Source organism: Marinomonas sp. NPDC078689, from assembly GCF_044542435.1.
In the GTDB taxonomy this organism is placed as follows: Bacteria; Pseudomonadota; Gammaproteobacteria; order Pseudomonadales; family Marinomonadaceae; genus Marinomonas; species Marinomonas arenicola.
The window spans coordinates 115343-171643 of sequence record NZ_JBITUJ010000003.1 but is presented as its reverse complement, the minus strand read 5'-3'; the positions used below and the strand labels follow the sequence as shown (position 1 = coordinate 171643).

At 44.4% G+C, this 56301-nt stretch carries 61 protein-coding genes (2 of these 61 only partly in view); 27 read left to right on the top strand and 34 right to left on the bottom strand.

What is annotated here, in order from left to right:
- Window positions 1–853: the 3' portion of an efflux RND transporter permease subunit gene (locus ACIGBN_RS07005; RefSeq protein ID WP_396664467.1), read on the top strand. The gene continues 2267 nt to the left of window position 1, outside the view; the window shows 853 of its 3120 coding nt (coding positions 2268–3120); the start codon falls outside the window, past its left edge; the stop codon is at window positions 851–853.
- Between the two features lie 251 nt (window positions 854–1104).
- Entirely contained in the window at window positions 1105–2997 is a 1893-nt protein-coding gene (locus tag ACIGBN_RS07000) for a methyl-accepting chemotaxis protein (RefSeq protein WP_133003912.1), read from the top strand.
- An 82-nt stretch (window positions 2998–3079) separates the two neighbouring features.
- On the opposite strand, the gene ACIGBN_RS06995 is transcribed toward ACIGBN_RS07000, so the two are convergent.
- Both ACIGBN_RS06995 and ACIGBN_RS06990 read right to left on the bottom strand, forming a co-directional pair.
- Window positions 3080–4579 (bottom strand): methyl-accepting chemotaxis protein, encoded by a 1500-nt coding sequence (locus ACIGBN_RS06995; protein WP_396664464.1) that lies wholly within the window; start codon window positions 4577–4579, stop codon window positions 3080–3082.
- A gap of 318 nt (window positions 4580–4897) precedes the next feature.
- A complete protein-coding gene (locus tag ACIGBN_RS06990) occupies window positions 4898–5383 on the bottom strand; it encodes a YHS domain-containing (seleno)protein (RefSeq protein WP_396664462.1) in 486 nt (161 codons plus the stop codon).
- A gap of 118 nt (window positions 5384–5501) precedes the next feature.
- Here ACIGBN_RS06990 and ACIGBN_RS06985 point away from each other — a divergent pair, with 118 nt between their 5' ends.
- Complete coding sequence (locus tag ACIGBN_RS06985) at window positions 5502–6347, top strand: AraC family transcriptional regulator (protein ID WP_396664460.1); 846 nt, start codon at window positions 5502–5504, stop codon at window positions 6345–6347.
- 262 nt (window positions 6348–6609) lie between these two features.
- On the opposite strand, the gene yjjG is transcribed toward ACIGBN_RS06985, so the two are convergent.
- The 7 genes from yjjG to ACIGBN_RS06950 all read right to left on the bottom strand — a co-directional run bounded on the left by yjjG (window position 6610) and on the right by ACIGBN_RS06950 (window position 12567).
- A complete protein-coding gene (yjjG, locus tag ACIGBN_RS06980) occupies window positions 6610–7299 on the bottom strand; it encodes a pyrimidine 5'-nucleotidase (protein WP_133003915.1) in 690 nt (229 codons plus the stop codon).
- Between the two features lie 15 nt (window positions 7300–7314).
- Window positions 7315–7866 carry an inosine/xanthosine triphosphatase gene (yjjX, locus tag ACIGBN_RS06975; RefSeq protein WP_133003916.1) on the bottom strand — a complete coding sequence of 184 codons (552 nt, stop codon included), beginning with the start codon at window positions 7864–7866 and terminating at the stop codon, window positions 7315–7317.
- A 67-nt stretch (window positions 7867–7933) separates the two neighbouring features.
- Window positions 7934–9031, bottom strand: coding sequence for a chorismate synthase (aroC, locus tag ACIGBN_RS06970; RefSeq protein WP_133003917.1), 1098 nt, complete (start codon window positions 9029–9031; stop codon window positions 7934–7936).
- Between the two features lie 4 nt (window positions 9032–9035).
- Entirely contained in the window at window positions 9036–9950 is a 915-nt protein-coding gene (gene prmB / locus ACIGBN_RS06965) for a 50S ribosomal protein L3 N(5)-glutamine methyltransferase (RefSeq protein WP_396664457.1), read from the bottom strand.
- Between the two features lie 49 nt (window positions 9951–9999).
- Window positions 10000–10761, bottom strand: coding sequence for a hypothetical protein (locus ACIGBN_RS06960; RefSeq protein ID WP_133003919.1), 762 nt, complete (start codon window positions 10759–10761; stop codon window positions 10000–10002).
- Window positions 10762–10903: 142 nt separating this feature from the next.
- Complete coding sequence (gene sppA, locus ACIGBN_RS06955) at window positions 10904–11917, bottom strand: signal peptide peptidase SppA (RefSeq protein ID WP_133003920.1); 1014 nt, start codon at window positions 11915–11917, stop codon at window positions 10904–10906.
- Entirely contained in the window at window positions 11914–12567 is a 654-nt protein-coding gene (locus ACIGBN_RS06950) for an HAD family hydrolase (RefSeq protein ID WP_165943009.1), read from the bottom strand. Before ACIGBN_RS06950 ends, sppA begins: the two co-directional genes overlap by 4 nt.
- A 68-nt stretch (window positions 12568–12635) precedes the next feature.
- Between ACIGBN_RS06950 and ACIGBN_RS06945 the strand changes: the two genes are divergently transcribed.
- The 3 genes from ACIGBN_RS06945 to ACIGBN_RS06935 all read left to right on the top strand — a co-directional run bounded on the left by ACIGBN_RS06945 (window position 12636) and on the right by ACIGBN_RS06935 (window position 14274).
- A complete protein-coding gene (locus ACIGBN_RS06945) occupies window positions 12636–13058 on the top strand; it encodes a MaoC family dehydratase (protein ID WP_396664454.1) in 423 nt (140 codons plus the stop codon).
- 276 nt (window positions 13059–13334) lie between these two features.
- A complete protein-coding gene (locus tag ACIGBN_RS06940; RefSeq protein WP_133003923.1) occupies window positions 13335–13640 on the top strand; it encodes a hypothetical protein in 306 nt (101 codons plus the stop codon).
- Window positions 13641–13680: 40 nt separating this feature from the next.
- Window positions 13681–14274, top strand: a complete 594-nt coding sequence (locus ACIGBN_RS06935; protein WP_133003924.1) for a CBS domain-containing protein — start codon at window positions 13681–13683, stop codon at window positions 14272–14274.
- 103 nt (window positions 14275–14377) lie between these two features.
- Here ACIGBN_RS06935 and tusA read toward each other — a convergent pair whose 3' ends face one another.
- Window positions 14378–14614: a sulfurtransferase TusA gene (gene tusA, locus ACIGBN_RS06930; RefSeq protein WP_133003925.1), complete on the bottom strand. Its 237-nt coding sequence runs from the start codon at window positions 14612–14614 to the stop codon at window positions 14378–14380.
- 52 nt (window positions 14615–14666) lie between these two features.
- Complete coding sequence (locus tag ACIGBN_RS06925) at window positions 14667–15263, bottom strand: alpha/beta family hydrolase (RefSeq protein WP_396664451.1); 597 nt, start codon at window positions 15261–15263, stop codon at window positions 14667–14669.
- Between the two features lie 183 nt (window positions 15264–15446).
- Here ACIGBN_RS06925 and hemN point away from each other — a divergent pair, with 183 nt between their 5' ends.
- From hemN to ACIGBN_RS06910, 3 genes are read left to right on the top strand one after another with little or no spacing between them, the layout of a single operon-like run.
- A complete protein-coding gene (gene hemN / locus ACIGBN_RS06920; RefSeq protein WP_133003927.1) occupies window positions 15447–16817 on the top strand; it encodes an oxygen-independent coproporphyrinogen III oxidase in 1371 nt (456 codons plus the stop codon).
- A gap of 24 nt (window positions 16818–16841) precedes the next feature.
- Window positions 16842–17603, top strand: coding sequence for a fumarate/nitrate reduction transcriptional regulator Fnr (gene fnr / locus ACIGBN_RS06915; RefSeq protein WP_133003928.1), 762 nt, complete (start codon window positions 16842–16844; stop codon window positions 17601–17603).
- 26 nt (window positions 17604–17629) lie between these two features.
- On the top strand, window positions 17630–18172 hold the full coding sequence (locus ACIGBN_RS06910; protein WP_133003929.1) for an adenine phosphoribosyltransferase: 543 nt from the start codon (window positions 17630–17632) through the stop codon (window positions 18170–18172).
- 91 nt (window positions 18173–18263) lie between these two features.
- Here the strand turns inward: ACIGBN_RS06910 and ACIGBN_RS06905 are convergent, their stop codons facing one another.
- From ACIGBN_RS06905 to ACIGBN_RS06890, 4 genes are all read right to left on the bottom strand, one after another.
- Window positions 18264–18830: a YfaZ family outer membrane protein gene (locus ACIGBN_RS06905; RefSeq protein WP_133003930.1), complete on the bottom strand. Its 567-nt coding sequence runs from the start codon at window positions 18828–18830 to the stop codon at window positions 18264–18266.
- A gap of 11 nt (window positions 18831–18841) precedes the next feature.
- A complete protein-coding gene (gene ttcA, locus ACIGBN_RS06900; RefSeq protein ID WP_133003931.1) occupies window positions 18842–19678 on the bottom strand; it encodes a tRNA 2-thiocytidine(32) synthetase TtcA in 837 nt (278 codons plus the stop codon).
- A gap of 108 nt (window positions 19679–19786) precedes the next feature.
- Window positions 19787–20314: a SprT family zinc-dependent metalloprotease gene (locus tag ACIGBN_RS06895; protein ID WP_133003932.1), complete on the bottom strand. Its 528-nt coding sequence runs from the start codon at window positions 20312–20314 to the stop codon at window positions 19787–19789.
- Entirely contained in the window at window positions 20301–22070 is a 1770-nt protein-coding gene (locus ACIGBN_RS06890; protein ID WP_396664446.1) for a RecQ family ATP-dependent DNA helicase, read from the bottom strand. Before ACIGBN_RS06890 ends, ACIGBN_RS06895 begins: the two co-directional genes overlap by 14 nt.
- A 94-nt stretch (window positions 22071–22164) precedes the next feature.
- Between ACIGBN_RS06890 and ACIGBN_RS06885 the strand changes: the two genes are divergently transcribed.
- The gene (locus ACIGBN_RS06885) at window positions 22165–22815 is read left to right on the top strand and encodes a YecA family protein (RefSeq protein ID WP_133003934.1); all 651 of its coding nucleotides are present in this window, start codon (window positions 22165–22167) and stop codon (window positions 22813–22815) included.
- A 55-nt stretch (window positions 22816–22870) separates the two neighbouring features.
- On the opposite strand, the gene ACIGBN_RS06880 is transcribed toward ACIGBN_RS06885, so the two are convergent.
- From ACIGBN_RS06880 to ACIGBN_RS06850, 7 genes are read right to left on the bottom strand one after another with little or no spacing between them, the layout of a single operon-like run.
- Window positions 22871–24013: a SpoIIE family protein phosphatase gene (locus tag ACIGBN_RS06880; RefSeq protein ID WP_396664444.1), complete on the bottom strand. Its 1143-nt coding sequence runs from the start codon at window positions 24011–24013 to the stop codon at window positions 22871–22873.
- Window positions 24014–24025: 12 nt separating this feature from the next.
- On the bottom strand, window positions 24026–24328 hold the full coding sequence (locus tag ACIGBN_RS06875; RefSeq protein WP_133003936.1) for an STAS domain-containing protein: 303 nt from the start codon (window positions 24326–24328) through the stop codon (window positions 24026–24028).
- Between the two features lie 28 nt (window positions 24329–24356).
- A complete protein-coding gene (locus tag ACIGBN_RS06870; RefSeq protein WP_133003937.1) occupies window positions 24357–24668 on the bottom strand; it encodes a BolA/IbaG family iron-sulfur metabolism protein in 312 nt (103 codons plus the stop codon).
- 10 nt (window positions 24669–24678) lie between these two features.
- Window positions 24679–28101 (bottom strand): SbcC/MukB-like Walker B domain-containing protein, encoded by a 3423-nt coding sequence (locus ACIGBN_RS06865; RefSeq protein WP_133003938.1) that lies wholly within the window; start codon window positions 28099–28101, stop codon window positions 24679–24681.
- An 11-nt stretch (window positions 28102–28112) separates the two neighbouring features.
- Window positions 28113–28751 (bottom strand): DUF4194 domain-containing protein, encoded by a 639-nt coding sequence (locus tag ACIGBN_RS06860; RefSeq protein WP_133003939.1) that lies wholly within the window; start codon window positions 28749–28751, stop codon window positions 28113–28115.
- On the bottom strand, window positions 28751–30142 hold the full coding sequence (locus tag ACIGBN_RS06855; RefSeq protein ID WP_133003940.1) for a Wadjet anti-phage system protein JetA family protein: 1392 nt from the start codon (window positions 30140–30142) through the stop codon (window positions 28751–28753). Before ACIGBN_RS06855 ends, ACIGBN_RS06860 begins: the two co-directional genes overlap by 1 nt.
- Window positions 30143–30175: 33 nt before the next feature.
- Window positions 30176–30556, bottom strand: coding sequence for a sirohydrochlorin chelatase (locus ACIGBN_RS06850; protein WP_133003941.1), 381 nt, complete (start codon window positions 30554–30556; stop codon window positions 30176–30178).
- Between the two features lie 195 nt (window positions 30557–30751).
- Between ACIGBN_RS06850 and ACIGBN_RS06845 the strand changes: the two genes are divergently transcribed.
- Window positions 30752–31636 (top strand): TIGR01777 family oxidoreductase, encoded by an 885-nt coding sequence (locus ACIGBN_RS06845; protein ID WP_396664439.1) that lies wholly within the window; start codon window positions 30752–30754, stop codon window positions 31634–31636.
- Window positions 31637–31642: 6 nt separating this feature from the next.
- On the opposite strand, the gene ACIGBN_RS06840 is transcribed toward ACIGBN_RS06845, so the two are convergent.
- The 6 genes from ACIGBN_RS06840 to ACIGBN_RS06815 form a co-directional block, all read right to left on the bottom strand.
- Window positions 31643–32152 (bottom strand): topoisomerase DNA-binding C4 zinc finger domain-containing protein, encoded by a 510-nt coding sequence (locus ACIGBN_RS06840; RefSeq protein WP_396664437.1) that lies wholly within the window; start codon window positions 32150–32152, stop codon window positions 31643–31645.
- Between the two features lie 49 nt (window positions 32153–32201).
- Window positions 32202–32549 (bottom strand): hypothetical protein, encoded by a 348-nt coding sequence (locus ACIGBN_RS06835; RefSeq protein ID WP_133003944.1) that lies wholly within the window; start codon window positions 32547–32549, stop codon window positions 32202–32204.
- Window positions 32550–32561: 12 nt separating this feature from the next.
- Entirely contained in the window at window positions 32562–33281 is a 720-nt protein-coding gene (locus ACIGBN_RS06830) for an HAD family hydrolase (protein ID WP_396664435.1), read from the bottom strand.
- 2 nt (window positions 33282–33283) lie between these two features.
- Entirely contained in the window at window positions 33284–34279 is a 996-nt protein-coding gene (hemH, locus tag ACIGBN_RS06825; protein ID WP_396664433.1) for a ferrochelatase, read from the bottom strand.
- 182 nt (window positions 34280–34461) lie between these two features.
- The gene (locus ACIGBN_RS06820; protein WP_133003947.1) at window positions 34462–35286 is read right to left on the bottom strand and encodes a sulfite exporter TauE/SafE family protein; all 825 of its coding nucleotides are present in this window, start codon (window positions 35284–35286) and stop codon (window positions 34462–34464) included.
- A gap of 160 nt (window positions 35287–35446) precedes the next feature.
- Window positions 35447–36382, bottom strand: coding sequence for a chemotaxis protein CheV (locus tag ACIGBN_RS06815; protein WP_133003948.1), 936 nt, complete (start codon window positions 36380–36382; stop codon window positions 35447–35449).
- A 114-nt stretch (window positions 36383–36496) separates the two neighbouring features.
- Between ACIGBN_RS06815 and ACIGBN_RS06810 the strand changes: the two genes are divergently transcribed.
- The gene (locus tag ACIGBN_RS06810) at window positions 36497–37687 is read left to right on the top strand and encodes an EAL and HDOD domain-containing protein (RefSeq protein WP_133003949.1); all 1191 of its coding nucleotides are present in this window, start codon (window positions 36497–36499) and stop codon (window positions 37685–37687) included.
- Window positions 37687–38457 (top strand): TatD family hydrolase, encoded by a 771-nt coding sequence (locus tag ACIGBN_RS06805; protein ID WP_396664430.1) that lies wholly within the window; start codon window positions 37687–37689, stop codon window positions 38455–38457. Before ACIGBN_RS06810 ends, ACIGBN_RS06805 begins: the two co-directional genes overlap by 1 nt.
- Window positions 38458–38578: 121 nt before the next feature.
- Here the strand turns inward: ACIGBN_RS06805 and ACIGBN_RS06800 are convergent, their stop codons facing one another.
- Genes ACIGBN_RS06800 through ACIGBN_RS06790 form a run of 3 tightly spaced genes read right to left on the bottom strand, consistent with a single transcriptional unit; the run spans window position 38579 to window position 44139 of the window.
- Window positions 38579–40954 (bottom strand): DNA polymerase II, encoded by a 2376-nt coding sequence (locus ACIGBN_RS06800; RefSeq protein ID WP_396664428.1) that lies wholly within the window; start codon window positions 40952–40954, stop codon window positions 38579–38581.
- A gap of 45 nt (window positions 40955–40999) precedes the next feature.
- Window positions 41000–43459 carry an ABC transporter permease gene (locus tag ACIGBN_RS06795; RefSeq protein WP_396664426.1) on the bottom strand — a complete coding sequence of 820 codons (2460 nt, stop codon included), beginning with the start codon at window positions 43457–43459 and terminating at the stop codon, window positions 41000–41002.
- The gene (locus ACIGBN_RS06790) at window positions 43456–44139 is read right to left on the bottom strand and encodes an ABC transporter ATP-binding protein (RefSeq protein ID WP_341564935.1); all 684 of its coding nucleotides are present in this window, start codon (window positions 44137–44139) and stop codon (window positions 43456–43458) included. Before ACIGBN_RS06790 ends, ACIGBN_RS06795 begins: the two co-directional genes overlap by 4 nt.
- Window positions 44140–44167: 28 nt before the next feature.
- Between ACIGBN_RS06790 and ACIGBN_RS06785 the strand changes: the two genes are divergently transcribed.
- The 3 genes from ACIGBN_RS06785 to ACIGBN_RS06775 are packed head-to-tail and all read left to right on the top strand — an operon-like array spanning window position 44168 to window position 46457.
- Window positions 44168–44797, top strand: a complete 630-nt coding sequence (locus ACIGBN_RS06785) for an arylesterase (RefSeq protein WP_396664424.1) — start codon at window positions 44168–44170, stop codon at window positions 44795–44797.
- Complete coding sequence (locus ACIGBN_RS06780) at window positions 44794–45732, top strand: D-2-hydroxyacid dehydrogenase (protein ID WP_133003955.1); 939 nt, start codon at window positions 44794–44796, stop codon at window positions 45730–45732. The genes ACIGBN_RS06785 and ACIGBN_RS06780 overlap by 4 nt, the downstream gene beginning before the upstream one ends.
- Window positions 45729–46457: a pseudouridine synthase gene (locus ACIGBN_RS06775; protein ID WP_396664422.1), complete on the top strand. Its 729-nt coding sequence runs from the start codon at window positions 45729–45731 to the stop codon at window positions 46455–46457. The genes ACIGBN_RS06780 and ACIGBN_RS06775 overlap by 4 nt, the downstream gene beginning before the upstream one ends.
- A gap of 28 nt (window positions 46458–46485) precedes the next feature.
- Here the strand turns inward: ACIGBN_RS06775 and ACIGBN_RS06770 are convergent, their stop codons facing one another.
- The gene (locus tag ACIGBN_RS06770) at window positions 46486–47010 is read right to left on the bottom strand and encodes a GNAT family N-acetyltransferase (protein WP_341564931.1); all 525 of its coding nucleotides are present in this window, start codon (window positions 47008–47010) and stop codon (window positions 46486–46488) included.
- 133 nt (window positions 47011–47143) lie between these two features.
- Between ACIGBN_RS06770 and yciH the strand changes: the two genes are divergently transcribed.
- From yciH to ACIGBN_RS06755, 3 genes are all read left to right on the top strand, one after another.
- The gene (yciH, locus tag ACIGBN_RS06765; RefSeq protein ID WP_133003958.1) at window positions 47144–47494 is read left to right on the top strand and encodes a stress response translation initiation inhibitor YciH; all 351 of its coding nucleotides are present in this window, start codon (window positions 47144–47146) and stop codon (window positions 47492–47494) included.
- A gap of 196 nt (window positions 47495–47690) precedes the next feature.
- The gene (locus tag ACIGBN_RS06760) at window positions 47691–48698 is read left to right on the top strand and encodes a GGDEF domain-containing protein (protein WP_133003959.1); all 1008 of its coding nucleotides are present in this window, start codon (window positions 47691–47693) and stop codon (window positions 48696–48698) included.
- Window positions 48699–48715: 17 nt separating this feature from the next.
- The gene (locus ACIGBN_RS06755; RefSeq protein WP_396664419.1) at window positions 48716–49117 is read left to right on the top strand and encodes an acyl-CoA thioesterase; all 402 of its coding nucleotides are present in this window, start codon (window positions 48716–48718) and stop codon (window positions 49115–49117) included.
- 105 nt (window positions 49118–49222) lie between these two features.
- Here the strand turns inward: ACIGBN_RS06755 and ACIGBN_RS06750 are convergent, their stop codons facing one another.
- Window positions 49223–50116, bottom strand: a complete 894-nt coding sequence (locus ACIGBN_RS06750) for an AraC family transcriptional regulator N-terminal domain-containing protein (RefSeq protein ID WP_396664417.1) — start codon at window positions 50114–50116, stop codon at window positions 49223–49225.
- Between the two features lie 226 nt (window positions 50117–50342).
- On the opposite strand from ACIGBN_RS06750, the gene ACIGBN_RS06745 reads away from it, so the two are divergent.
- From ACIGBN_RS06745 to ACIGBN_RS06735, 3 genes are all read left to right on the top strand, one after another.
- Window positions 50343–51503, top strand: coding sequence for an iron-containing alcohol dehydrogenase (locus ACIGBN_RS06745; protein WP_133003962.1), 1161 nt, complete (start codon window positions 50343–50345; stop codon window positions 51501–51503).
- A 314-nt stretch (window positions 51504–51817) separates the two neighbouring features.
- A complete protein-coding gene (locus tag ACIGBN_RS06740; protein WP_396664415.1) occupies window positions 51818–52618 on the top strand; it encodes an SDR family NAD(P)-dependent oxidoreductase in 801 nt (266 codons plus the stop codon).
- Window positions 52619–52739: 121 nt separating this feature from the next.
- Window positions 52740–52976 carry a YdcH family protein gene (locus tag ACIGBN_RS06735; protein ID WP_396664413.1) on the top strand — a complete coding sequence of 79 codons (237 nt, stop codon included), beginning with the start codon at window positions 52740–52742 and terminating at the stop codon, window positions 52974–52976.
- 79 nt (window positions 52977–53055) lie between these two features.
- Here the strand turns inward: ACIGBN_RS06735 and ACIGBN_RS06730 are convergent, their stop codons facing one another.
- Entirely contained in the window at window positions 53056–53664 is a 609-nt protein-coding gene (locus tag ACIGBN_RS06730) for a substrate binding domain-containing protein (RefSeq protein WP_396664411.1), read from the bottom strand.
- A 62-nt stretch (window positions 53665–53726) separates the two neighbouring features.
- Between ACIGBN_RS06730 and ACIGBN_RS06725 the strand changes: the two genes are divergently transcribed.
- The 5 genes from ACIGBN_RS06725 to ACIGBN_RS06705 form a co-directional block, all read left to right on the top strand.
- Entirely contained in the window at window positions 53727–54311 is a 585-nt protein-coding gene (locus ACIGBN_RS06725; RefSeq protein WP_396664409.1) for a zinc-binding dehydrogenase, read from the top strand.
- Window positions 54290–54433 carry a zinc-binding dehydrogenase gene (locus tag ACIGBN_RS06720; protein WP_396664802.1) on the top strand — a complete coding sequence of 48 codons (144 nt, stop codon included), beginning with the start codon at window positions 54290–54292 and terminating at the stop codon, window positions 54431–54433. Before ACIGBN_RS06725 ends, ACIGBN_RS06720 begins: the two co-directional genes overlap by 22 nt.
- A gap of 222 nt (window positions 54434–54655) precedes the next feature.
- Window positions 54656–55666, top strand: coding sequence for a YeiH family protein (locus tag ACIGBN_RS06715; protein ID WP_396664407.1), 1011 nt, complete (start codon window positions 54656–54658; stop codon window positions 55664–55666).
- 10 nt (window positions 55667–55676) lie between these two features.
- Window positions 55677–56135: a universal stress protein gene (locus ACIGBN_RS06710; protein WP_396664405.1), complete on the top strand. Its 459-nt coding sequence runs from the start codon at window positions 55677–55679 to the stop codon at window positions 56133–56135.
- A 106-nt stretch (window positions 56136–56241) separates the two neighbouring features.
- Window positions 56242–56301 carry the beginning of an ABC transporter substrate-binding protein gene (locus ACIGBN_RS06705; RefSeq protein WP_396664403.1) on the top strand. 936 nt of this gene lie beyond the right edge of the window, so 60 of the gene's 996 nt are visible here — the first part of the coding sequence; its start codon is at window positions 56242–56244; its stop codon lies beyond the right edge, outside the window.

Below are 56301 nucleotides of genomic sequence, written 5' to 3'. Positions count from 1 at the left end.
AGAGCGCTATCCGATTAATGTGCGTTACCCGCAAGATTATCGTAGCTCTCCCGAACAGATAGCCTTACTGCCCATTGTCACGCCGACTGGTTTGAATATTGTGTTAGGCGATCTTGCTCGTGTCTATGTAGAAGAGGGTCCACCGGCGTTAAAAAGTGAAAACGCACGTTTGAATGGCTGGACCTTTGTGGATATTGAGGGCATGGACATAGGTCGCTACGTTGAGCGCGCTCAAAAAGTGGTCGCAGAGCAAGTGACGTTGCCAACAGGTTATTCCTTGGTATGGTCAGGGCAATACGAATACATGCAAAGAGCAAAAGAGAAACTCACCTATGTGATACCGCTTACTTTGCTGATTATTATCGTCCTTTTGTACATTAATTTTCGTACTTTTTCTGAAGTGGCGATCATCATGGGGACCTTACCTTTTGCCATGGTGGGCAGCACTTGGCTGATGTATTTACTTGGTTTTCATTTTTCTGTCGCTGTGGGGGTTGGTTTTATTGCCTTGGCAGGTGTGGCGGTGGAAATCGGCGTAATTATGTTGGTCTATTTAAATCAAGCATGGCGTGATGCAAAGCAAGAGTGCGCTGACAACAATACGCAACCCAATGTGGAGACTCTTTATCATGCGGTTCTGCATGGCGCCGGAATGCGGGTACGCCCGGTGATGATGACGGCGGCGGCCATTATTATTGGCCTGTTGCCTATCTTGTATGGCACAGGTACGGGATCAGAAGTAATGAGTAGAATTGCTGCGCCCATGGTTGGAGGCATGGTCAGTGCGGTCATCTTGACTCTATTGGTCTTGCCTGTGGTGTATTTCTTATGGAAAAAGTCCAGATTAAAATAACCTTTTAAAGCGCAAAGTCAGAGCCAAAAACAAACGATTCATGTCGTTGACTTTTTGGCTCTGATTTCATCTTTATAAGGGCAAAAAAGTATTCTACCTATGCTTATTAAGGTAAAGATAAGAGGTTATTTTTTAATTAATTCCACGCGCCCTAGATCATTTTTTCCAGTATTTGATTAAACTACGCGGGTACCTGACCAATTGGACAGCATCGAAGGCTGGCCACTCATTTTCGTAAAAGGATTCACTCTGTGTCATTGAAATTACGTCTTATCTATGCGTTTGTCATCGTGGTTTTAATCGCCACCATTTCTATGGGGATTTTAAGCTTTTATCAGGCAAGAGCGGTGATGTTAAAGCGCACAACGGAAACAGAACTCCCTGCACAACTTACACAAATTAAAAACTCCGTAGAGAATCAGATTGAGAGTTTATCAATCAATGCTGAATTATTAGCCAATAACCCCATGATTTTAGAGTGGGCCAAAAATGGACATTCTAAATCCGGCGAAGCCGCTGTGGTCGCCTTGTTAAATAATACGAAAGAACGACTTGGCTTAGACACGGCCTCTTGGGCAGACAGATCAAGCGCACAATATTGGAATCAAGACGGTTTTTTACGAACCTTGAGTACCGATAAAGATGGTTGGTTTTTTGATTTCACGCGTTCGGGTAAAGAAAAGAATGTCAGTGTTTATCGCAACGCAGGGACCGGTGAGATAAAGCTGTTTGTTAACTATCAAAACCCAAATGGCATTGGTTTGGCCGGTTTTGGTATGAATTTAAATAAGATGACGGATTACCTAAATAACTTCACCTTTAATGGCGGTGGTTTTGTTTATTTGGTGTCGACAGACGGTACATTAAAAGTACATCGTAATGAAAGTTTGTTAGAGAAAACCAAGGTCACTGACTTATATGGCAATAAAATCGGCAGAGCATTGCTTAAACAAGACGGTTTAAACATCGTCATGGCGAAAGATTCTGTTTTAGCCAGCCAGTATATTCCGGCCATGGGCTGGATATTAGTGGCAGAAATCCCGAATAGTGTTGTCTTTGGTGGCGTCGTTTCTATGGGGAATTCTCTGCTCTTAATGGGGATTTTGCTGAGTATCGTTAGTGTGATCGTGGCTTTCTTAATTGGCTCAAGATTGGTAAAGCAGTTGCAAGTAGTGGCCAATAATTTGAAAGATATTGGTGAAGGCGAGGGCGATTTAAGTCATCGTTTGGACAATACAGGACCAATAGAGCTGGCGAGCATTGGCAATGGCTTTAATAATTTTGTGAGCGTCATACACAATATGGTGAAGCAGGTTACTCAAACCAGTAATGAGCTGAATGATGCTTCGAAAACCATGCTAAATTCCGCTGATTCCATGTTAAATGACGCCAAAATGCAAAGTGACCGAACTTCTATGGTGGCCTCCGCGATACACGAAGTAGAGGCCTCGGTTCGCGAAGTATCTGAAAATGCCGCCGACGCTGCAGACACCGCCAATACCGTAGAAACAGAAGTGAGAAATGGTCTAAGCGTTGTTTCTTCTGCAAAAAGTACGGTAGAAAACTTGGCCGAAGAGAGCGAGAAAACGGCGATCATCGTTACGGAACTTGCGAAGAATTCTGAGCAAATTGGCAGCATATTAGAAGTTATTCGCAACATTTCGGAGCAAACGAACTTATTGGCGTTAAACGCGGCCATTGAATCTGCCCGCGCCGGTGAACAAGGACGAGGCTTTGCCGTGGTTGCGGATGAGGTTCGTAACTTGGCGAAACGCACCGCGCAGTCCACCGATGAAATCCAGGTCATGATAGACAAGTTGCAATCTGAATCTCGAAAGGCTTTGGTTGCTTCAACCTCTGGGCAGAAAATCGCCCATGATGCCGTAGACTCTATGCAAATTGCCACTAAGTCACTGGAAATGATTGATCAACAAGTGAATACGATGAACAAGATCAATCAGCAGGTGGCCCTAGCAACAGAGCAGCAGCTTGCTGCCATCGAAGACGTGGCGCAAAATGTGACCGGCATTCAAGATTCTGTCATGAGCAGCGTTACCAGTGCCAATGAGTTATCGGATAAAAGTAAGGCCTTGAGTACTCTGTCGACTAGACTGGATACCCTGGTAGCGGGCTTTAAAGTGTAGCTTTTAGTCTTGGGTGTTTAAGAATCATCAGGATTAGACAATGCCTCACTCAGGTTTGAGTGAGGCATTTTTTATGGATTAATCAGTGTGTTTTAAACAGGTTTGCTTTTGCTTCGTAGATTTTGGTTACGGCGTTAATGTCTTTACTGCTCTGCTGAAGACGGTCCATCAGGGCAGATAACGAGGCAATCGACTTGGCATTTTCTCCTACTTGCTCATTAATCGATGAGATGACACGCTCTTGCTCAACGGACTCTTGAGCAATCGCTTTACTGGCGTGAACGGCCTGGTTAACCGACTGAGCTCTTTCTAATAAAGCTTTAGAGATTTTATCGGCATGTTCGACGCTGATCGACGTACGTTCTTTACCTGATTCCATTGAGTGAACCGTATTACTCACACTGGTATTTAAGTTACTGAGTACTTTTTCAATTTCATCGGTTGATTGGCTTGATCGCAACGCAAGGGTTCTCACTTCATCTGCTACAACAGCAAAACCTCGGCCAGTTTCTCCCGCTCTTGCCGCTTCGATGGCCGCGTTTAACGCCAACAAGTTCGTCTGTTCTGAAATGCTGCGAATAGAATTGAGCAGGGTGGTGATGGACTCCACATCGGCCGTCAGGGAGGTTAATGATTCTGAAATGGAGGAGGTATTTTGTGACAATAGTTCCATGTCTTTCATGATATCGAGAGTCTGATTACTGTCACTTAAAATTCCTTGCTCTAGCTCTCCAATGAGATTAGCCGATTCGCTACTGCTTTGCGAAATGACCTTCATAGTATGGGAAATGCCCGCCGCGGAGGTGGCTACCATCTGGGCTCTTTCATCACTGGTCATGACATGCCCTGTGACTTGCTCACTGATTTCTTGAATTTTCCCACTGCTACTAACCAGCTCATTGGCAATGTTTTGGTAGTCGTTAAAGAGACCGACGAGCTTATCCAGTAATAAATTAAAGGTGATTTCTGCATTTGAGGTTGGGTTATGCAAACGAACAGATAAGTCATTATTATCGGAAATAACAGATATGGCATTGGCAATATTAAGATTTGAAGTGGATTCTCTTTTCATAAGAAAAGCCATATAAATCAATAAAATAGATTCTGAAATAGCGAAAAGACAATGGACTATCATGATCCACGTGTTGTGCTCTCCAGAGAACACCATAATGGGCATATCACCAATGGAATAGCCGCTCATTTGAATAAACATGAAACTAATATGGTAAATCGCGGTGGTCAGCAAGGCCGCAATAATGGGTTTCCAACTTTGATAGACTAAAAAAATCACCATAGAGGCAAAGATATGAAAATGCATCTCGACCATGCCCAACTGACTTTGAATTAAGCATGACGACACCAGCATCATCAAAATACCAGCGCACACCGCGAATAGTTGCGTACCTTTAAAAAGGCTATAGAGACATTGTGTTATGACAAAAAGAAGCGTTGCACAGATCAGGGTAAATGAAAAAAGCGAAGCACCAACCAGACCGCTAATAAGCAAAACAGGAATTTGAACAAGTAAAAATCGATAGATTAACAGATCATTTTTTAACGTGTTGTTTGTTGTAACTGACATTATTGAGCTCCTCAACGAGCTTGTTGATTTCTTGTTTTCTATACGCAGAGAATTAACTATTGGATTTGTTTCTTGATGATTTTTAAGGTTTTTTCCAAAAATCCATTCTCGGGAAATTCCAAAAGATAAATAAACAGAGCGAATTATAAAAGCTTCGTAAAGCAAGCAATAGTCTATTTACAAAAATTGATCAATTGGTTAGAAATCTACTAGATTGAGCAAAATAAGGAGGGCAATGATGGGGGATTTTTTAGATAAAGGTATAAATAAGCCTATGGCGTTTTTCCATAGGCTATGAGTTTTTAGCTGTTTAGTGCGTTACCCATTCAAGGCTTTTGCTTGATCTGCGGTTAAATCTTTGAGTGTTGGCCAGTTTTGTTCCGCTGTTTTTATGTTTCCAGGAACGTCTCTTAACCAGGCTTTCTGTACGTCTTTATTTAAATTCAGATACAGTTTTCCTTCGACAATTTTCCATGCTGTTGGGTCTACATCAAACTTCAGGCCCATTGCGGTGCCCATTGCACAGAAATTACCGAATTGAGGGGCGTATTTCACTTTATCCTTATTAAAGAGATTTCTATTTTGTTCAGAGGCAAATCGGAAAGTGGCATTTTTGTAATTTGAAGTGAATTCGGTGCTGCCCAATACAGGTTTACCCATTGTAAAGTAGGCAACGGTGTCATAGCCTTGAATGGCCAGATCGTTGGCGTCTGCATTTGAATCAATATCTGCAGCAAAGGTTGCTACGCTGGAAAAAAGTACGCTTGCCACGGCAATGTGTTTGATAAATGTTGAAACTTGCATCTTGTTATCCTTCTGTTAAGTTCAATAAAGTCACTCTAGTGTATTTTTATCGGCTATTGAATAAGCATCGAGACGTCCTAAAGTTGATACAAATCGTCCAAATAAGAGAGTGAAGCAGGTGGCTTTGAATAAACTAGAGAGCATCATTGAGAACTTTTCTATCCGTTCTGAGATTATTTTCAGCGGTGGTTTTTGTGGCGGTAAGACACTCGAAAACCACAACACAAAGAATGGAGGGCACCTGCATTATTTACGCTCCGGCAAATTGACCGTTTTACGTGACGCGGGTCATAAGATGGTATTTGAAAAGCCAGCCGTGATATTTTTACCTTTTTCTTCTGCACACCAAATAATGACAGAGAAAGATCAGCCGGCAGAACTGATTTGTGCCTCGGTGCATTTTACGGCACTTGAGCAGCAGAGCGTGGTGTCAGGATTGCCGAGTATTATTTTTCATGAACTAAATGGCGATGCCTTATCAGATACCGTCACTTGGCTTTTTCAAGAAGTGGATCGTTCAGGTCTAGGTCAGAAAAGCATTGTCAGCAAGTTGTGCGATATTTTAGTCATTCAGATGTTTAAAAAACTCACTGAAGAAGGATTGATTGTACAAGGGATGTTGGCGGGGCTAAGTCATCCAATGTTGGCAACAACATTGATAAAACTGCAAGAATCGCCAGAAACCGCTTGGACACTTGAACGCATGGCAGAACATGCAGCCATGTCTCGCTCTAAATTCACCGAATTGTTTCGTGACACGCTGGGCCAAACGCCAAATGACTTTCTAACGGATTTGCGTATTTCTATGGCGCAGAAATTATTACGGCAAGATAAGACCGTCGGCTTTGTTGCAAACAAAGTGGGATACGAACATGGCTCTGTATTAGCCAGAGTATTCAGAAAGAAAACGGGCATGTCACCAAAAGAGTGGCAGAAGAAATCGAGTGAGCTTGATGCTAGGTAAAGATAAGGATGCGGAGAAAGCGTTATTTTTTGCCCAACAAACAGTCCGTAGCGTGTTAAATGAATCATCATCAAGGGATTTAGCGATAAAACAGCCCAGAAGTACTAATATACACTATTTCCGATAATAACATTTACCGGAAATAGTGGAGTGAAATAGCCGTGCACCCAAACGCTTATTTCTGTTACTTCCTCGTTGGCTTGATTTGCTTGTTATCGCGTTTGTTAATTCGCTAACGTTAACAAGCAATCAGGACTTTTGATTAACGATTACTTGCAGCCTTTAGTTTTTCTGTCAGTTGATCCAGCGAGCTGATTTGATATGTGGGCACAATGTGCTCTGGGTGTACTTTGCCATGATGATTGAGCCAGCAAGTATCAATCTGTGCGTTAATGCCACCCAGAATGTCCGACTCTAATGTGTCACCAACCATCAATACTTTCTTACGATCTGGATTGCCCATTTTCTCAAGTGCATGATCAAAAATGGCAACATTGGGTTTCGCTACGCCTATTTCTTCCGAAATAATCACATGGGAAAAATATTGGTCAAACTTTGTTCGTTCCAATCGCACTTTTTGAAGTTGCGTAAATCCATTGGTGATAATGGCAGATTTAATAGATTGGCCTGCTAAATGCGTCATTAACGCCTGTGCGCCTGGCAACGGCTTACATATCTCTGCCATGGATTCTAGAAATTGTTGATTAAGCTGATGGGCAGGAATATTCAGTCGATCAGCCCATCGTTGAAATCGACGAGTTTGCAGCTCTTTCGCCGTCACTTTTCCATCCTGGTAAGCCACCCATAATGGTTTATTGATACTTTGATATTCTGCAAAGTCATCTGCGCTAAAAGTCACCTTGTGTTTTAGCATCATGTGGCTTAAACCTGAGAAATTATCAAAGTGGAATAAGGTCTCATCGGCGTCAAAGATAATCCAATCGTAATTCATTTATCTATTTTATCCTTATAAATACAAATCAGGGTGCAGTATTGGCGCGAGCGCAAGTATAAGTGCCTGCGTATAGGTACTTTCGCGAGTGGCCCTATGGTTTGTAAGCAAACCGATCGCGCCACCTTTTTGTTTTACGTTGTCTGTTTTAAACAGATCATCCATGACATCGCCAAGCTCTTCGCCATTTTTTAAACGCAGATAAACCGCGTCTGGTATCGGCAAGTTAGCGGATCGACCCGTGTGTATTTTTCCATCACGGCCAGCAATAGCGACATAAGCAAAGGTCGCAGCGCCCTCCTCAAAATCATCAACGCCACCTTCCATCGACACAAAGTAATCTTCTTCCTTGTTCGTGTCATGAGCTCTGCAATAACGAATGCGATTTTGCGCGCCCAGGCGCGTTTCATTTTCTGTCATTGGTTGATCGGCGACCCCAGATTCGGTTTCCATGCCTTCACAGTGAATCGTGTGATTTGGGAATACTTGATTGAAGGCCTGATGCGCGGCCGTTACTTTGACGGGGTTTTTGGATGCAACGCGAATTCGAATAACAGTGTTAGGCATAAGCTGGCTTCCTTTAAAAACAAAAAGCCGCAATCAAGGATTGCGGCTTTGGGTGACTCAATTCAATTTAAGCTTGAGCGTTAATAATGGGAGTGGGACACACCACATCCGCATTTTGCGCTCTATGTCTTAGCAAGTGATCCATGATCGTCAAGGCAACCATGGCTTCGGCAATCGGTGTTGCTCGAATGCCAACGCAAGGGTCATGACGCCCTTTGGTAATCACGTCGATGGCTTCGCCCGCACGGTTGATGCTTTTTCCTGGAATGGTAATGCTCGATGTTGGTTTCAGCGCCATATGGACAATAATATCTTGTCCTGAAGAAATGCCACCAAGCACACCGCCGGCGTGATTGCTTAAGAAGCCTTCTGGTGTCATTTCATCACGATGCTGACTGCCTTTTTGTTCAATGACATCAAAACCATCGCCAATCTCAACGCCTTTCACGGCATTAATACTCATAATCGCTTTGGCTATATCAGCATCCAGTCGATCAAAAACGGGGGCGCCAAGGCCTGGCATTACGTTTTTTGCGATGACGGAAATTTTCGCACCAATAGAGTCGCCTTCACGGCGCAAGGCTGTCATGTATTCTTCTAGTTCAGGAATCGCATCTGGGTCAGGGCTGAAAAAGCTATTATTGTAGACCTGACTTAAATCTTTCACTGCCAGCTTGATGGGACCAAGTTGTGACAAAAAACCTTGAATTTCAATGCCAAATTGCTGTTTTAGGTATTTCTTAGCAATCGCGCCTGCGGCAACGCGCATGGCGGTTTCACGGGCAGAAGAACGACCGCCACCGCGATAATCACGGAAGCCATATTTTTGGTCGTAAGTATAATCAGCGTGCGCCGGGCGGAAGGTGTCTTCAATGTTGCCGTAATCTCGTGAGCGTTGATCGGTATTCTCAATGATCAAGCCGATTGGCGTGCCTGTTGTTTTGCCTTCGAAAACACCGGACATGATTTTTACTTCATCCGCTTCGCGACGCTGAGTCGTGTGTTTTGATGTGCCAGGTTTGCGTAGATCAAGGTCTCTTTGTAAATCGGCTTCGCATATCTCTATGCCTGGAGGACAGCCGTCGACAATGGCCCCCAATGCGAGGCCATGACTTTCACCAAATGTGGTGACTTTAAAAAGTGTTCCAAAAGTATTACCAGACATAATGCTACTGTTGCTCGTGTAATAGTTGGTTTAATTGTTCTTTGGTGAGGACAAAAACGCCGTTTCCGCCCTGCTCTAATTCAACCCACATAAAGGGGATTTCTGGGTAGGCAGCTTGCAATGCCACTTCGGTATTACCCACTTCGTATACTAATATACCGTCATCATGAAGATAATGCGCGGCCTGAGCTAAAAACTTATGGGTAAAGTTCAGCCCATCATCACCAGAGGTTAGCGCTAATTCTGGTTCATTATGGAACTCTGCAGGCGCTTGTTGGAAGTCCTGCTTATCGACATAAGGAGGGTTACAAATAATTAAATCGTATTGTTTGCCGGTCAGTGCGGAGAACATATCAGAATGTATGGCCTGCACACGATCTTCGACTTGATGGCGCACGATATTCTCATTCGCGACTACAAGAGCGGCTTCACTGATGTCACTCAGATTCACTGAGGCTTCATCAAAAACCAACGCGGCGGCAATGCCTAAACAGCCACTGCCTGTACACATATCCAGAATAGTTCTTGGATATTGGTTCAGCCAAGGGGCGAACTCACTTTCTAATAGAGAAATAATAGGCGATCTCGGGATCAAGGTGTCTTTTGTCACCTTGAATGGAAGCCCCATAAACCATGCTTCACCAAGTAAATACGGTAAGGGTTCACGCTTATTAATGCGGCTATCGATTAGCTTCAGTAAACGTTTTTTTTCATTGTATGTCAGCGCACAATCTAACATATCCCGATCAAAATCTAAGGGTAAACTTAATCCCCCCATGACAAGATGAACCGCCTCGTCCCAAGGATTGTCTGTGCCATGCCCATAAAAAAGGTCCGCTTTTTGAAAGCGGCTGTAGGTCCAGCGAATAAAATCTTTAATGGTGTTTAAGTCGCGAACTGCGGATTGTCTACTGCTCATTAGAATTCGGCCATGTATGGGGTAAAACAAAGCGGCATTATAGCCTTTATTATTTATTGTCTCTATCCTTGATCTGGATACGAGCGACGGATTGCGTTAATTCCTCCATCTGCTTATTGAGTTTTTCTAGATGGCCATCTTGTATGGATTGATGTTGATTTTTCAGCGCGTGTAACTGCTCTTTTAGCTGAGCGTTTTCTTCTTCAAGGCCGCTGACTTTGTTGTCTAGCTTGGCGAGATCAACGGCTTTTTGTGACAAGTTTAACTGCAACTCGTCCCGCTCTTTTTGCGTTTGCTTAAGTTGACTGTCGATGACCTTGTTGTGTGAAACTATGTCGTCATGGCGCTCCAGAATCATCTGGTGTTTCTCGATGAGCGCTTGGTGAGCGTTTTCTAACTGCTGCTTTTCTTCTGTTACCTTAGCCAAAGAATCTTGCGTCTCACATAAAACAGAACTCAATGAGAGAAAACCTTGGTGCGTCGCGCTTTCTTTTAAGGCTTGCTGATTTTCAAGGTCGACTTGCTTTTCATCCAGCAAGGTCCCAAGGGTTTGTGTTATTTCTCGTGAGAAATGATTGAAGGCTGGCTGCAAGGCATCATTTAATTCTTTCAGCTGATGCTGTTGGTATTCTTTATAGGACTCTTCCCACTCAGTGATCGCATTCAGCAAGGTGGTATTCGATGCATGGCGGCCGTCTTTCTTAAGAAAATAGTCGGCTATTCTTGGGATGTTCGGGAAATGGTTTTGCTCCAATAGATCCCAACAAGCCTGATGAATCTCTTCTCTTGCAATATTTGCTTTACGAGCCATAACGAAACACCTTCTTATACAATAATCAATTAAGTCATTATATTATCTTTTTTATCATTAAAACAGTTTATCTCAATGCCGTGAATAAAAAAGCCCCTGTTTGACAGAGGCTTTGATGACGATAGCAATCTTGCTTAGTAAATTATTGCAGCGTCACTGTGCTGAGTATCTTAGCCGCGAATTGCACGCCAAATTCTTTCGCGACTTTTTCCCATGGATCGCGCTCAGGGGCATAGACCACTGGAGTTGAATTCGGGAAACGAGTCTTTAACAAGTCATGCGCACTGGATAAACCATCAATCAATCCAATTTTCTGAGCTTGAACGCCGGTAAAGATCATTCCTGAGAAAACATCATCTGTGATTTTTAATCGGTCGCCTCGACCCACTTCTACCGCATGAATGAATTGCTGATGCGTTTCATCTAATACCGCTTGCCATTTCTCTTTCCCCTCTTTACTCATAGGCACAAAAGGATCAAGGAAGTCTTTATTTCGCCCTGCGGTGAACGTGCGGCGCTCAACACCAATTTTCTCCATTAACTTGCTGGCATCCCAGCCTGATGAAATAACCCCAATGGAACCTACTAAACTGGCTTTGTCCGCGTAAATTTCATTTGCCGCCGACGCAATGTAATAACCGCCAGAGGCCGCCATGTCTTCAACCACCACAATGACTGGGACATTAGGGTAAAGCGCTTCTTTTTGGCGAATGGCGTCATAGATAATGCCCGAATGAACAGGACTGCCACCTGGGCTATTCATTTCAATCACAACGCCGGTTAAGTTATGGCTTCGGTACGCCTCATCCAACAAGCCGACATATTCAGATGCGTCAATTTCTGCGCCGCTGCCAATTACGCCTCGCATTGGAATAACCGCAACCGTGTCTTTATTTAATTGGGTTGTATCAAATGACATCTGGCTTAGTGCTGCGCCAATCAAAGCCAGCACAAAGAGTAAACCGGTAAAACGGAAAAAGATTTTCCAGCGGCGTGCTCGACGCTTTTCAACCACAGTATCATTCAGTGTTTTTTCCAACAGCTGCCAGAGTCTCGAATCGCTGTCTTTTTCTTGATTCGCTGGATCTGGTGTTGTCGCGGGATTTTGTTCTGCGTCTTGGGCATTTTGCTTGTCTTGCTCTTCGGTCCAACTCATTGCTTTGTTAATCCTAAAATTGATGTTAGCTGCCTAATATCATTAATGATGGCATGGGGGTTACAGGCCTGCAATCTCTCTTGATGATGGGCGCCATAGGTGACGCCGACACTGCGCATTCCTGCGTTTGTGGCCATGTTCAAATCGTATTCAGTATCGCCGATCATGATGGCGTCATCGGGAGTAAGTTCGAGCTCTTCTAATATCTGTTCCAGCATCAAAGGGTGCGGCTTAGAAAGCGCCTCGTCTGCACAGCGAGAAGTGGTAAAAAAATCGTTGGTTTTGGTTAGCCCCATCACTCGATTTAAACCGCGTCGAGTTTTTCCGGTGGCCACAGCTAGGGCCAAACCTGATTGGCGTAATGTTTCAAGTAACTCAAAAACGCCATCGTAAGCGTTTGGTGGTGTTTGGTCTTGATCGACGTAAATCTGCTTATAATGCTCGGTCAATCTAGTTCGGTGAGCGTCATCCAGTTCTGGCCACACGGTTTGAACGGCCGTATCTAGAGACAAACCTATGATGTTCTTGATGTCATCGAAATGTCTTTTAGGCGCATCAACGCGAGCCCCCGCTTCTAACATACTGTTGCAAATTCCTGCAATGGAATCGAAAAGAGTGCCATCCCAATCAAAAATCACTAACTTAACCATGCAATACCTCTTAAGAATGGTGCGCCAAGAGTGTAACATAGCGAAAAAATGTAAGATAAGGATTAGCAATGACTTCTGGTTTCACTTTAGAGCAATTATTCATCGATCAAAGCATCGAATACCGCAAGATAGTAACAGAGGATGATGTTCATACCTTTGCGGCTGTCACAGGCGACTCCAACCCTGTTCATCTCGATGCACAATACGCAGCAACGACGTCTTTTGGTAAGCAAATAGCCCATGGCATGTTGTCTGCTGGCTTTATTTCTGCCGCGATAGGTACGCAATTACCAGGACCTGGTTGCATATACCTGGAGCAAAACTTGAAATTCCGTGCGCCTGTTTTTCTGGGTCAAGAAGTCGTGACCAGAATCACAGTGACTGAGATTAATGAGCGCCGCCGTCGTGTGACGTTAAAAACCGTATGTGAATGCGAAGGCAAAGCCGTAGTAACAGGCGAAGCCATTGTTATGGTACCTGCGGGCGAATAGTTAAGCGCTTATCGTTCCTTTAATATAAAGCACAGATTTTCTGTGCTTTTTTATTTAAAGACGGCGCAAGCGGTTCTTATATATGTAGCGCCCTCACACATCACTTACTAATGCTTTAAAACTGGTCTGCAAAGGTCCCTGTTTCGTCCTTATAGTGAACGAGATCCCAAAAAAAGATATTGGATAGTGTAAATACGCGACATGTATCAAAAAACGCTGGATTTATTTCCGGAGAAGAATATATTTAATGATATAAATCATGAGTTAAGGCGTTTTATGAACTTCCATCTACTTATCATTCTTGTCGTTATCGCATCGTCTTTGTTGAGCCTGTCTCAACGCGCGAACGCACAAGAAGAAAGTAAACAGCGCTGGGTGCCAGCGACTGGGCAGATATGCTGTGAAGCCGCCATTCCTGATTTAGATGTTGACCCAATAGATGACAGCTATGTCGCATTATACCTTTCATTAGTAGTGCCGACTAAAAAAGACAACAAGCTGTTTTCATTTTACCGTCATCCTATTAGCACATCACCTTCTGATAGAATCAAACCAAGGGCCCCTCCTGTTTTCTTGATATAACTCACCAATTTACTTTTTTATCTATTTTTGGAGAACTATCATGAAAACACTTACTTATGTTTCTACTAAAGACGTTAATGCATTAACTTGGCCTGTAACCATCGAGAATATCAACCTATATTCTCCTGCATTAAGCGTATTCACAGATTTTAAAACCGCGGCGCCTCGTGTTATTGAGTCTAGTACTCGTGCTGACGAATTGGTTCGCTTAATGAGAAAAGAGCACGTTCGCATGAAAGTAGTGGTAGACGCCAACAACGCATTTGTCGGTGTGGTAGGGTTAGAAGACCTGTCTGAAGAAGCTTTCATCAAGCAAGTCGCAAAAGGTTTTACTCGCTCTGAACTTTTGGTTGCTGACCTAATGCGTCCAAAAGAAACGCTATTGGCGCTGTCTTACAACTCATTGAAAAATGCCGACATTGAATCATTGTTGTACAGCCAAAAAACCAATGAGCTACAGCACCTTCTTGTTATTGATGAGAACAACAAAACGATTCGTGGATTGATTTCTTCAAGCGACATTGCGCGCCAATTAAAATTGGACATCGATGTTACCTTTTCAAGTTTCCGCAATATTTATAAAATCGCTTTATTGGGTGAAGTACACGCGCCAAGCAAATTGCAGGTAGCCTAACCCTAATAGACACCCTGAAAACCTAAAAAGCTCATGCCACGATTCAGAGGCATGAGCTTTTTTTGGGGTTAAATCCTTGCTATCAAGACAGACTTTTTAAGCCCTATTGGCTTGCTTTCTTTTGAATCCAATAAAAGTAAGTATCACCCTCTTGCACTTGCTCAAGCAAAGTATGACCTAAAAAGTTACAGAACTTAGGGATATCTCGAGTTGTTGAAGGGTCTGTTGCAATCACTTTTAAAATGTTTTTTTCTGCCAATTTGCGCATCTCGACATGCAGCATCATCACAGGTTCAGGGCATAACAACCCAGTAGCGTCCAATTCAGCTTGGTGTTCCATTATCGACTCACTCTTTGTCGTTGTTTATGGGGCGCATTATAAAACGCACTGGCTAGTAGTCCAATCCATGACGCGCTAACCAGGCCTCAATAGACGCCGAAATATTATCAATAACCTCATCTGTGCTTAGTTTCTGCTTTTTTAATGTTTTGAAATCATGATCGGCTCCCTCAAACCATTGAACTTCAACCTTCTCATTAAGTGTTTGCTCATTGACCCACTCAGGCTTGCCAAAAGGGTCTCTTGTGCCCTGTATGATTAAACAAGGCACACTCACCGCATCCAAAAAGGCCAACCTGTGTTTTTCAGGCTTTCCTGGCGGATGAAAGGGAAACCCCAAACAGACAATCGCTTTAACATTTTCTTGCTCTGAAAGCTGGGTGGCCACTCGCCCCCCCATCGACTTACCCGCCACAATCAGGGCTTTCTCAGTGTCAATTTGCGCGGCAAATTCAGGCACTAAACTGACGAATTTAGAAGGAGGACGCCTTTTTCCGGTCCGTTCTTGCTCTTTCATATAATCAAATGTAACAGGGACCACTGGTCTTGCGTGTTGCTGGGTCAAAGTATCGGCAAAAGCGCGCAAAAAGTCGCTCGATTGATGGCCCGCACCAGCCCCGTGCGCCAAATAGAGAGGAAGTTTTAACATATAAATCAGGCACCAAAATAAAAAAGTCATTAGAGCAGATTCCCAAGCTCCTTTGAAGAGGCGGATAGACAAGCCTTGCATAGGATTTCGTACACTTACTAGAAGCAAGTTTTGATCTATATCATGAAGCCACCCTGAGGCTAAGAGTAAACTTCGCATTAGAAAATTTAATAGGAAGACACCATGCTTTGGGATCAATCGCTTATCACCAAATACAACTTATCTGGGCCCCGCTATACCTCTTACCCAACAGCACCACAATTTGATAATGCCATCAGTAAAATTGCTTTAATTGACAAAATGCTAGTGCCAAATCAAGGCCCTATCAGTTTGTACTTTCACATCCCTTTTTGCGCGCATCTTTGTTATTACTGCGCTTGTAATAAGGTGGTTACCAAGCAGTATGATAAAGGCGCTGAGTACGTAGAATTACTCGAAGAGGAAATGCGTTTACGGAGCCTGATGATTGATCAACATAGACCTGTTACCCAGTTGCACTTTGGCGGCGGGACTCCAACGTTTCTTTCTGAGCAGCATCTAGAGCAATTATTTGCCGCGATAAATCAACAATTCACCCTAGTGCAAGATGGCAGCCAAGATTACAGCATCGAAATTGACCCACGAGAAATCACCTCGTCAAAAATGCAATTACTGGTAAAAAATGGCATTAACCGTATCAGTATTGGCGTGCAAGATTTCGATCAAGAAGTACAGCTTGCTATTCACAGAGTGCAGCCAATTAAAATGGTCAGCGACTTGGTTGAAGACGCCAGAAAGCTGGGCATTTCTTCGATCAACTTTGATCTTATTTATGGCTTGCCAAAGCAAACAATTGCAGGCTTTAAAGAGACATTAGAGAAAGTAATTGAGTTAAACCCAGACCGAATTTCCGTCTTTAACTACGCTCATCTACCGGATCGATTTCGCTCACAGCGCCGAATACTAGACCAAGACTTGCCGTCTCCAGAATTAAAATTAAACTTATTAAAGCTGTCCATTGAGACATTAACTGAGGCGGGTTATGAATACATTGGCATGGATCATTTTGCCAAGCCAAACGACAGTTTGAAAGTGGCGCAAGAAAAAGGCCAATTACAGCGTAATTTCCAAGGCTACACCACCCACGCAGAAACCGATTTGATTGCATTTGGTGTGTCGGCCATTAGCCACTTAAAAGGCGTATACATTCAAAACCACACGGATTTATCGCTTTATCAAAACAGCATTGAAAATGGTCAGTTGGCCATTATGAAAGGCTATATAAGTCATCAAGATGACCGTATTCGTCATCAAGTTATTATGACTTTAATTAGCCAATTTGAATTGCGTAGCGAGTCTATTGAGAAAGCCTTTTCAATTCAATTTGACCAGTATTTTTCCCAAGAATTAGAACAATTAGAACAACTGGAAAAAGATGGAATTGTTGAAATCGATCACCTTAAGGAACATACTCATATTAGGGTAACAGAGCGAGGACGCCTTTTGATTCGTTGCGTGTGCATGGTGTTTGATCAGTATCTAGACAGCGCTATCAAATACTCTAAAGTTATATAATAAATTACAGTCAGGGAAACATTTATGTCAATCTCAACCGCACCATCAAGATTTAACAGTAAACTTACTTCGCAATGTCAGAACTGTAGTCTAAGTGCATTATGTCTGCCTATTGCTTTGGCTGATGAAGATATAAATAGACTGGATCAGATCATTGAAAGGAAGCGCCCTCTTAAAAAAGGTGAGATTCTATTTCATCAAGGACAAGCGTTTGATTCAGTGTTTGCAGTTCGTACTGGGACACTAAAAACATTTAACATCACGGCTTCTGGTGAAGAGCAAATCACAGGGTTCTATTGCCCAAGTGAGCTGGTTGGCTTGAGTGGCATTGATAACAATAGCTACCCGATTACAGCGAAAGCGCTGGAAACCACGACTGTGTGTGAAATTCCGTTTAGCCACCTTGAGAACCTAACATCGCAAATCCCTTCTCTGAAACATCAATTGTTTAGGGTGATGAGCCGAAAAATCAGCGATGACCAACAAATGATGGTCTTACTGGGTAAAAAGAATGCCGACGAAAAAGTCGCCTCTTTCTTATTGAACCTTTCCAACCGCTTTAAAAAGCGCGGTTATTCAGCCACTTCATTTAGATTGGCCATGTCTCGCGGCGAAGTAGGTAACTATTTAGGCTTGGCGGTTGAAACGGTTAGCCGAGTGATGACTCGTTTTCAGAAAAATGAGCTGATCGAGGTAGACGGCAAAGAGATTTCAATCATCAACCTGAGCGAGATGCAAAAGTTGGTAGGGATAGCGGACGATTGTGCTAGAATAGCCGATATTTGATTCACAAATTAAGGCTCTTTCCCTTTATGCTTTACGACGATTTTTACGTTAAGTCATTAATTCGCACTGTTGAAGACTGGCCAAAAGCTGGCATCAGTTTCCGCGATATCACTCCTATCTTTAGCGACCCGAAAGGCATGCGCATGGTGGTGGATGCTTACGTGCATCGCTATATCGCAAGCGATATCACACACATTGCCTGTATTGATGCTCGAGGCTTTTTGATTGCAGCTGTATTAGCTTATGAACTGCAAAAGCCACTTATTTTGATTCGAAAAAAAGGTAAGCTACCGGGCAAAACCATTTCTCAGAGCTATGATTTGGAATACGGTTCAGCAGAGCTTGAGATTCAAGAAAACGCGGTTAAAGAAGGCGATCATGTGTTGCTGTTTGATGATTTGATTGCAACCGGTGGCACCCTATTTGCTGCCATTGAACTGCTTACTAGCCAAGGAGCAGAAATCAAAGAAGTCGCCGCTATTATTGATCTGCCTGATCTTGGGGGCAGCCAAAAGTTACGCGATAATGAGATCCCTATTTTCAGTCTTTGCGCATTTGCAGGCGAGTAATACACACTTCTGCCCCTAATTAGCAGGGGCAGCAGAAACAAAAAAGGTGGTCAATATGACCACCTTTTTTTATGCTTAACCCAGTCTATTCTTAGAATGCGACGGAAGCACCAACGCTAAGACCATCGCTTGTTTCGCGACGCTCATCATTGGTATAAACAGACACTGTGCTGCCGTAGCCAATGTAAACACGTGTGTTTTGAGTGGTCATGTATTCACCACGAACGTCATAAGTGTACATGTGATCCAAACGAGACACAGACAAGACTTCAGGAGAGTAATACGCTGAGCCATAAACGCTTAAGCGATTTGCCATTGGGAAGGTGTAACGGTACCAACCACCCAATGCTGCAGCAACCGCCACATCATCGTTTCTGCCATTCAGGTTGTTATCCAGCGCATACACACGAACCCCAAGACCAATCTGCAATGGGCCGCTGGTGTCTGTGTCTTGAATGTTTAAGCCAACATAAGCTGAAGAAGTGTCATCATCAGAATCGTGCGTGCCGCCAGCCGTCAAGGCGAAAGGCCCCATGTCTAGGCTCACATCAGCTTTAGCTAAATCATTGGTTAAGCTCACGCCTGCGTTAGACGCCAACACCATGGATGAACTTAAAATACCCGCTGTTAGCAGTAAGGCCTTATTCGTTAGATTCATTTCCATTAATCCTATATTGAGATGATGTTTAACTTGTTGAAAGCATCTTCTGATTGCTTTAATTCTTTAAAGTCGAATAACTCAGTATCAGCAAGGTGAGAAGGAACGACATTCTGCATTGCTGTAAACATAATATCCGTACGACCTGGGTACTCTTTATCCCATTGCTGAAGCATATCTTTTACCACTTGTCTTTGCAGGTTCTGCTGGGAACCACACAAATTACAAGGAATAATTGGGTAAGACTTTGCGGTAGCAAAGGCTTCGATGTCCTTCTCTTTGCAATAAGCCAAAGGACGAATAACCACATGCTTGCCATCATCGCTAAGCAACTTTGGTGGCATTGATTTTAACTTACCACCAAAAAACATATTTAAAAAGAGGGTTTCTAAGATGTCATCTCTGTGGTGACCCAGGGCAATCTTAGTGGCGCCAATTTCTTCTGCAAATCCGTACAGGGAACCTCGTCTTAAACGTGAGCATAAGCCGCATGTGGTCTTTCCTTCAGGAACAATTTCTTTAACGATACTGTAGGTATCGCGTTCCAATATATGGAAATCCACCCCTTGCTCTTCTAAATAAGCCGGTAAAATATGCTCAGGAAAGCCGGGTTGCTTTTGGTCTAAATTGACCGCAACGAGTTCGAAATTAATCGGTGCACTGGCTTGTAAATTACGAAGAATTTCAAGCATTGTGTATGAGTCTTTACCGCCAGACAAACACACCATTACCTTATCACCCTCTTCAATCATATTGAAGTCTGCGATGGCCTGACCTGTTTGTCTGCGTAAGCGTTTTTGGAGCTTGTTAAGCTCGGCTTTTTCTTTGGGTTTGCTAGTAAAATCCATGATCCACACGTGTATAAAACGAAATGCGACTATCTTACTATACAGTCCTCCCAGTCGCATTAAAAAACATCTGCTCTTACCCCATGGAGGTCACAAACCTCTCATTAATTATTCTTTCAAGAAATAAAGTGGAGAGCGACACAGCTTGCAAATGTATTCGGTGCCCTTCTTCGCTCGGTTATGACGATGGGCTGTGAAAGTATGGATTTGGCACTGGCATTGATAGCGGAAGGCTTTTTTTGGTAAGGGAACCTCAAAGTTATGGGTTCGGTTTGGCTCAAGATGAAACACCTTTTTCATCACAGCTTGCCACTCTTTACCATGGGGGCGAACTTCATGACCATAAATTTGGTAAACAATGATATGCGCGACTTCATGGGGTACCACTGTCTCCAGAAAAAGCGCGGTATTTTGCTGCAGCATAAAAAGGTTAAAGCGCACCTCATTTTTATGCAGATGCGCGGTACCAGCAGCCCGCCCTCTCTGCTTTAAATTACAGCTTGGCGGGTCAAAATGTTTACCAAAGAAAACATCCGCTTGCTGCATACACAAGGTCACTTTGTGCTGAATTTGTGCCGCCAGTGACGCGCTATCGTCTAGATCAAGAGGGGGTTGCTGTTGCCTACTCGCAAGCATAATCCTGTTCCTTTCTCTCTTCGATGTCATGCAGCAATGGCAGCAATGATGCTGCGAAAGCCGCCACAGACTCTTTTGACAAACCCGTTAGCCGACTTAGTGAAGCAATAGAATTAGGTTTGTGTTGGTAAACCTTTCTCAGCTGATTGTCGCTTAATATGTCACTGCCTTGGGATAGCTTCCAACTCTTTAACTTATGCCAAGTGGCCGTTTCTTTAATGCTCTCTTCGCTGTCTAATGTTGGGTAATACTTCTCTTGTGCCAACAAAATTTGTGCTTGTGATTTCAATACGCTGCGGGCTTTTTCTTTTAGGTGAACACAAAACACCTGAGCTTGATGAACCTCGATATAATTGAAGGCAATTAAATGACGAATCACCGCTTTCCATTGCGCCTCATTAAGTTCCTTACCTTTGCCAAATAATGACAGTCGCTCCCCCTGTATCGCACTCACACCTTTAGTTCTTTTCCCTAATAATACCTGTATCAGCACAGAAAAAGGGCGAATCCCTTTGGTGTGATAAATTAATGACAGCAATTTCTGACTGGCGACCGTGGTGTTTTGTTCTGACGAAGGATGCAAGCAGCGATCACAATGACCACAGTTATCAGACGCCTCGCCAAAATGATTGAGCAAGTTTTTACGGCGACAGCCTCGACCTTCAATGACTTTGAAAAACGCACTCAGTCGTGCCGATTTATCCCCATCTTCGTGATCCTGAAAGGCGCTAAATTGCTGAGCATTAAGCATGTCTTGTAAGCCGTAAAGCAACAAGGCTTTGGCGGGCTTGCCATCGCGCCCTGCGCGGCCTATTTCTTGAAAGTAAGCCTCGGGGCTGTCTGGTAAATCCACATGCACGACAAATCGAATATAAGCAATATCAATGCCCATTCCATAAGCGGTGGTGGCCACCATGATCAATCCCTTTTCCGTCGAGAATCGTTTATGGCTAAGCTGTCTGTCCCTGTCGCTCATAGCCGCATGATACGCCAAGCTTGGCAAACCAAGTTGATTTAACCAGTTTGCGAGTTGTTCTGTTTTCTTGCGGGAACGACAATAAATGATGCCACTTTCACCTGCCATTTCATTGTGCAGAAAATACAGGACTTGTAGCTTGGATTTTCTTTTCTGAGCAATTTGAATTTCGATGTTTTTTCGGTCAAAGCTGCCCTTTAACACTAGGCTATTGGTCATTTCTAACGAGGTTTGAATAACCCGAATGGTTGCCTCATCGACCGTACCGGTTAACGCAATAATAGGCACATCAGGAAAACGCTGTCTAAGCTGTCCAAGTTGCCCATATTCTGGTCTAAAGGAGCCACCCCACTGCGTAATACAATGGGCTTCATCAATGGCAAACAGAGAAATAGACATACTGTCTAGGAAGCTCATAACAGAGGGTTGTACGAGCTTTTCAGGGGATAAGAACAAGAGGTCAATGTGGTTATTACGCAATGCCCAAACCAGATCATCGTGTTCACTAGGCTGCAAATTGGCATTCAGGAAATGGGCATTGATGCCTTTTTCTCTCAGCTCTTCGACTTGTTGTGACATCAAGGCAATTAAAGGACTAATAATAATCCCAACCCCTTCTCTGATAAGTCCAGCAGATTGATACACTAATGACTTGCCGCCGCCAGTCGGTGCAGCAAGCAAAACATCTTGGCCTAAGCACAGCGCATCAATAGCTTCTTCCTGTAACGGACGATACTGAAGGTAGCCTAATTTTGAAAGAATGGTGTTCTTTTGAATCATTCGTGAATTATCTCTTAACCATGGGGATTGTGCATCGATTTTTAGCGCCCTTTTCGCTAAAATCGCAGACTTATTTAGTATTAGGAATTGTAAAATGGCACACCAACCTCTTGATGATCTTGAGTTAGACACACTAGAAGCGTTTTTGGAGTCAGATCGGGTTCATGAAGAATGTCAGAACTTCGTTATGGCGCACGGTTTTTTAACCGCATTAGCAATCTGTCCTTTTACTATTTCTGAAGAACAGTGGCTTCCTGTTATTTTTGAAGACACTCCGGACTTCGAAACAGAAAAGCAACAGAAACAGATACTGCAACTGCTTAGTCGCTTGTCACTAGACATCCAGAAAGAGCTTGAATCAGAAGATGAATTCGTCATTCCTTGCGAAATTGAAATGGGGTCATCCGCCGAAGAGCTAAGTGAGCTGCAAGAATGGGCTACAGGCTTTATGGAAGGCGTTTTCATGACCGAACAACATTGGTTTGAGTCAGAAAAAGAAGAAGTCATTGCTGAGCTTTTATTGCCGATTATGGTCGCTTCAGATCTTTTTGATGACGAAGAAGTTGTGCAGATTCGTCAGAGCGAAAAACTCACACAATCTTGCATCGAACAAATTCCAGACGTAGTAACCGATCTTTTCCTTGTCCTACGAACAGAGCCAGAAAAACAGCGCGCGCCGGCAAAATCAAAACACGCTGGTAACAAACAAAATGGCAATAAAAACAAGAAAAACAAAAAGCGCTAACCCTGTCTAATAAGGTAAGCACCCTCTAAAAGCGGCCACATCTAAGGCCGCTTTTTTATACCTTTCGAATGGCGACCAAGGTAATGTCATCAAGCTGTTCAGATTTCCCTTGAAAGGCTGCCAAATGCGCCTCCATGGTTTCCTGCGCTTTCGCCAAATCTTGATCCGCATAAGACGATACCACCAAAGCCTCCATGGCGTTTGAGCCTAACATCTCATGATCGGCGTTCTTTAACTCAACAATGCCATCAGAAGCGATCACCAAGGTATCCAATTCATCGATATGAGCGATTTCTATGCTCGTTTCAAATTCATTGACACCAAGAATCCCTAAAGGCATGTGAGAAGACGCTATGTAGTCGACAGAATTATCAGCGCGGCGAATATAACCATTAGGCATACCCCCTCCCCAATATTCAATCACTCCAGACGGTCTTATTAAAATAATATAGGCGGCGCAAAACATGTAATCCGGCAAAATATTTAACAGAATTCTGTTCAGCTGAATAGCAAGATCCGCCAGACCAACATGGTGGTCAACACCGTCAAAAAACGCTTGCGCAACCGGCAATGCGCCAATAGAAGCAGACAAACCGTGACCGGTAAAATCCCCAACAAACACAACTCTCGCGCCGTCTGATCGCGTACAGGCTAAGGCTAAATCACCGTTAAAATTGGTGGCGGATAGGCGCGTAATGGCCAATTTTTGACTGGGTCGCTCACTGCGCGTCAAAATGTGATCCAACACCTGATGAGCCATCTTATGCTCGCGCTCAATCATCGCTTGATAAAAAGTAAGCTCGCGATTTTTTCGATACATTTCTTGTATCAAATGGATCTGTCTTTTGTGGGTGCTAATGCGAGTGCTAAAAAGCATTTCATTAAAGGGCTTAGGAATAAAGTCGTCAGCCCCTGCTTTAAAGCACGCGTTCATCACAGCATCAGAAATATGAGAGGTAAGAAAAATAATGGGCACAAAGCGTTCTGGGTCGAGCGCTTTCAATCTCTTGGCAAGCTCTTGTCCGCTTCCCCCCTGAAGAACAACCTCTAGAGTCACAATATCCGGCTTGTGCACTTCATAGGATTTAATCGCTTCATCATACGAGGAGGCCGTGATGACCTCCATGTCCTCTTTTTGAGCACATATAGAAACAATTTCTTGATAAACAGGTTCGCTATCTACGCATAAAAGTTTCATATAATCCGTTATTTACCGTATCTCAAAGCGTTTATCAAAGCGTGAAATCATCAAAATATTTTTAATAAAATCATTCGCACCTTTTAGCTCAATAGTCGCACCTTCTCCTAATGCGTTTTTCATACTCAACAGCATCCCAAGCGCAGCGCTGTCTAAGTACTCTACCTGGCTAAGATCCACAATAAAGTGGTGCTGTTCACCAATGAACCCTGAATAGGCTTCTCGAAAATCGTGAAACAACGAAAAGTCGAAGCTGCCTAGTATTGATAGTTCAATGGCATTACTTGCCTTGTTGACCGTAACTGAAATACTCATATTTTTATCGAGCCGCTATAAAAAAACATCACTCGCGCTCGCCTCCATGGCATTTGGGTGAAAAAGGCGCTGTTTTTTCGCGCTCTAGCCATTCATCTACTGTGTATAAATGAAGCGCTAACGCATGTATTTTTGGCATTTGTTCTGTTAAAACACCATATACCAGCTGATGGCGCTGCACCAGTCTTTTGCCTAAAAAGGCATCACTGGCCAATACCAGCTTGAAGTGAGATTCACTTCCCGCTGGTACGTTGTGCATGTAACTTTCGTTTTCAAGAGAGAGGAATTCGATGCCGAATGCAGCACGAATCGCCTCTTCTATTTCATTTTGAATTTTCATACTTATCTCGTTATACCGGGCTTAGTTCAGGCTCAGCCTCAGAGTTGCCGTTCAATAAGGTCTTGCCTTTCTCTTTAGGGTAAGCAACATCAATTGAAACAGCACCACCTTCACGCCATACACTGATAACCGTGTCCATATTGGCGGCCATAACAGCACGTTTGTCGTCAGGTGCCGCCGCAATAACCTGCAAGCCAATGTCTTTCATAAAGCCCATACAAGTCGACGTTTTGACCATATCGATTTTGTTAAAGGCTTCATCGAACATCGCCAATGAGAAGCCACCGACAATATCGCCTTCTGGGGTTTCTCGCAGGCGATAAGTCGTAGACAGTGCCGCCGCAATAGCAAGGTAGAAAGGAATTTGGTGCTCACCACCAGACCCTGTTTGGATACGCTGACTTAAGGTGGTTTTCTTATTGCCTTCTTCATCCAGAATGTCGACTTCGAAATTATAGAATTTACGGTAATCCGCAAGGTCTTGTTGTTTCTCGTCATCAGTGATCAATTCTTGGATGGCGGTAATGGCGCGAATGTGTTCTGGGTCGCCAGTCGCTTCTGGGTCAAATAACCCACCAACGTTCGCTTGGTCTTGTGCACTAAAGCGCTCAACCAAATCCAAAATGTCCTTCATGTCACCATTTGGGTAATAACGGAACTGATAGGTTTCTTGGTTAAAGGGACGACGTTTAAGGCTGTGATTAAGCTCACGAATAATGTGCGCCACTTGATCGAGGGAATCTTTCAGTTTGGAAACGTAATCTGAACGGAAGGTCTCTTCCGCCTCACGACGCGCCAATTCCGCTCGTTTCGCGTATTTAGCCAACTCTGTTTCACTTAACACATCAATTTGGTAAGACACATAATGCTGGAACTCTTCAAATTTAGACTCTAAATAGTCCAACTGAATATCATTGTCTATATTGGCTTGATGGTATTTAGCATAGTGATCCGCCACTTCCTTACGCACTTTTTGATCGAAGTTACGCACCTTATCTTCGGCTTTTTCGGCTCGGCTAATCGCTTCTTTGTAAATAGCGGCACCATTCACCATGCTGCTTTCCAACAAGGCGTAACGCTCACTGGCGAACTCGGCATTGTACAAAGGACTCGACGTTAGACGACTACGTTCTTCGTCAAGGGCGGCCAGCGCGGAACTTAGCTGGTTTTTCTGAGTGTTCAAGGCGCCGTATTGCTCAGCAATTTGCTGACGTTCACGGTCCAATTTTTTCTGATCCAGCTCAACCGTTGAAATGCGCGCTTTTAGACCTTCGATCTTTTCTTGAAGGTCCTTATCATCGTGCTGTTGTAGCTGGGCAATTTCTGCTTCCACATGACTCAACTCTTGAGCAATGCGAGTCACTGTGTGGCTGGCGCTGTTTAATGACTCAACGTCAAATTGATTGTTTGCTATCACTCGGCCTAACAAGTTATCCGCTTGCTCTAAGCGCTGGTCGACTTTTAAGTGGGCCATGAGTTCGCCGCTTAGCGTTGCAAGCTGCTGCTCGCGAGACTCACGCATGCCTTCGGTATTAATACCAACCATCATGTGCGAGGTAAAACGGATCGTCGAAATGGTCCCAGACAATTTCAACATGCCGTCAGCGGTCATTGCACTGTCTTCGCGCAATAGCTCACGCTCTGTTTCGACCGGCAAAATACCGCCCAATCGACGATTCAGATACGCTTGTGCGTGGTCGTTATTGCAGCGAATAAATTTAAGCGCAGATTTATGATTGCCGCGGTTTAACCACAATCGAGTTTGCGTGGTATCAATGACTCGACAACCCATCAATTGGCGACGGTGTGCACGGAAAATTCGAATCGCCTCTTCCGCATCATCTGGTTCAACAATCAAGGCTTCACGCTGAGCGCCTAAATACCCTTCGATCGCGTCTTGCCATTTGCGGTCGGTGACTTCGGCTAAGTGACTTAACGGTGTGGCTGTGATGTTGGCGTCATTTAATAAGCTGATCAAGCGACGAGTGTTTTGAGAAAGTGGGCTAACCCCTCCTTTCAAGGAAGACACGTCAGACTCTAATTGCTTACACTCATCTTTCAAATTCAAGATGGTGCGGTTCAACTCTGAACGTTGTCTAAAGACAAGAGACTTTTCGGTGTCCAACGTCTTATTGAGCGTGCTCAGAATTTGCGTGAGAGGCTTTAGGTTGCCTTCGATCTTACCCTCAGCGCTGATCAAGCCGCTGTGCTTCTCCATTTCTGCGACAATGGCATTGGTTTCAGCAGAAAGAAAATCAGCAAAGCCTTTAAGAGACGACAACAAGAGTGTCATCTGGTGCGCTTGAATGATGGCTTTTTGATCTTGCTGACTCTGCAGCGTTAAGAATTTTTTGTTCTGCTCTAATTGCTGAAGCTTTAAGCCAACATCGGAATGCTCATATTGCTGCTCCAGACGAATAAGTTGACCTTGCAGTTGCTTTAACAAGCTGCTTTGTGTGGTCAATTGTTCGTCTATTTCTTCTTCACGCTCTTTGTGTAACTCGTATTGATCTTGGATATCGTCTTGCTTAGTGCCAAGCTCATCAAAGCGTGCTTCCGTTGCTATCCAATGGTAATTCACCGCAGATTGCTCTTGTTGCAGCTTTTTCTCACAATCTTGCTGAATCAGCTTAAGATCGTCGATTCGCTTTGCCACCTCAAGCGTTTTGCTCTCTAGTTGACGATATTCGTGCAGCGATTTTTGATACGCCCCTACTTGCAATGGCGCTTCGGCAAGAACGAAGTCTTGAACAAAACGAGTCGGTGAGGCAATAGGCACAAATTTCAGCGCATTTTTAAAGTTCTTCAAAAAGCCATCTAAGGTGATCAAATGATCCGCACTTGGGCTTAATTCTTCTAGGTAGCGATTAATATATTGGGTTGCAGACGCACTGCCAGACTTGATGTAAGGGTCGAAACAAATCTTTTTCATCGCCTCGCGAACTTCGATCCAAGGCTTGGCTTTGTAGCTTTTGCCTTCCATTGCATCGATAAAATCGTCACGTCGCACACCATAATTAGGCAATACAAAGCGGCCTAAAATGTCTTCTTCTGGCGATGCTAAAGACGCGCTTAAGCAGAGTCCGACCGTAGATTCCTTGCCGGTTACACTGTCTTCAAAGACGAGACCAAGGTAACTGATTGCGTCTTGTCTTGGTTGTGTGCCACTGGACTTATTATTGACTTGCCCTGCGTCTATCATGCCCAAAATGTATGAGCGGATACTACGACCGCTGGCTTTACCATCGTTGGCACTGGCGTTGTAATTAAGGTGACGCTTACTGGCCCCGGTCAATACCGTTTGAATGGCATCCAACAAGGAGGACTTACCAGACCCAGTAGGTCCGATAATGGCGGTATTACCGCGGATATTGATTTCTTCTGCCCCTAGTAGGTACCAGTTAACCAATACAATTCGATTTAACTTTTTCATGTCTTGGCCCTTTATTCCTGGCTTTCTGCTGGTGAGGTTTGTTCTTCTTCATCAAGGTCATCTTCGTCTGGGTCTGCGCCATTAAAAGACTCTAGCTGCCTCAAATAGGCTTCTGTCACAATCAGGCGAACCACAGGGGTAATGTTAATGATGAAGTTCTTGCTGTCTTCTTCGTAGGATTTACCACGAATAATGACGCCGTGACGACTCAACAACGAAAGAATGTCTTTAAACCGTGTTTCGGTTGGAATTTCTCGTTTTACCAGTTGTACATACCGTTCGAGAATCGTGTGTGTATTGGTCGCCACAAAGCCGTTATCGACTTCAAAGTTTTCAATTTTTTCTTCGTAGATTTGACGCAAGACCAACAAAAACAAGGTTTCATCGGTTTTTAAACGCACGAACGCTTCGCGTTGTACCGGCAGAACGCCCGCTAATCGTTCGTTTTCATTGATGTAAAGCTTCATTCCTAGCGCATCAAACAGTTTGCTAAAATAGTCTTGATAAGCTTCTATCAATAAGTAATGTTTACGCTGGCCATGCTTGTACGCACTGGCAAATTGGTTCGCAAGAACGAAGTTCGCCGTTTGCTGAAACTCTTGAGCGTCTTTCCCTGACTCTTCGACGACTTTCTTTAATTCTCTAAGCATTACGCTTCGCTCCTACGGACCACATTAAATTCTCTACATTCAACAAAATCATGCACATCTAAAAACTGTTCAGTAAATTGGACTTCAAATGCTTTTTCAATTTTCTTCGCGGTAACGCCCAAGGAGCCAACGTAGCGTAAGTGGTCAAAACACACAAAATCTTCAACCGACTCAATGGAAAAGTCCAAAATATGCTTGTTTGGCTGATCTTCCATTTGACGCTCCAAATACGATTGCAGCTTGGCTACTGTCACTTGTCGCATTTCATGGAAACGGCGTTGTTGCTCTCTTACCTGAATGGCATTGGCAGACACTTCTGCTGGGGTCATTACCCTTGGTGGCGGTGGCTCACGGCGACGCATTGGCTGAGCCGCGGATTCCATGCCCACGAACTTTGAACCCACCACATTTTTCATTATGGGCAAATGCTCAAACTTCGCGGCATCGGTAATAATGCCGGCAATTTTATTCGCCATACCTGGGCGTGAGCTGTCCATGTATCTGGCGGTGTCTGCGGCTCGTTTCTCTAATCGATAGCGATATTCATCGATACGATCAAGGCGCTGCTCTATGTTACTAAAGGTCTGGATGATGTCACGACAGTCTTTCTCGACCATCACTTGCGCCGCTTTATGACTGATCAGTTGTTGATCAACATAACACTGGGAAACGTCTTGCAATAAATCTGGATTCGCAAGAAATTCCTGCGCAAGCTCTAGAATCTGGCGACGAAAACGAAATGGATTGTTGCTGGTTTTGATGGTTTTGTAGTCAGCAATCAAAATCCCTTCGACAAACAAGTCAAAAAAGCCTGCCACAATCGCCTTCGGGTCACGACTAGAAAACAACTCACGCTGCAAACTTCTAATACCGAGTAAAATCTGATTCAGATGCGCCGAAAAATCGCGAGACGCTTCAGCGGATTGGCTCAAGGTCACACCGCGCTCTTTAGGGTATTTCGCTACGGATTCAAGGTTGCTTAAAATGCTCAGAACGGTGGCGCCATAATTGCGCTTTCCGTGACGACTGATTTCCACAAGAGAGCGCAGTAACATGGATATTTGCGGTGTCATTAGCACGCTAATCCGGTAAAGCTCTTGTTCTTCAACCAGCCAACCGGTGTTCACCAAACGATGGTAAATCCGAAGGGCATAATCATGGATCGTTTTGGGGGACTCAAAGGGCTCTTTTTGATCATCATGCCAAGCCAGCGTTTCGAGCTTGTGCAAGGTGTCTTCAATCGACTCAATGATGGCCGACTTTTCTTTTATCGGGTCTTCCGCATGATCGTAAAACACATCCGCAAGATCGTATAACACAGCCTCTATCAAGGCGCGATTGGAGCCGGACAGCGCCTGAAATATTTCGTCAGGTAAATGTTTAAACAGCATTCCGTGCTCCAGAGATCAGCAATAAAAATGACATTATTCTTCTCGTCCTAAATGGCGCGCAATGACGGTATACATGGCCTGCTTAACCAGTTCATCGTCGCCGATCGGTGGCAACAGATCAATGCGTAACTGCTCAGTTTGCAGGGCGGCGATCTGCGCGGGAACGTCGTGACGTAAATGACGACCTACAGCAAAAAACAAAGGCAAAACAGCGACTGTCTTAATTTTCTCGTCTAGCTGCCCCACCACGTCTTCTAACGTCGGTGTGGTTAATTCCATAAAAGCTAAGCTGGAATGTTCTGTGCCGTAAAATTCAACAGCTTGTTCATACAAGGCTTCAAACGGCTTCTTCCATAATGGGTCTGGACTGCCGTGAGCAAGAAGTATGATGTGATCGTATTCATTGTGTAGCATTTTGATACCTAATGTTTCAGCTTCCCCATTTTAGCCATCCTACCTTAGAAAAAGAAGGCGTTAAAAGAAAAAGCTTACCAGGCTTTTAAATATTCCGGTTAAATCCTAACATTTGGCTAAAATTCAGAAGTGATTGATCCTATTTCATATTTTTTTCGTATCCAGTTGGTTAACTCTCAAACAATAGGCGCTTAGATGAAAATTCTTATTTCCGGTGCAACGGGTTTTGTTGGCACAGCTCTGACGGCGTTACTGCAATCGTCAGGCCATCAGCTGTTTGCCTTAGTCAGACATGTCGATATCAGATTGGCACCTAATATCACACAATACACGTTAGAGACATTGCACGAGCTTGATCAGCAAATGGACGTGTTTATCAATCTTGCAGGGGAAGGCATCGCTGACAAACCTTGGTCAGAAAAACGCAAGAAAAGCCTCTATGAAAGCCGTGTCACCTTAACGAGAAGCGTCAAAGAGCAACTGGTGAAAACGCCCCATACTGTTATTTCTATGTCGGCCATTGGTTATTACGGCAGCCATTCCAATGCTGAAGTGGATGAATTCAGTGAGCCTGACAAAGGCTTTGCCCATGAACTGTGTGACAAATGGGAAGCGGCGGCCTTCGAGTTTTCCGAGTTAGGAGCAAGAACCGTGGTGTTTCGTCTTGGCGTTATCCTTGGCAAGAATGGCGGCGCTTTAAGCAAAATGAGACCGGCCTATTTATGCGGACTGGGAGGAAAAATAGGTCGAGGTAATCACGGATTTTCCTGGGTACACCTTCAAGATGTATTAAAAGGGATTGTAAGCGCCATGCTAGATCCACGCTTCGATGGCATTTATAACCTCACCGCCCCCGACTGTGTTGCGCAAAAAGAATTTGCTAAGTGCTATGCCCACGTACTCAAGCGCCCTGCTGTTTTCACCACGCCGAACATGCTCTTGCGCCTGTTATTTGGAGAAATGAGCTCGCTGCTGACTCATGGCGTCAAAGCGCACCCTAAGCGTCTGATAGAACAAGGCTTTCTGTTTGATTACAAAAATTTGGAAGCGGCGCTCATGGCCATAGAAAACAAACATTAAAGCGGCTCAGCGTTTACGCCGTAATACTGGCAAGCCTTTATCATCGTTTAATGTGTGTGTGCATTTGGGGTACTCAATGCACCCCCAGAAATAACCATTTTTACTTTTTTTACGAACCAAATAGTGCCCACACTCACGACATGGGTACTTTTTGGTACTAGACGGGACACCATGGTCATCTTCCACGGTGACCTTACATTCTGGGTAGCCACTGCAACCCCAGAACACATTGTCTTTAAAGGTCTTTCGACGTAACGGAGATTGGCAAGCGGGGCAAAGAAATCGCTTTGCCCTGACTGGCTTACCCGCTTCATCATTGGCGGTATAATCACAGCTTGGGTAGGACTCACAGCCCCAAAACAACCCGTTTTTCCCTTCTTTGTGAACCAATAGACTCTCACACTTTGGGCATCTATAACGAACATTAGGCGTAACTAACTGAGCATTATCTTGTGAGATAAACTCTTGCTCCCAGTAATTTGCTGAGATTTTATTGTTGTCATCCTTTTGACTCATTACAACACATGCCTATTTTTCTGAGATTTACATCGGTTGTTGCCACAGGCTATTGGCCTGCCGCTGCTCGTATTTTCTGCACGCCTTCTTTGCTTTTATCGGCCGCTTCAGACCCCAGCTCTTTCATCTTATCCCATACTTCTGCGCTGGTTTCTTTGGTTTTCTCAGCGGCAATACCACCATATTCTTTGCTCTTATCAACAGCAATGCCGCCGTACTCTTTGCTTTTATCGACAGCGATACCACCGTATTCAGAAGCTTTCTCTTTGGTCTTGTCCCACATTTCTGAGGCTTTGGCTTTGGCACTGTCCAGCTTGCTGTCGCTGTCTTGATCTTGTGCTTGAGCCAATGGCGCTGTGAGTAAAAAAACAGACAATAATAATGGCAGAAAACGCATACTTAATACCTTTTATGAATGTTGTGATAACCACTTAGGCAGTAACGCAATAGACTCCAACGTCACTAACTGAGGGTATTCTATTAAAGTTTGCTCAGAGACTTCTTCATGAGCCCATGTGGTGTGATAAGGCACATGAATTGCGGCGGCGCCAATATCGAACAAAGGCAAGACATCGGATTTCAAGGAATTGCCGACCATGAGAAACTCTTTTCTGGAAATCTTGTGTTTGCTGAGTATTTTTTCATAGGCTTCAGGCGTTTTATCGCTAGCAACTTCAATAATATCAAAAAACGGGGCTAAGCCAGAGCGTGCTACTTTGCTCTCCTGATCCAATAAATCCCCTTTCGTAATAATCATCAATTTATGATCCGCTTGCAGCTGTTCAAGCACGGATTTGATGCTTGGGAGTAATTCAATGGGCGCCTCAAGCATACGCCGAGCAAGCTCAATAATACTATGTACTTGATGGCCTGTAACACGGCCTTCTGTCAGCTCTATCGCGGTTTCTATCATAGAAAGCGTAAAACCCTTAATGCCATAGCCAAAATGCTTCAAATTTCTAATTTGCACATCGCCTAGGTGCGAACGAATGTACTGCTCATCATGATATTGAGAGAGCAGTTCAATGAACTCACCTTGTGCAGAAACGAAAATATCTTCATTGCGCCATAAAGTATCATCGGCATCAAAGGCGATAATAGGGAATTTCTGTTGAGAAAGCTTTGTCAATGTTATTGTGTCCACTGTTGCGTATTTTGCTCGATCAAATCAAGGTACAGAGCCAATTGGTCATCGCTATCATTTAGTGCAGGAATGTAATCAAAAGCCTGTCCGCCATGCTGCTTAAACTCATCACCAAGCTCTAGAGTGACTTCTTCTAAGGTTTCAATGCAGTCAATGGAAAAGGCTGGACTGATGACATTGATGCGTTTAATGCCCATCTCAGGCATGGATTTAAGCGTCGCATCTGCATAAGGCTTCAACCATTCTTCGCGACCAAAGCGAGATTGATAAACATGCGTCCACTCGCTGTCACTTAACCCTAATGCTTCTGCCACTAACGTACTGGTGTTTTCGCAGCGTCGTGCGTATGGATCACCGTTTGAAACATAGCGCTTTGGAATGCCGTGATAAGACAGCACGAGATGGCGTTGTTCGCCTTGCTTTGCCCATTGCGTTCGCACTGAATTGGCCAGCGCTTTAATGTATAAGGGGTGATCCGCATAATCTTGAATCAGCTGCAATGCAGGCCAATGAGGGCATTTTTTCAGCGAACTCATTAATCTGTCATACCCCGCCGCAGTTGTGGTGGACGAGAATTGTGGGTACATAGGCACGACTAGAATTTTATCCGCGCCCGCAGCCCGCAATTTATTCGCGGCGCTTTCCATGCTTGGATTACCGTACGTCATCGCCATTTCTACCGGAATTCCGTGATCGAAGCGATTTTCAAGAGCCGCAGCGATACGATTCTTTAATCGATTACCTAGCACCAACAATGGAGAACCTTCCTCCATCCAGACCTGCTGGTAAACCTTGGCCACCTTGGCTGGGCGAATCGTTAAAATAATCAGGTTTAAAATCGGCTTCCAAATAAGAGGATTTAAATCTACCACTCGCTTGTCAGACAAAAACTCTCTTAGAAACGTGCGCACTTCAGGTGCTTTAGGTGCATCTGGCGTGCCTAAATTAATCATTAGTACGCCGTATTTTGGTGAGCTTTTCATGATAAACCTTTTCGTCATATTAGAGGGCTATTATATCGTTAAACGAAGCAATAGAAATCGTCATAGCCTGTGAATTTTCAATCCTGTTAATAGCTTACTGCTATCTGCTGCACGAGCAAGAAAGACACTCTAGAAAGACCCGCTATAAAGAGGGTCAGAATAAAAGTAACTGAACGCGCTCATTAAAACGCCATCAGCCACACTCTGGATGCCGCAATCAACATAAAGAGAACAAAACCTATGGTTAATACCAGGCGATCTAAGCGGTTTCCTTTCTCACGGCACAACAGATAGAACAACATCTGGCTAACCGCCAAGACCAAGCACGACAGCAACTGAATGCCGCCAATAAAACCGTCCGTATTAGGCAGACTCAATGGCATGGCTGGAAATGAAAACCCGACCATGGCCGCAATGGAAACAAACAATGCCACACCTACCGCCGTCGAATGTCTATGTTCGTCATCCACCGACGATTTGGTTAACACAGTCTCTGCCATGATTTTACCCGCGCCACCAGCCATCATGCTGACAACACCAATAAACAAACCAATGGGCATACGCAAAGCGTGGCTGTTTAGATTACCTAAATACGCATTATTTGTGTTTTGCAAACGCTGGCGAGCGCTTAACCAACCACGATACACCAGCAATAAGACAAGTATGCTTAATGCCACTTTGAAATAAATCGGCGACATAAAAGACACCAGTTGCGCGCCAATGACACCGCCCATCGCCGCACCAGGAGACAAGGCTATCAGAACGACAGAGTCGACCTTACGTTCTTTCATATCCCTAACCCACTCAAGCAACAGAATAGGAATAAAAGAAACGACGGCGGTGGCGATGACCGGGAGCAACACCCCGCTCAGCTCTACGCCTAATGCGGGTAAAAATAGCAGCACAGCAGAGACAATAAACAAAGGTGTGGAGACTTGAGTGGTGGCGTACAAGGCCCCAGCGACGCCTCCAATGATGAATAACAAAATAAGCAGTTGCAGTTCCACGGTTGTTACCTAAAAAATAATGTCAAAAACAAATAGCCTAACGAGATACAAGGCATTCTTAAACAGGTTGAAAAGACAAATTAAAAGCACTAATTGGCAAGAGACATTAAGAAGACAAAAAAACAGGCATTAAGCCTGTTTTTTTTAACGCACGAACACACTATTTGCGTGCCATGACATCGCGAATGCGTTCTTGAATCACGCCAGCGAGCTTATCTGGCTGAAACTTAGATAAAAAATCATCACAGCCAACTTTCTGTACCATGGCTTTATTAAAGCTGCCACTTAATGAAGTATGAAGCACAATATAAAGATCTTTTAATCGAGGGTCTTCGCGGATTTCACGGGTTAATCGATAACCATCCATTTCCGGCATTTCGGCGTCTGTAATCAGCATAAGTAACTTCTCGGGGACGATTTCTCCCTGATCTGCCCAGCCTTTGAGTTTTTCCAAGCCTTTTTTACCGTCGGTGGCGGTATGCACCTTAATGCCCATGAAGTCGAGCGTGGACTGACATTGAGACAAACCAACGGAAGAATCGTCGACCACCAGCACCTCAAGATCCGTTGCTTGACTCAGCAGCTTAGTATCAATAACGTCGGCACTGACACTGGTGTCATAAGGTGAAATCACCGCCAGAACTTTTTCCACGTCAATGATTTCTACCAAGCGTTCGTTAACGCGCGTAATCGCCGTTAGATAATGCTGTCTACCGGTACCGTCAGGCGGTGGCAGAATCTCGTTCCAATTCATATTAATAATGCGATCAACTTCGCCAACCATAAAACCTTGCACTGTGTTGTTGTACTCGGTCACAATTAAGTTACAAGGTTGGCTACGGTCTATCGGTCTCATGCCAATGGACTCAGACAAATCGATCACGGGAATGGTTCGATTTCTAAAATGCGTCACACCGGCCACCGAAGGGTGACGATGGGGCATTAAATTTAGCCTAGGAAGCTGAACCACTTCCTGGACTTTAAACACATTGATGGCAAACGTTTGCATTCCACCTAAGCGGAACATGAGAAGTTCCAAACGGTTCTCACCGACCAATTTAGTTCTTTGATCTACGGCGTCCAACATGCCGGCCATATGCTACTCCAATGGTTTTCTTATATGGGATCTATTTAATAGCAACCATGATATTGTATTCGGCTATCCGTTACAGTAAATTTTTATACAAACTGCGCTTACAGAGACAATTTAATGATCAGTAACAATTTTCTTTTTAGCCGCCAAGCTGTCGTCGACAGCAAATTGTCGGTCAAAGCGAATAATTTGTTTCATCTCAACAACATGGAGCAAGAAAAAAAGGATTCTTTCTTAAGTTTATTATTTACGGACTTGAGTATTGTTGATGTCATAAAGCATCAACCGATCTTTATCACTGTTTCAATTCATGAGGTAGAACACCTTCCTACACCACCTTCCGCATTGCGCTTTGTGCTGTTTTTTGACGCCGCAGAGTTGGTCCCAGAAAGAGACAGCGATCGTCTGTCTGGACTGCGCTTAGATGGCTATCAGTTAGGTTTAACCAATTTTTCGCTTAAGTTTTTTGGCACGCCTTTTTTTGACTACTTTTCATTTGTTGAGCTTAGCCTTAACAAATACGATGTGAGTCATGTTTTGCACGTGGACCGTCATCAAGCGCTTGCCCATAAAGAGATATGGATTAGCCATATTAAAACGCAAGAGCAACATCGAGAAATCGACACTCATACTCACGCGAGTTGGTTTAGTGGTGACTTTTTGTCCCAGAGCGTTCCTGTGAGAGGCAGCAATGTCCCCGGTTATCGCTTGATCTTGATTGACTTACTCACTCGCCTGCAAGATGGCCGTTCTTCGATCCGCGATATTTCAGCGGCCATAGAAAAAGACGTCACCTTGTCCTATCGAGTATTAAAGCTGACCAAGAGTGTGATGTATCACCGTCAATTTAACGTGCATAACGTACAACGGGCGATTGAGATAATTGGCATTAAGGACCTAATCAAATGGGTCACGTTAGCCATGTTCAGCAGTATTGATGGTAAGCCGGATTGTCTGTTCTCCATGGCGGTGAACCGGGCTTGTTTGTGTGATGGCATTGCAAAAGCGATTTACCCAAAATTAGAAGGGGCGTTTTTGGTTGGCTTGTTTTCTTACCTGCCTAGCTTCTTTGATTCTCCGATGGAAGAGATTTTAAAAGATCTGCCATTGGATGAAAGTCTAGTCGTGGCGCTAAGCCATCATCAAGGGCATTTAGGCAGCATTCTAGCGGTGGCTAAAAACTATGAGTCAGGTTGTTGGGAGAAGATTCCTTTTGAGCAATTAGCACAGAAAAGCTTATCCAGTAATCAGCTTCGCCAAGTTTACATAGACAGCCTAAAAGCAGCCAAAGAGATTTACCAAATATAATGATCGACATCGGCGTTAATATCCAACACGACTTCTTTTTGCAAGATATAGAAGACACCATAGAGCAAAGTAAACAGGCTGGGGTCGAAGGCATGGTCTGCATTGCGTCAGACTTGGAAGAAAGTCAGTTTTTACAGACCTTGTGCTTAGAACATCCTTCCCTGTGGCCAACCTTTGGCTGTCATCCGCATCAGGCAAAAAGTTGGCATTCGAACAGCGCCAATGAGCTTACGCAGATGATAAAACATAACCGCCCAATCGCACTTGGCGAAACGGGGCTGGACTTTAATCGTAATTATTCAACGCCAGATGAGCAACGCTACGCCTTTCAGGAACAAATTGAATTGTCTTTGCAGCATAATTTACCGCTGTATTTGCATGAACGTGACGCCCATGAAGAGATGGTCGCTCTGTTACGCGCGATCGGAGGAGAACAAATAACAGGCGTTATCCATTGTTTTACTGGCAGCATAGAGCAACTGGAGAACTATTTAGCATTAGGTCTGCATATTGGCGTAACAGGTTGGGTTTGTGATGAGCGACGAGGATTGTCATTGCAACAAGCGGTGCCACACATTCCCCTAGATCGTTTGCTGCTAGAAACCGACGCGCCTTACTTACTGCCAAGAAACATTCGTCCAAGACCGAAAAAGAATCACCCGAAATACTTGCCTTGGGTCGCCGCAGAAGTTGCTAGATTAAAAGATCTGTCTCAGGACGAGCTTGTCGCGCACACAATGGCCAATACAAAGCGCCTCTTTGCCCTGTGATGGCTCGGTTGTTTCTTTAAGCCATCAGCCTAAGAAAGTGACAGAAAAAGCCGTACTGTATATTTATACAGTACGGCTTTATTATTGACCTAAACGCAGTCAATAGACAATTTTAGGGCCATTAGATAAGCGAGATTTGCTTACTCAAAATGGCTTCCATACTGGATTTATAGTGCGTCAATATGCTGTCTGCGATGGGTTCTATCTGCTTACTAATATAATGTTCGTAATCCAAATCCACCAGATCAGCAGCGCTTTCATAAGGCACAACCCCACGACGCTGATAAAGATAACTCACTCGTTTACGCCCTTTATCGTATTCAAGAGGCTGTCCAAGTTCCGCTCTTTTCGCGTCTATCATAGCGGCCGCTCTTACGTGAGGAGGAATGTTTTTCTTATAGGACGCCAGCGGTCTGCTCAACTGCTTACTGTAAATCAGCTGTTCGTCAAACTCCCCTGCCTTGAGTCTATTGACCGTGTCCTGAATATAATCAATGGGGTTTTCATCGTTAAAGATTTTCTTGAAAAGCTCACGCTGAAACTCTCGAGCCAATTGGGTCCAGTCAGTACGAGCGGCTTCTAGCCCTTTAAAGACCAAGTTACCATCAGACAAGCCAGCATAGCGTTTTTTACTGCCCTCTTCTTGGCCACGAATGGTTGGCATAAAGAAGCGGTCGTAAACCCGTTCAAACTCAAGCTCTAAATAAGATTCTAAATGCGCGTACTCTTGGCACCACTGAGTCAGAAAGGCGTTCATATCGTCACAAAGACGCTGCCCCAAGACTCTTTGGTCGGTTTCTTGATCATTTAAGGTAATGAAAATAGAGTCCGTGTCCCCGTAGATGACTTTTGCACCGCGTTCTTCCATCCATTGCTGAGTGCGCCCTAGCAACTCATGGCCGCGCATGGTGATCGAGCTGGCAAGCTCAGCGTGGTAAAAACGACAAACATTAGAGCCTAGTACACCATAGAAAGAGTTCATGATGATTTTGATCGCGTAGCTTAGGATATCATTACCCTCTTGCTTGGCTTTTTCCCTTGCCTGAGCAAGCTCAGTCACCAGTTCTGGCAGAATGGCTTCTTTGCGATTGAAGTGCGCGCCTAAGTAACCAGGCACTAAGGTCTCTGTCGGGTCATCAGGCTCTTGCGGTTCAATAGCATCGCTGTGTTGCAGCGCTTTTTTTTGTTGCCCTGCGGTGATTCTAGCAAGCGGATCAATGTAAAAGGTTCGGATAATGCTGGGGTACAGACTCTTAAAATCGAATACTAATACGTTCTTGTACAAACCAGGGATAGAGGACATCACAAAGCCCCCTGGACTTGGAACAAAGACGTCGTCATGCCAAGCGGGCGCTACCCATCCAGCTTTATGCAGCCTAGGCAGATACAAGTTTTCAAACGCCGCCACCGAACCGCCAGTCTGTTCGAAAGGAATGCCGGTCAAGTCCACGCGCGTTTGCTGTAATTCGATGAGTTTGAGCTTTTCGAAAATCTTCAGCACCAGATCGCAATCTTGCAAGTTGTAATCGACAAAGCCTTGTAAATCTTCTTGGTGTAAGCGTTCGATTTCTTGCCAACGGTCGCCACCCTGTAACAACTTCTGATCTTGTAAAATTTCTTTGCTTACGTTGTTCAGGCTGTAAGATTCAAAATGATACCCCCCCACTTTCAGTAAGGTGATGCCGTCCAGCGCGACCCGCCCAGGAATGCTCGCAAAATATTTGCCTTGGTTATCCGACGAATGAATTCGCCATGTTTCACCATTCACCCCAAAAGCAGGGCGAATACCCAAGCGCTCGCAGCGCTGATTGATAAAGTTCAGATCGAAACCAATCAGGTTCCAACCAATAAAAATATCAGGCGAATACTTTTTGACGTAACGAATGAAGTCCAACAGCAGGTCTTTTTCATTCTGATAGGCTTTAATAACGTCGGTGTTCACCGCTTGATCTGTCACCACAAAAGCAATGCGCTGCTGGTTAGAAGTGATGCCAATGGAGAGCAAGCAGTTTTTGCTCACAGAGGTTTCAATGTCCAGCGACCAGACGGTCCAATCAGGACGCCACTCACCGGGAATCACCTTAGCTTTGGTATAACGCAGACCGCTGCTGTCTGGAATCCCAATAAAGCGAACACTGCCACGAATGTTGCGCTCCATGAGATAGCGGTTATGGGCTTTAATGTCTTCTTCGTACACAGAAAAGCCATTTTTCTTAGCCAGTGCGACCATTTGCTGATGCAGCACCAAGCTCTTACTTTGAATCAAGGTGACATATTGATCATTAAAGGCCCGATAACTGGGCTCACTAACACGAACACCGCGCAGGCTGTCTGGAAAACAGTGACGCGGAGCATCACTGAAAAACGTACTAAATTGGCGGTCAGGTAATACCTGCACTGTGCCTTCCGGTGTTTTCACGAACAAGCTCATCTCGAGCTGTCCGTTTACTTCTTTGGTATGGCGACTAATGATATAGCCATTTTTTTCTACAAACATCGATAAACCAAATTGTCTTATGTAAATTGTCTTGTTAAATTGCCATTAAAAATCACGCAACAGGTGCATAGGCGGCACTTTTAACACAGTTCGACTTGCGAAGACACCAATGCTCGTTATCAAGATCACCCCGATTAATGGGCCAAGTACCCAAAGTAGCGGGTGCCAGCTAACCGCAGACTTAAAGACAAAGGTTTGCACGCCGTACAAGGAAGCCTCCGCACCTAGCGCGGCAATCACGCCAGAAAACAAACCAAGAAAGCCGAATTCAACGATCAAAGCTTGTCTCACCAAGCTGGCTTTTGCCCCCAGCACTCTTAACAAAGCGCCTTCTTCACGGCGCTCTTCTAAGGTGGAACCAATGCTTGCGATTAACACCAAGGCGCCTGCCGCTAAGATACACAGCAGCACCAGCTGAATCGCTTGAGAAAGCTGCGCAATGATGGTCTGAATTTGCTTAAGCAAGTCCCCCACATTCAAAATAGACACAGTAGGATAACGGGACATATTTTGATAAAAAGCCTGCGCCTGATCCGGTTTAATGAAAAAGCTGCTGACAAAATTCGCGGGGGAATTTGCTAAAGTTTGTTTCGGCACAATGACATAAAAGTTAGGTCGCATACTTCCCCAATCGACCGTACGAATGGATGTCACCGGCAACGTATAATGCAGGCCGCCAATACTAATCGTGAGCTTATCGCCCATTTTGATGCCCGCTTCCGCGGCGGTTTTTTGCTCTAATGAAATACCTTGATCATGAAAATCCCCCGCGACAACTTGATTGCCCTCACCAACATGATCGGCCCAGGTTAAATTCATTTCGCGTTCAAACAACTCAGGTTCAGGCGTGCCTTCGGGGTACAGTGTCTCCACCAAATCATCGTTCACTTTCGTGATTCGGCCTCGCACCATAGGAAACCAGCTTGATGACGAGAGATTTAATCGCTGACTGATGTCGTTAATGCCGGCAACCTGATCCGCTTGCACATTAAATAAATAGTGATTCGGAGCGTCTTCCGGCAGTTGTGCTTGCCAATCGGATACCAAGCTGGTTTTTATGCCAACTAAAATAAGCCCCAGCATAATGATTAAGGTAAACACCAATAATTGGAACAAATTAGGAGTCAGGCGGCGATACAAAGAAGCCAAGCCAATTTGCCAACCACTGGTCGCGCCAGAAGTCGCCCATCGACCTAACTTAAACATCCCCCAGCCAAGAATCGACACCACCAAACCGACGCCGGCAATGGCCAGCGTCATAATACTTGGCAGCATAAAGCCTTGGGTGTACAAACACATCAGACCATAGAGTCCAACAAAGCCCACCACGTAGATAACCAAGGCGTTCTTTTCCACTCGTGCAGAAGGCTGCAGCACTGACAGCGGTGAAATTTGAATCAGCCGAATCATCAGCGGCAAGCAAAAAGCAATTAACGAGATAAAGCCCGTCGTCACCCCAAGCCAAAGTTTGCCAATGGATGGTTCCGGCAAGGTGGTTGTCATTAAGCTTGAAAGCAGTGACGAAATCCCTTCTTGAATAAACCAACCACTGATCAAGCCACCTAATGCGCCCACCACAAATAAGATAAACAGCTGCAACGAAAATAATTTTGCGAGTATGCGAGGGGTTGCCCCCAACGTTTTTAACACAGCAACCTGCATTAAATGGCGTTTTACAAAGCGTGCCGAGGCCAAGGCCATTGCCACACCAGACAGCACCACAGCCAAGGTCCCCGCCAATAATAAGAAGGACTCGGCTTTATTTATGGTTTGGCCGATGCTTTGGCCTTTCTGCTTGGGTGTTTGCCAACGTTGACCCTCTTTCAGTTGCGGCTCAATCCAAGTTTCGTATTGCTGCAAGGCGTCTCGGTCACCCGCGAGCAACAATGAATAGCGCACTCGACTACCAGGAATAATGACATGGGTCGCGGCCAAATCAGTCACATTCATCACCGCCCGTGGCGAGACAGCAAACGCAGAAGTACTAGAGCCTGGGTCCAATACAAGGTATTTAGACACACGCAATTTGGCATCGCCCACTTCGACCATTTGCCCTATTTTTACCGCCAACAAACTGGCCAAACGAGACGAGAGCCAGATCTCCCCACTGGCAGGGGCTATGGTAGAAGGGTTGCCTTGGGCAAATAAGGCATCATCGACTAAAAACTGCCCTTTTAATGGGTAACTCGCACTCACCGCACTGATTTGCGACAGTTGCAGTTTGTCATTCGCGAAAATCATAGTGGCAAACGAGGTGCGCTCGGCTTGTTCAAGCCCCTGTTCCGTGGCGTGAGATTTCCAGCTCTCTTGTATCGGTTGATCTGAGCGCACCACCCGATCAGCGGCCAGTAAATTGGCCGACTCTTGTTCGAAGGAGAGCTGCAAGCGGTCAACAAACAAGCTAATCGAGGTCACAGTCCCCACAGAAATAATCAGCGCTATGATGAGCGTGATCACCTCACTGCTGCGTATTTCTCTAAGAATAAAGCGCAGAGCAAAACTCATAGATTGCCTTCCTTAAGTTGCCCAGCAGACATAATTAACTGGCGGTCACACATGCTCGCCAAAGTATTGTCATGGGTCACCATGATCAGCGTTGTGCCTTGAGAGCGATTCAAATCGAACAACAACTGAATGATGGTTTTGCCATTTTCTTCATCCAGGTTGCCCGTTGGTTCGTCAGCAAATAAGATTTTAGGCTCGGAGGCAAACGCTCGCGCAATGGCCACCCTTTGTTGCTCGCCACCAGAAAGTTGACGAGGGTAATGGGTTAATCGATGCGATAAACCGACTTGCTCAAGGAGGTGTTCCGCTTTTTGACGTGCTTGCTTGTCACCTTTTAATTCTGCAGGAAGCATGACGTTTTCAACGGCTTCTAAGCTGGGCAACAAATGAAAAGATTGAAAAATAAAGCCCACATACTGACCGCGTAGCAACGCGCGTTTTTCTTCGCTTAATGACGTTAGGGAATGATTGTAAAGGGTTATCTCTCCTGCCGTATTACGGTCCAATCCCGCAAGCAAACCAAGCAGCGTAGACTTCCCTGAGCCTGACGCTCCAACAATGGCAACCGACTCTCCCTCCTTGATTTCTATATCGATTCCTTTCAATATGGTCAAATTTCCGGTTTTAGACGTTACCGTGTGTGTTAGATTGTGTGTTTGAAGTGCGGTAATTTTATCCATAAAACAGTATTCTCACTTAAGGTTTCTTATGCCATTCAAAATACGGCTTCTGTTGAGTTCAATTCTCTTGATATTGTCTCTTGGCGTAGCGCACGCTTCTTCATTGCTGGTTATGGGAGACAGTCTCAGTGCCGCTCATAATTTACGACAACAAGAAGGTTGGGTTAGTTTATTAAAAAACTCACTTGCACATTCTTACCCCAATGTGACCATCAATAACGCCAGTGTGAGTGGCGAAACCAGTCAAGGTGGGCTGTCTCGATTCCCTTCATTATTGCAAGAATACACGCCAAATTGGGTGATTTTAGAGCTTGGTGCGAACGATGCCTTACGGGGTTATCCTCTTGACCAGACCCGCGCGAACTTAGGCGTAATGATTGAGCAAGCTCAGCAAGCCGGTGCTCAGGTCTTATTACTTGGTAACCGGATTCCACAAAACTATGGCAAGCGCTACACAGACATGTTTTTTGGTTTGTATAAAACACTTGCAGATCAATATGATGTTACGTATCTGCCGTTTATGCTAGAACATGTTGCACTCAATAAAAAACTGATGCAGCAAGATGGGTTACATCCTACAGCGGAAGGTCAAAAACAAGTATTAAAGAATATTCTACCCTACCTCATTCCATTATTAGACAAAGAGAAAATACAATGAAAGCCGTATTTTTAGATCGTGGCTCTTTCCCTAACAGCGTCAATCTGGTGTACCCAGAATGCATCACTCAGGTGGTTGAATTCGAAAACACTCGCGCCGATCAAGTAATCCAAAGAATTCAAGACGCCGACATAGTACTAACCAACAAGGTGGTGGTCGACCGAGCGGCCATCGAGTCAACAAGCGCCCTTAAATTAGTACAAGTCATGGCCACGGGCACCAACAATGTTGATAAGCTTGCCTGTGAAGAAAAAGCCATCGCAGTGCAAAACGTGGAAGGCTACTCCGGCATCAGTGTTCCTGAGCACACCTTCTCTCTTTTATTGGCGCTGCGCCGCAACCTGGTCTCCTACCTTGATGATGTAAAGAAAGGGCATTGGGCTAAATCCGAGTATTTTTGCTTTTTGGATTACCCTATTCAAGATTTGGCCAATACCACCATGGCCATATTTGGTAAGGGTAATTTGGGGCAAAAAGTCGCGAACATTGCCGCCGCTTTTTCCATGAAGGTTCTCTTTGTTGAGCACAAAAATGCCACCACAGTGCGCCCAGGTTACACAGGGTTTCAACAGGCGTTGAAACTGGCCGATGTGATTACCTTACATTGCCCATTAACCGACAACACCGCCAATATGCTGTCTTATGATGAATTTAAAATGATGAAGCCCAACTGTGTGTTGTTAAACACCGGCCGTGGTGGCTTGGTCAATGAAGACGCCTTGATTGATGCATTAACCACACACAAAATTGCCGCCGCAGGCTTTGACGTTGCCACACAAGAGCCAATGCCAGTTGATCATCCACTGCAAAAGCTGACCGAACTACCGAACTTCTTGCTGACGCCTCACGTTGCTTGGGCAAGCGCCGAAGCCATGCAATCCCTCGTTGATATTGGCATGGATAAAATCAAGCAATTCTCAGAAGTCGCGCAATGAACCTAGAGATCTTATTTGAAGACGAATACTTGGTTGTGGTTAATAAGCCGGCAGGTTTGTTAGTCCACAGAACCGAGCTGGATAAAACCGAAGAAGATGCCGTGGTTCAGCGATTAAGAGATCAAACCGGTCGTTGGGTATTTCCGGTTCACCGATTAGACAGAGGCACATCTGGCGTTTTGGTCATGGCCTTTTCGCCACAAACTGCACGCTATTTATCGGAGCAATTTGCCAATGCGGCCACGGCGAAAACCTACCATTGTTTAGTCCGCGGCTTTTGTCCTGATCAAGGTGTGATTGATTACCCATTGGCGAAGCTGAACGAACAAAAAGGCATGTCTCGGTTCAAAATCGAAGGCACTGAAAAAGAAGCACAAACCGAGTTTGTTTGTGTGCAGCATTATCAGCTTCCTGTACCGGTTAGTCGTTACGATGCCATGCGCTTAAGTTGGGTTGAAGCCTCGCCAAAGCAAGGACGAAAGCACCAAATCAGACGTCACTTCAAGCATCAGTTTCACCCATTAGTGGGCGATACTTGTTATGGCTGTCGCCATATTAATAAGGTGGTCCGAACACTGTGGCCTGATGAACAAAGGCTAATGTTACACGCCTCTTCGCTGACATTTTTTCACCCTCACACGCACAAATCCATGACCTTTAACGCGCCATTCGACGATCAGTTAAACGCCGTGTTAGCAAAACTGGAAGCCTATAAAGTGGCTTAAAAAGAGGCTCTATTAAGAAAAACAGCGTTTAAAGAAGCACCGCGCTGTTTTCCCATTTAAAGCTTAGTTTGTCTTGAATGCCGGTGGGTAATTTTATCGAATGGGTATCGGTGGCGGTATGCGAGAATCCGCAAGAGAGCAATAACCGAATGGAGGCTTCATTGCCGTCGCCCACATAGGCATAAACCGTCTGTACCCCATAACACGAAAAGAGCACCAAGAGTCGGCGCAAAACATACCGGGCAATCCCCTGCTTTGTAAAACTCTGCCCAATGCGATAACTGATTTCTACGGACTTAGCGCGGCGATCCAGCAGCTGCACACAAAATCGACCTATGACATTGTTATGTCGATGATAGATAAGATATTGGAGGGTATTTCTGGTGTCAGAAATCTGCGTTTGAAAATACTGCTTGTTTTGTTTTTCTAGCACCTTTTGAGGCAAAAATTGCGCAAACCATTGCTGGTTGCGGGCCTCAAACGACAGGATATCCTCAATATTGGCTTCGGTAGCCCGTTGTATTCTTAAACGCTCATCGATATCACTTTTCATAATGACACACGCACTGTTACCTTAATCTATTCAGTTTAGGCTATTCGCTTCATTTATGTTGAATTCTAGTGTGATCTATATTTTTATAAATGGTAAAATACAGCAAGATTAAGACCCATTAAGTGAAGCCTAAATGAAAAAAAACAATCTCGTATACTCTACCGATCAAGGCCGACTCTGCCCTGACTGTGAGCAACCTGTTGATCAGTGCCAATGCCAAAATAGCGCGATTATTGGCGATGGCAATGTGAAAATTTCCCTTGAAACAAAAGGCCGAAAAGGCAAAGGCGTTAGCCTAATTTCAGGGCTTGCTATGACGCCAGACGAGCTTAAGACATTGGGCAAAAAACTAAAAGCTCAATGTGGCACAGGCGGAGCGGTCAAAGACGGTCACATTGAAATCCAAGGCGATCATCGACAAAAGTTAAAAGATTTGTTAGAAAAAGACGGCATAAAAAGTAAATTTTCGGGCGGCCAGCCTTGAAGAAAATCAACACGATTAAAGCTTCCACTTTGTACGCCGATAGCTTAGCGTGTTACCTACATTGTTATTGCTTCCCCCTAAGCATATAACATCCAAGCTTTTTAATAGAACCGCGAACAGTGCGTTGTACCGCGCTCATATTCTTACCATTTTAGAATGGATTTTTAGGTAAGTTGTTCTCTGTATAGAGGTAGTAATGCAGAACGAAAGCCCTACAAAAGCCACTGAGCTGATGCAAAAAGCAGTCCCTATGATGTTAAAGCTAGAGGTAGCTCCGACACCATATAACTATGGAATATGGTATGAGTATGTTTCTAATAGAAACCAAAAGCTCAATCAAATCATGGACGGTACCTTACGAAAGCTGGGACACTTACCTAGTTTCTTATCCCGTGAGTTATTCCATGAATTTCTGCTGCCAGATGAATTCCAACAGGGGAATGGCCAGAAAAAAAAGCTAAAATCCATTGTTGATAGCGCCGCCTCTTCCTCTAAAGACATGAGTAAAGGGCTTGATGAGCTAAATACCGTGTTAGCGAAAAGTCGAAAAATCCTAAAGCGCGCCGACAAAGAAGAACACATTGATAGCGTGATCAATTACCTTGAAAAAGGCGCCTTGGTTGCCAGTCAAAAAGCCAATCACTTTAATCAATCCCTTGAACAAGTGCACGCCGAACTCGCCAAACTAAAAGCAGAATTAGACGACATTAAAAAGCAAAACGATGTCGATGAGCTTACTCAATTAGGCAATCAAAAAGGCTTTGAACGCACCTTGTATCAATGGCTTCCAGACGCCGAAGACGACATCAGTATTATCTTGTTGGACATTGATAATTTGGCGTCCATTAATCAGCAGTTTGGAAAGCGTGCCGGCACCGCATTGATCCGTTATATCGCAGATCTGATGAAGACCCTAGCGTTAGAGAAAAGCGTTATGTCCAGGTTTGAAGGTGGCACCTTTGGCATACTCCTTAATGAAGCGACCTTGGATTTTACCCACCGTTTCGCTGAGCTGCTTAGGCAACAAATTTCTGAGCAAAAAATCCGTTATAAACAAAGTAAAATTCACATGCCACAAGTCACTGTATCCGTTGGCATTGCGACTCTACTGGGCCAAGAAGGGCCGGAAGAGTTTTTAGAAAGAGCGCGTAAAAACCTGTTGCGGGCAAAGCAATCAGGTAAAAACTGTACATCTGACCGATAAAATACTTAGGAAAATTTATGTCTACCAACCTCACCGCTCCCCATTCTATTGCTTTTAGCGTGAGAGATTATGAATGTGATTTACAAGGCATTGTGAATAACGCCGTCTATCAGAATTATTTAGAACATGCTCGTCACTCTTTTATCAAATCCAAGGGATTGGATTTTGCACAAATCACAAAAAGCGGCATTCACCTTGTCTTAATGAAGGCGGAGCTCGATTACAAACGCTCTCTAAAAAGCGGTGATGAGTTTGTTGTAGAAACCTTTGTAGAAAGAACTTCTCGCTTCAAATTTGTTTTTCATCAAGTTATTTTGGACTCTGAAGGTAACAAATACTTGTCCGCCAAAATGACCATCGCCTCCATTACTGAAAATGGCAAACCAATCGTCTTTGAAGAAGCCAACGTGCTCCTATAACGCTTCTATCTAATGGTCATTGCCCTTGTCCATTTGAATCTCGCCCATACTTCTTTTATAGAATGGGCGTGATTTCTCCTCTCTCCCTGCCCAACAATACGGCTTCTAACTGGCGGTTTGCGACGGTGGAAAACCAAAAAACCGCTTATATTCCCGACTAAATTGAGAAAAGCTGTTATAGCCAACTTGGTAGCTGGCTTCGTTTGCTTGTATACCTTGAATCAACAACGCCTGTGCTTTCTGTAGCTTAATGGATTTGATGTATTGCATGGGTGAAACATGCATGAGCTTTTTAAACGCGTTAAAAAAAGACGTTTTACTCATATTGGCAATGGACGCCAACTCATCCACCTTGATGATCTTGTTGACATTGTTATGGATGTGATTCACCGCTCGTGACACAGGCTGTATATTGCCATATTGATGCAACAATTGACGCAAGGCGTAACCGTGTTCACCAGTGAGTAATCGGTAGTAGATTTCGTCAATAACAGATTCCCCCAAAATGGCGGATTCCAATGGGTCCGATGCGACCTTCAACAATCGTGAAAACAATTCAACCAGATCGCCATTGGCTTTACCTACAACCACACAGGACGCCGTTTCTGGCACGGCTTTTCGCAAACTCATCTCTTGGCGCTCAATGCGCACAATCATATCGGCCAATTTTATTAAATTGATGCTCATCACCGCCGATTGAAATGGCACCTCGGCGGATGCTTTCGTCACCTCGGCGTACACGGGTATGGGCAAAAAGTTGATGAAAAAATCGCCCCCTTGATACACAAAAGCAGCGTCGCCAATCCGGCAAATTTTTTCACCTTGGCCCATCATGCAAATAATAGGCTCATACAAAAAGGGCGACATTCGTTGCGCACGGTGCCATTGCACCACACCCACACCCTCGATGTGCATTTCGGTGAATCCTTCGTGATGAACATTTTGTTTAATCAACTGATTAAACTCATCCATTTGGTTTGATCGTACGACTTTCATCATTGCTGTTAGATGGCCTATTGAGCGGTTTAAGGAAAAATAAGGTTCTAGTATGCAAACAATCGACAGGATTCAAGGAGCATTTAAGAAAGAACACTCACCCATCCGTGCAAATATCAGGGAGTGTACGATTATGCATGTTTTTAAGCGGTTTGTGGATATGAAAACAATTATATTGATACTATAGTGCATGACAAATTTGGTAACTATATCGCATACGAGGAAACCTATGCTTGATTTTGATTATTACAACCCGACTCGCATCGTCTTTGGACAGAACCGCATCGCTGAACTAAACAGCCTTATTCCAGCGGATGCCAAAGTTATGATTACCTTCGGTGGTCAGAGCGCTAAAAAATACGGCACCATTGATGCCGTTCGTACTGCTTTGGCTTCTCGTGACATCATTGAGTTTGGCGGCATCGAAGCCAACCCTCAATTTGACACACTGATTAAAGCGGCGAACATTGCCAAACAAGAGAAGGTAGATTTTCTTCTTGCTGTCGGCGGCGGTTCGGTAATGGACGGCACAAAATTCATCGGCCTTGCCGCAAAAGCCGCGCCTGAAGATTACGCAGGCCTACTGTCTCACGGCTTTGCACCGGTTCCTGTTACAGACATTTTGCCTCTTGGCTGTGTCGCGACATTGCCAGCAACAGGCTCTGAAATGAACATGGGCGGCGTGATTACATTAGAAGGTCAAAAGCGCCCATTCATGTCACCTTTGGCTTTTCCTAAGTTCTCATTATTGGATCCTGACTTAACAAAAACCTTGCCGAAAGAACAAATCGCCAATGGTGTTGTTGATGCCTTTATTCACGTTTTAGAGCAATACTTAACCGTTCCTGTGGACGCGCGAATTCAAGACCGTACCAGTGAAGGCATTCTAAAAACATTGATTGAAGTGGGCCCTGTAACCTACCGTGACAACGATGATTTAGACGCTCGTAAAAACTTCATCTGGTCTGCTACTAATGCCTTAAATGGCGCGATTGGTGCCGGCGTACCACAAGACTGGTCTACACACATGATCGGCCACGAATTGACGGCCTTGTTCGGTATTGCTCATGGTCGTACCCTGACCATTGTGTTGCCTTCTCTATTGCGCGAACGCAAAGCGAAAAAACACGCTAAATTGCTTCAGTTTGCAGAGCGTGTGTGGGACATCACAGAAGGGACTGATGATGAAAAAATCGAAGCGGCAATTAACAAAACAGAAGCCTTCTTTAACTCATTAGATATCGTAACGAACCTAACCCATTACGGTATTGATGATGCTGGGATTGATAAAGTGATCGCGAACTTAGAAAACGTTGGCATGACAGCATTGTCTGAAAGTGGTGATTTAACGCTTGATATCGTTCGTAAGATCCTTGTTGCCGCGAAATAATCGCTAAACAAACGAGTACAAGCGCACACGAATGCGTCAAACAAAAGGTCAGCCTACGTGCTGGCCTTTTTTCATTTTAAACCCCGCTCATTTGATTATTCATAAAAAGTAAAAACTGATTGCTTTAAAGCGAGTATTATCAAAAACAATCAAGACTATTATTATGGTTTTATTCTCTAGCGTTATTGATGACAACAACCCTATAGGCGTAGATAACACGGCAACGCTTTATCCTGCACTACACTTATGTTTAATCAATGTCACAGGTTGGCTGCGTCCCATCGCTAGATCACTTTTACGTTAGGAGTAACACCATGAAAAAAACCATACTGATTACTGGCTCTACCGATGGCATTGGCTTTGCCACCGCTAACTCTTTGTCATCACTGGGCCATACGGTTCTTTTGCACGGTCGTAGTGCGGGTAAACTGGCCTCAGCAAAAGCCCATTTATCGGATCAAAACATAGAGACTTATCAAGCGGATTTGTCGCGTTTGGATGATGTCTATTCATTGGTGGAACAGATTCGAGCAAAGCACTCCACATTGGACGTCATTATTAACAATGCTGGTGTATATACCGCGCCTGTTGTGGTGTCAGAAGACGGTTTGGATGTACGTTATATGGTCAACACGATCGCGCCTTACTTATTGACTCAGCAACTATTGCCTTTGTTATCCCCTAACGGTCGTGTGGTCAACTTATCATCAGCAGCACAAGCGCCAATTTCAAGCTCTGAGCTGAGCACCCCAAGCGCACTCGCAGATGGTCCAGTGTACGCCAAAAGCAAATTGGCTCTGACTATGTGGTCTCGTCATATGGCGGAGTCTTTAGGCAAACATGGGCCTGTGATTGTTGCCGTTAACCCTAAATCATTGCTGGGCAGCAAAATGGTCAAGGAAGCCTATGGTATCGCTGGTGGCAATCTACAAGATGGGGCTGATATTTTAACCAAAGCCGCTTTGTCAGATGAGTTTGCTAACGCTAGTGGCCTGTACTTTGACAACGACATTGGCCAATTTTCTGCTCCGCACGCCGACGCGCTTGATCCAGAGAAAAACGCCGAAATCTGCCGTACTCTCGATCAAATATTGGCTCAAAGACACACGGATTAAGTAGCGAATAGAGTCATGGTCATCTGAGTCTATAGGCAAGAAAATTAGCCATTGTATGAGATTGCAGCTATGGTAAAAAAGTGACTCAAATTAGCCGTATTGTTAGCGAAAGGAGAATACTATGTTAGGTGAAGATCACGCGATCATCATTGAGTTTCCGGAATACAAAGAAAAAATCTCTGAATTAAATAAGACGGATTCAAATTTTGCTGAGTACGCTCGTCGCTACCACGCTTTAGACCAAGAAATTCGACATCTTGAGCTAGACAATGCCCCTATCGACGACGAGGCCATGCACCAATTAAAGCACGATCGAGCGTCTCTAAAAGACGTCATCTATCAGCGTTTAAAAGCCTAATCAATGCCTGAGACAGACCATTGAATGGTCTAGAGTGAAAAAAGAGCAAACAGGGAGGCATCTCATGTTTGCTCTTTTTTTAGTTTCTTTGCTTATTGTTCAGCTCTTTTTCCCAGTAAGGCACATCGCCGAACCGCTTGGCGAAATAATCGATGAACACACGCACTTTAGGCGCTAACAAACGAGAGCTTGGGTACACCGCCCAAATGTTCGTTTCAGGCAACAATGGATACTCTTCTAGCACTTGCACCAAGCGCCCTTCTTGTAAGGCTTGATAGGCACACCAGGTCGAGCTGATTGTGATCCCCATGCCGGCAATACAAGCGTCGCGAATCGAGTCGCCATTGTCCGCACGTAATGGACCTTGAATACGGATTTTCTTTTCCCCTTCAGGCGTGTCAAACACCCAGTGCTCTAAACCAACAAGATTAATACACTGATGATTCACCAGATCTTGAGGCTTTTTAGGCTCGCCAAATTGTTCAAGGTACTCAGGTGACGCACACACTATTCGCTTGTCTGCCGCCAACTTTCGCGCGACCAAGGTAGAATCATTCAATGACACATTCCGAATGGCCACATCAAAGCCACCTTCCACCATATCGACAATGCTATCACTCATGCGCATGTCAATTTTGAGTTCAGGATAAACCTCAGAAAACGCTTTTAGCGCTGGAATAATATGCATGCGCGCAAACGACGCAGGTGCCGTTAAGCGCAGTGTGCCTTGTGTTTGGTTGCGCAGGTGGAGTGGCAGATTTGCCAGGCACCTTGGCGGAATACATGCTCGCCGATGCGAAATTGGTTGCCAAAAAACCTAAAAGCCTTTCTATGCGTGACGCCGCTGCATTGCCATTAGTCGGCATTACGGCTTACGAAGGCCTGATGCGAGCGGGCATCAAACAAGGTCAAAAAGTACTGGTTCATGGTGGCGCTGGAGGTGTTGGACACGTTGCTGTGCAACTTGCTAATTATTTCGGCGCTCAAGTATTCGCAACCATCAGTGACGATGAACAGGTTTCTGTGATTGAGAAATTGGGTGGCACAGCCATCAATTACAAGCAAGAAAGTGTGGCAGACTATGTTGCCAAACACACCGCTGGTGCAGGTTTTGATCTGGTGTTTGATTCAGTTGGCGGTGAAAACTTGAACGCTTCCTTTGAAGCGGCTGCCTTGAACGCCAACATTGCAACCACAATGTCACTGCTCAATCTTGATTTGACCCAAGTGCACTTCAAAGGCCTATCCTTGCATGTTGTCTTTATGTTGATCCCTATGCTGAATAACCATAAACGTGAGCAACACGGCCACATATTAACCAGCTTGCTAACATAGTAGATGAAGGCAAACTTAAGCCTATTCTTGATACTGAAATCTTTGCTTTAGAAGACGTTAGTAAAGCCCACGACCGCCTTGCTAGCCGAAAAGTGATTGGCAAAGTCGTGATCGACATTTGATAGCTTCCTTCATATTCCCAAAAGCACTCTGTTACTGAAAAAAGAGACCAAAATCATACTGTTGATTTTGGTCTTTTTTGTGTTTTGATGACGCAAAAACTGGAAATAAAGCACTCTCCCCCTCTATCGTTTAGAAAAACCAAACGCCTGTTAATAATTACAAGATATATGAATATAACCATATTGATAATAATTGACTCATTACCTACGACAGGAGTTGATATGAAGTATTTAAGTGGTTTAGTCGTCATGCTGGTTATGAGCCTTGTTTCTTTTCAAATAGCCAACTTGAACGTCATTAAGCATTACCAAATAAGCTCACTGGTGATCTGTATTTTAATGGGCATGGTGTTGGGCAATCTTTTTCAAAAGCGTATCCCTAAAAGCGCGCTACCTGGTATCAAATTTAGCCAACAAAAGCTGCTTAGATTGGGCATTATTTTTTATGGGTTCTTTATAACCTTTCAGCAAATTATTGAAGTGGGCCTACCTGGGCTAGTAACGGATGCCATCATTATTGTGACCACCTTCATCGGCGGTACTTTTATTGGCATGAAAGTATTAGGGCTTGACCGTGAAATCAGTATGTTAACGGCGACAGGGTCTTCTATTTGTGGCGCCGCGGCCATCTTGGCTGCTGAGCCAGTGGTGAAAGCCAAACCTCATCAAACCGCTGTTGCGGTGGCAACTGTGGTTATTTTTGGCACTCTCGCCATGTTTGTTTACCCCGCCATCTTCCATCTTTTCCATATTGACCCAAGGCTAATGGGCATTTATACGGGAGCCACAGTGCATGAAGTCGCTCAAGTGGTTGCTGCGGGAAACGCCATGAACAGCGATATAGCGGTGACTTCTGTCATTGTGAAACTGACTCGCGTGATGATGCTGGCGCCCTTTCTTATTGCATTAAGCGTCTATTTGTCACGAAGTGCTGTGAAAGAAGGGGTTATTAGCGAGAAAACGCAAATCACAATCCCTTGGTTTGCGGTCTTTTTTGTGGTCGCGTCTGGCATTAACTCTCTCGATATTATTCCGCAAGAAATAGTTCATTGGTTAACACAAAGTTCTGTCTTTTTACTCACCATGGCCATGGGAGCATTGGGGATAGACACCAATCTGACAAAGATCCGTGGTGTGGGTATCAAACCGATTATTTTAGCCGTCATTCTGTTTACCTGGTTGATCTTTGGTGGCTATGGCATCACCACCGCGGTCGCGCATTTATTTCATTAAGGAGCTTATTATGTACCAACAAATATTAGTCGCCGTTGATTTGTCTAAAGAATCAAGCTTGATACTCAAAAAGGCCAGTGCGCTGGCTAACTTACACCACGCCAAATTGCATGTGCTGCATGTGGATCAAAGTTTTTTAGGCACCTACGATGGCCTTGTGAATATAAATGAGGCCGACTTTGAAGCGCGTTTAGAAGAGGAATCCATTAATGCGATGCGCGCTCTGTTTGCCGATAATAAGATGTTGGTTGATAATAAGATGTTGGTTGATAATAAGATGTTGGTTGATAAATACTTTATTAGTTCTGGCAACATTGACGACGAAATTCTGCACGCCCTTAAACAACAAGCCATTGATTTAGTGGTTTTTGGGCATCATAAATCATCGGCCTTACGACAATTTTTTCTTTCTATTTCAGAACCGATTATTCGAGAAATGCCCTGCGATGTGGTTTTATTAAAAATATAGTGTGCGTTTTTCTATTATTTTTTAGAGATTTTAACGCGCTCGTTTATTCTTATTATCGCTTGTGTATATACTTAGTTTTCTGTCCACTATTAAGGAATCCAGCCTAATGAAGATTCTTCCTTCACTTCTACCAGCCCTGCTAGTGTCTGCTTTTTCTGTCAATGCC

Bases quoted from the DNA above. Each gene is read 5' to 3' on its own strand.
- ACIGBN_RS06995 (WP_396664464.1), bottom strand. From the start codon at position 4,579: ATGTCAGTTACAACAAACAACACGTTAAAAAATGATCTGTTAATCTAT.
- ACIGBN_RS06990 (WP_396664462.1), bottom strand. From the start codon at position 5,383: ATGCAAGTTTCAACATTTATCAAACACATTGCCGTGGCAAGCGTACTT.
- yjjG (WP_133003915.1), bottom strand. From the start codon at position 7,299: ATGAATTACGATTGGATTATCTTTGACGCCGATGAGACCTTATTCCAC.
- yjjX (WP_133003916.1), bottom strand. From the start codon at position 7,866: ATGCCTAACACTGTTATTCGAATTCGCGTTGCATCCAAAAACCCCGTC.
- aroC (WP_133003917.1), bottom strand. From the start codon at position 9,031: ATGTCTGGTAATACTTTTGGAACACTTTTTAAAGTCACCACATTTGGT.
- prmB (WP_396664457.1), bottom strand. From the start codon at position 9,950: ATGAGCAGTAGACAATCCGCAGTTCGCGACTTAAACACCATTAAAGAT.
- ACIGBN_RS06960 (WP_133003919.1), bottom strand. From the start codon at position 10,761: ATGGCTCGTAAAGCAAATATTGCAAGAGAAGAGATTCATCAGGCTTGT.
- sppA (WP_133003920.1), bottom strand. From the start codon at position 11,917: ATGAGTTGGACCGAAGAGCAAGACAAGCAAAATGCCCAAGACGCAGAA.
- ACIGBN_RS06950 (WP_165943009.1), bottom strand. From the start codon at position 12,567: ATGGTTAAGTTAGTGATTTTTGATTGGGATGGCACTCTTTTCGATTCC.
- ACIGBN_RS06945 (WP_396664454.1), top strand. From the start codon at position 12,636: ATGACTTCTGGTTTCACTTTAGAGCAATTATTCATCGATCAAAGCATC.
- ACIGBN_RS06940 (WP_133003923.1), top strand. From the start codon at position 13,335: ATGAACTTCCATCTACTTATCATTCTTGTCGTTATCGCATCGTCTTTG.
- ACIGBN_RS06935 (WP_133003924.1), top strand. From the start codon at position 13,681: ATGAAAACACTTACTTATGTTTCTACTAAAGACGTTAATGCATTAACT.
- tusA (WP_133003925.1), bottom strand. From the start codon at position 14,614: ATGGAACACCAAGCTGAATTGGACGCTACTGGGTTGTTATGCCCTGAA.
- ACIGBN_RS06925 (WP_396664451.1), bottom strand. From the start codon at position 15,263: ATGTTAAAACTTCCTCTCTATTTGGCGCACGGGGCTGGTGCGGGCCAT.
- hemN (WP_133003927.1), top strand. From the start codon at position 15,447: ATGCTTTGGGATCAATCGCTTATCACCAAATACAACTTATCTGGGCCC.
- fnr (WP_133003928.1), top strand. From the start codon at position 16,842: ATGTCAATCTCAACCGCACCATCAAGATTTAACAGTAAACTTACTTCG.
- ACIGBN_RS06910 (WP_133003929.1), top strand. From the start codon at position 17,630: ATGCTTTACGACGATTTTTACGTTAAGTCATTAATTCGCACTGTTGAA.
- ACIGBN_RS06905 (WP_133003930.1), bottom strand. From the start codon at position 18,830: ATGAATCTAACGAATAAGGCCTTACTGCTAACAGCGGGTATTTTAAGT.
- ttcA (WP_133003931.1), bottom strand. From the start codon at position 19,678: ATGGATTTTACTAGCAAACCCAAAGAAAAAGCCGAGCTTAACAAGCTC.
- ACIGBN_RS06895 (WP_133003932.1), bottom strand. From the start codon at position 20,314: ATGCTTGCGAGTAGGCAACAGCAACCCCCTCTTGATCTAGACGATAGC.
- ACIGBN_RS06890 (WP_396664446.1), bottom strand. From the start codon at position 22,070: ATGATTCAAAAGAACACCATTCTTTCAAAATTAGGCTACCTTCAGTAT.
- ACIGBN_RS06885 (WP_133003934.1), top strand. From the start codon at position 22,165: ATGGCACACCAACCTCTTGATGATCTTGAGTTAGACACACTAGAAGCG.
- ACIGBN_RS06880 (WP_396664444.1), bottom strand. From the start codon at position 24,013: ATGAAACTTTTATGCGTAGATAGCGAACCTGTTTATCAAGAAATTGTT.
- ACIGBN_RS06875 (WP_133003936.1), bottom strand. From the start codon at position 24,328: ATGAGTATTTCAGTTACGGTCAACAAGGCAAGTAATGCCATTGAACTA.
- ACIGBN_RS06870 (WP_133003937.1), bottom strand. From the start codon at position 24,668: ATGAAAATTCAAAATGAAATAGAAGAGGCGATTCGTGCTGCATTCGGC.
- ACIGBN_RS06865 (WP_133003938.1), bottom strand. From the start codon at position 28,101: ATGAAAAAGTTAAATCGAATTGTATTGGTTAACTGGTACCTACTAGGG.
- ACIGBN_RS06860 (WP_133003939.1), bottom strand. From the start codon at position 28,751: ATGCTTAGAGAATTAAAGAAAGTCGTCGAAGAGTCAGGGAAAGACGCT.
- ACIGBN_RS06855 (WP_133003940.1), bottom strand. From the start codon at position 30,142: ATGCTGTTTAAACATTTACCTGACGAAATATTTCAGGCGCTGTCCGGC.
- ACIGBN_RS06850 (WP_133003941.1), bottom strand. From the start codon at position 30,556: ATGCTACACAATGAATACGATCACATCATACTTCTTGCTCACGGCAGT.
- ACIGBN_RS06845 (WP_396664439.1), top strand. From the start codon at position 30,752: ATGAAAATTCTTATTTCCGGTGCAACGGGTTTTGTTGGCACAGCTCTG.
- ACIGBN_RS06840 (WP_396664437.1), bottom strand. From the start codon at position 32,152: ATGAGTCAAAAGGATGACAACAATAAAATCTCAGCAAATTACTGGGAG.
- ACIGBN_RS06835 (WP_133003944.1), bottom strand. From the start codon at position 32,549: ATGCGTTTTCTGCCATTATTATTGTCTGTTTTTTTACTCACAGCGCCA.
- hemH (WP_396664433.1), bottom strand. From the start codon at position 34,279: ATGAAAAGCTCACCAAAATACGGCGTACTAATGATTAATTTAGGCACG.
- ACIGBN_RS06815 (WP_133003948.1), bottom strand. From the start codon at position 36,382: ATGGCCGGCATGTTGGACGCCGTAGATCAAAGAACTAAATTGGTCGGT.
- ACIGBN_RS06810 (WP_133003949.1), top strand. From the start codon at position 36,497: ATGATCAGTAACAATTTTCTTTTTAGCCGCCAAGCTGTCGTCGACAGC.
- ACIGBN_RS06805 (WP_396664430.1), top strand. From the start codon at position 37,687: ATGATCGACATCGGCGTTAATATCCAACACGACTTCTTTTTGCAAGAT.
- ACIGBN_RS06800 (WP_396664428.1), bottom strand. From the start codon at position 40,954: ATGTTTGTAGAAAAAAATGGCTATATCATTAGTCGCCATACCAAAGAA.
- ACIGBN_RS06795 (WP_396664426.1), bottom strand. From the start codon at position 43,459: ATGAGTTTTGCTCTGCGCTTTATTCTTAGAGAAATACGCAGCAGTGAG.
- ACIGBN_RS06790 (WP_341564935.1), bottom strand. From the start codon at position 44,139: ATGGATAAAATTACCGCACTTCAAACACACAATCTAACACACACGGTA.
- ACIGBN_RS06785 (WP_396664424.1), top strand. From the start codon at position 44,168: ATGCCATTCAAAATACGGCTTCTGTTGAGTTCAATTCTCTTGATATTG.
- ACIGBN_RS06780 (WP_133003955.1), top strand. From the start codon at position 44,794: ATGAAAGCCGTATTTTTAGATCGTGGCTCTTTCCCTAACAGCGTCAAT.
- ACIGBN_RS06775 (WP_396664422.1), top strand. From the start codon at position 45,729: ATGAACCTAGAGATCTTATTTGAAGACGAATACTTGGTTGTGGTTAAT.
- ACIGBN_RS06770 (WP_341564931.1), bottom strand. From the start codon at position 47,010: ATGAAAAGTGATATCGATGAGCGTTTAAGAATACAACGGGCTACCGAA.
- yciH (WP_133003958.1), top strand. From the start codon at position 47,144: ATGAAAAAAAACAATCTCGTATACTCTACCGATCAAGGCCGACTCTGC.
- ACIGBN_RS06760 (WP_133003959.1), top strand. From the start codon at position 47,691: ATGCAGAACGAAAGCCCTACAAAAGCCACTGAGCTGATGCAAAAAGCA.
- ACIGBN_RS06755 (WP_396664419.1), top strand. From the start codon at position 48,716: ATGTCTACCAACCTCACCGCTCCCCATTCTATTGCTTTTAGCGTGAGA.
- ACIGBN_RS06750 (WP_396664417.1), bottom strand. From the start codon at position 50,116: ATGATGAAAGTCGTACGATCAAACCAAATGGATGAGTTTAATCAGTTG.
- ACIGBN_RS06745 (WP_133003962.1), top strand. From the start codon at position 50,343: ATGCTTGATTTTGATTATTACAACCCGACTCGCATCGTCTTTGGACAG.
- ACIGBN_RS06740 (WP_396664415.1), top strand. From the start codon at position 51,818: ATGAAAAAAACCATACTGATTACTGGCTCTACCGATGGCATTGGCTTT.
- ACIGBN_RS06735 (WP_396664413.1), top strand. From the start codon at position 52,740: ATGTTAGGTGAAGATCACGCGATCATCATTGAGTTTCCGGAATACAAA.
- ACIGBN_RS06730 (WP_396664411.1), bottom strand. From the start codon at position 53,664: ATGCATATTATTCCAGCGCTAAAAGCGTTTTCTGAGGTTTATCCTGAA.
- ACIGBN_RS06715 (WP_396664407.1), top strand. From the start codon at position 54,656: ATGAAGTATTTAAGTGGTTTAGTCGTCATGCTGGTTATGAGCCTTGTT.
- ACIGBN_RS06710 (WP_396664405.1), top strand. From the start codon at position 55,677: ATGTACCAACAAATATTAGTCGCCGTTGATTTGTCTAAAGAATCAAGC.